At 59.2% G+C, this 57,671-nt stretch carries 48 protein-coding genes and 1 tRNA gene (1 of these 49 running past the window's edge); 16 read left to right on the forward strand and 33 right to left on the reverse strand.

Features of this window, described 5'->3' with window-relative positions; genetic code table 11:
* Positions 1-245 precede the first annotated feature (245 nt).
* Positions 246-659, reverse strand: a complete 414-nt coding sequence (locus ADN01_RS10995) for a helix-turn-helix domain-containing protein (protein ID WP_062417758.1) — start codon at positions 657-659, stop codon at positions 246-248.
* 134 nt (positions 660-793) lie between these two features.
* Here ADN01_RS10995 and ADN01_RS11000 point away from each other — a divergent pair, with 134 nt between their 5' ends.
* Entirely contained in the window at positions 794-997 is a 204-nt protein-coding gene (locus ADN01_RS11000) for a helix-turn-helix domain-containing protein (protein ID WP_075071131.1), read from the forward strand.
* Between the two features lie 17 nt (positions 998-1,014).
* Here the strand turns inward: ADN01_RS11000 and ADN01_RS11005 are convergent, their stop codons facing one another.
* Positions 1,015-1,410: a helix-turn-helix domain-containing protein gene (locus ADN01_RS11005; RefSeq protein ID WP_082142708.1), complete on the reverse strand. Its 396-nt coding sequence runs from the start codon at positions 1,408-1,410 to the stop codon at positions 1,015-1,017.
* A gap of 89 nt (positions 1,411-1,499) precedes the next feature.
* On the opposite strand from ADN01_RS11005, the gene ADN01_RS11010 reads away from it, so the two are divergent.
* A complete protein-coding gene (locus ADN01_RS11010; protein ID WP_082142707.1) occupies positions 1,500-2,729 on the forward strand; it encodes a tyrosine-type recombinase/integrase in 1,230 nt (409 codons plus the stop codon).
* Between the two features lie 113 nt (positions 2,730-2,842).
* Here ADN01_RS11010 and ADN01_RS11015 read toward each other — a convergent pair.
* The 11 genes from ADN01_RS11015 to trmD all read right to left on the reverse strand — a co-directional run bounded on the left by ADN01_RS11015 (position 2,843) and on the right by trmD (position 14,120).
* A tRNA-Arg gene (locus ADN01_RS11015) sits at positions 2,843-2,918 on the reverse strand.
* 24 nt (positions 2,919-2,942) lie between these two features.
* Positions 2,943-3,350, reverse strand: coding sequence for a VanZ family protein (locus ADN01_RS11020; protein ID WP_062417755.1), 408 nt, complete (start codon positions 3,348-3,350; stop codon positions 2,943-2,945).
* Positions 3,351-3,436: 86 nt separating this feature from the next.
* Positions 3,437-4,669 carry an ABC transporter permease gene (locus ADN01_RS11025; RefSeq protein WP_062417754.1) on the reverse strand — a complete coding sequence of 411 codons (1,233 nt, stop codon included), beginning with the start codon at positions 4,667-4,669 and terminating at the stop codon, positions 3,437-3,439.
* A 4-nt stretch (positions 4,670-4,673) separates the two neighbouring features.
* Positions 4,674-5,894, reverse strand: coding sequence for an ABC transporter permease (locus ADN01_RS11030; RefSeq protein ID WP_062417753.1), 1,221 nt, complete (start codon positions 5,892-5,894; stop codon positions 4,674-4,676).
* Positions 5,887-6,795, reverse strand: a complete 909-nt coding sequence (locus tag ADN01_RS11035; protein ID WP_062417752.1) for an ABC transporter ATP-binding protein — start codon at positions 6,793-6,795, stop codon at positions 5,887-5,889. Before ADN01_RS11035 ends, ADN01_RS11030 begins: the two co-directional genes overlap by 8 nt.
* A gap of 183 nt (positions 6,796-6,978) precedes the next feature.
* Entirely contained in the window at positions 6,979-8,499 is a 1,521-nt protein-coding gene (locus tag ADN01_RS11040) for an ABC transporter ATP-binding protein (protein ID WP_062417751.1), read from the reverse strand.
* A 22-nt stretch (positions 8,500-8,521) separates the two neighbouring features.
* Positions 8,522-9,592 (reverse strand): ABC transporter permease, encoded by a 1,071-nt coding sequence (locus ADN01_RS11045; protein ID WP_062417750.1) that lies wholly within the window; start codon positions 9,590-9,592, stop codon positions 8,522-8,524.
* Between the two features lie 13 nt (positions 9,593-9,605).
* On the reverse strand, positions 9,606-10,736 hold the full coding sequence (locus tag ADN01_RS11050) for an ABC transporter permease (protein ID WP_062417749.1): 1,131 nt from the start codon (positions 10,734-10,736) through the stop codon (positions 9,606-9,608).
* A gap of 89 nt (positions 10,737-10,825) precedes the next feature.
* Complete coding sequence (locus tag ADN01_RS11055) at positions 10,826-11,869, reverse strand: BMP family ABC transporter substrate-binding protein (protein ID WP_062417748.1); 1,044 nt, start codon at positions 11,867-11,869, stop codon at positions 10,826-10,828.
* A gap of 151 nt (positions 11,870-12,020) precedes the next feature.
* Positions 12,021-13,301: an SLC45 family MFS transporter gene (locus tag ADN01_RS11060; protein ID WP_160318416.1), complete on the reverse strand. Its 1,281-nt coding sequence runs from the start codon at positions 13,299-13,301 to the stop codon at positions 12,021-12,023.
* A gap of 33 nt (positions 13,302-13,334) precedes the next feature.
* Positions 13,335-14,120, reverse strand: a complete 786-nt coding sequence (gene trmD, locus ADN01_RS11065; protein ID WP_062417746.1) for a tRNA (guanosine(37)-N1)-methyltransferase TrmD — start codon at positions 14,118-14,120, stop codon at positions 13,335-13,337.
* Positions 14,121-14,380: 260 nt separating this feature from the next.
* On the opposite strand from trmD, the gene ADN01_RS11070 reads away from it, so the two are divergent.
* From ADN01_RS11070 to ADN01_RS11095, 6 genes are all read left to right on the forward strand, one after another.
* Complete coding sequence (locus ADN01_RS11070) at positions 14,381-15,604, forward strand: tetratricopeptide repeat protein (protein WP_062417745.1); 1,224 nt, start codon at positions 14,381-14,383, stop codon at positions 15,602-15,604.
* Between the two features lie 4 nt (positions 15,605-15,608).
* Entirely contained in the window at positions 15,609-16,958 is a 1,350-nt protein-coding gene (locus ADN01_RS11075; protein WP_062417744.1) for a tetratricopeptide repeat protein, read from the forward strand.
* Between the two features lie 164 nt (positions 16,959-17,122).
* Positions 17,123-17,419: a co-chaperone GroES gene (groES, locus tag ADN01_RS11080; RefSeq protein ID WP_062417743.1), complete on the forward strand. Its 297-nt coding sequence runs from the start codon at positions 17,123-17,125 to the stop codon at positions 17,417-17,419.
* A gap of 34 nt (positions 17,420-17,453) precedes the next feature.
* Positions 17,454-19,085: a chaperonin GroEL gene (groL, locus tag ADN01_RS11085; protein WP_062417742.1), complete on the forward strand. Its 1,632-nt coding sequence runs from the start codon at positions 17,454-17,456 to the stop codon at positions 19,083-19,085.
* Between the two features lie 218 nt (positions 19,086-19,303).
* Positions 19,304-22,177 carry a PA14 domain-containing protein gene (locus ADN01_RS11090; RefSeq protein ID WP_062417741.1) on the forward strand — a complete coding sequence of 958 codons (2,874 nt, stop codon included), beginning with the start codon at positions 19,304-19,306 and terminating at the stop codon, positions 22,175-22,177.
* 194 nt (positions 22,178-22,371) lie between these two features.
* A complete protein-coding gene (locus ADN01_RS11095) occupies positions 22,372-23,979 on the forward strand; it encodes a histidine kinase N-terminal 7TM domain-containing diguanylate cyclase (protein WP_062417740.1) in 1,608 nt (535 codons plus the stop codon).
* Here ADN01_RS11095 and ADN01_RS11100 read toward each other — a convergent pair.
* Genes ADN01_RS11100 through ADN01_RS11115 form a run of 4 tightly spaced genes read right to left on the reverse strand, consistent with a single transcriptional unit; the run spans position 23,976 to position 27,302 of the window.
* Positions 23,976-24,674, reverse strand: a complete 699-nt coding sequence (locus tag ADN01_RS11100; protein WP_062417739.1) for a succinate dehydrogenase iron-sulfur subunit — start codon at positions 24,672-24,674, stop codon at positions 23,976-23,978. The two genes, ADN01_RS11095 and ADN01_RS11100, sit on opposite strands and share 4 nt — an antisense overlap.
* A gap of 16 nt (positions 24,675-24,690) precedes the next feature.
* Positions 24,691-26,484, reverse strand: a complete 1,794-nt coding sequence (locus ADN01_RS11105; protein ID WP_062417738.1) for an FAD-dependent oxidoreductase — start codon at positions 26,482-26,484, stop codon at positions 24,691-24,693.
* Positions 26,485-26,497: 13 nt separating this feature from the next.
* Positions 26,498-26,872: a hypothetical protein gene (locus tag ADN01_RS11110; RefSeq protein WP_062417737.1), complete on the reverse strand. Its 375-nt coding sequence runs from the start codon at positions 26,870-26,872 to the stop codon at positions 26,498-26,500.
* Positions 26,873-26,882: 10 nt separating this feature from the next.
* Positions 26,883-27,302, reverse strand: a complete 420-nt coding sequence (locus ADN01_RS11115; RefSeq protein WP_062417736.1) for a hypothetical protein — start codon at positions 27,300-27,302, stop codon at positions 26,883-26,885.
* Between the two features lie 174 nt (positions 27,303-27,476).
* Here ADN01_RS11115 and ADN01_RS20220 point away from each other — a divergent pair, with 174 nt between their 5' ends.
* Complete coding sequence (locus tag ADN01_RS20220; RefSeq protein ID WP_075071133.1) at positions 27,477-29,561, forward strand: protein kinase domain-containing protein; 2,085 nt, start codon at positions 27,477-27,479, stop codon at positions 29,559-29,561.
* Positions 29,562-29,626: 65 nt separating this feature from the next.
* Here the strand turns inward: ADN01_RS20220 and ADN01_RS11125 are convergent, their stop codons facing one another.
* From ADN01_RS11125 to dnaA, 9 genes are all read right to left on the reverse strand, one after another.
* Positions 29,627-29,947, reverse strand: coding sequence for a YgiT-type zinc finger protein (locus ADN01_RS11125; protein WP_062417733.1), 321 nt, complete (start codon positions 29,945-29,947; stop codon positions 29,627-29,629).
* A 104-nt stretch (positions 29,948-30,051) separates the two neighbouring features.
* Positions 30,052-30,693 (reverse strand): signal peptidase I, encoded by a 642-nt coding sequence (gene lepB / locus ADN01_RS11130; RefSeq protein WP_236691011.1) that lies wholly within the window; start codon positions 30,691-30,693, stop codon positions 30,052-30,054.
* Positions 30,694-30,869: 176 nt separating this feature from the next.
* Positions 30,870-32,231 (reverse strand): ribosome biogenesis GTPase Der, encoded by a 1,362-nt coding sequence (gene der, locus ADN01_RS11135; RefSeq protein WP_062417732.1) that lies wholly within the window; start codon positions 32,229-32,231, stop codon positions 30,870-30,872.
* Positions 32,232-32,312: 81 nt separating this feature from the next.
* On the reverse strand, positions 32,313-33,620 hold the full coding sequence (locus ADN01_RS11140; protein ID WP_082142702.1) for a CdaR family protein: 1,308 nt from the start codon (positions 33,618-33,620) through the stop codon (positions 32,313-32,315).
* A complete protein-coding gene (gene cdaA, locus ADN01_RS11145; protein WP_062417730.1) occupies positions 33,617-34,495 on the reverse strand; it encodes a diadenylate cyclase CdaA in 879 nt (292 codons plus the stop codon). The genes ADN01_RS11140 and cdaA overlap by 4 nt, the downstream gene beginning before the upstream one ends.
* 12 nt (positions 34,496-34,507) lie before the next feature.
* Complete coding sequence (gene coaE, locus ADN01_RS11150) at positions 34,508-35,641, reverse strand: dephospho-CoA kinase (RefSeq protein WP_075071134.1); 1,134 nt, start codon at positions 35,639-35,641, stop codon at positions 34,508-34,510.
* A gap of 100 nt (positions 35,642-35,741) precedes the next feature.
* Positions 35,742-36,359 carry a histidine phosphatase family protein gene (locus tag ADN01_RS11155; RefSeq protein WP_062417729.1) on the reverse strand — a complete coding sequence of 206 codons (618 nt, stop codon included), beginning with the start codon at positions 36,357-36,359 and terminating at the stop codon, positions 35,742-35,744.
* A 4-nt stretch (positions 36,360-36,363) separates the two neighbouring features.
* Entirely contained in the window at positions 36,364-37,728 is a 1,365-nt protein-coding gene (locus ADN01_RS11160; protein WP_062417728.1) for an AAA family ATPase, read from the reverse strand.
* A gap of 84 nt (positions 37,729-37,812) precedes the next feature.
* Positions 37,813-39,156, reverse strand: coding sequence for a chromosomal replication initiator protein DnaA (dnaA, locus tag ADN01_RS11165; protein WP_062417727.1), 1,344 nt, complete (start codon positions 39,154-39,156; stop codon positions 37,813-37,815).
* A gap of 607 nt (positions 39,157-39,763) precedes the next feature.
* On the opposite strand from dnaA, the gene ADN01_RS11170 reads away from it, so the two are divergent.
* Together ADN01_RS11170 and ADN01_RS11175 are read left to right on the forward strand one after the other, a co-directional pair.
* Complete coding sequence (locus tag ADN01_RS11170) at positions 39,764-40,891, forward strand: Rossmann-fold NAD(P)-binding domain-containing protein (protein ID WP_062417726.1); 1,128 nt, start codon at positions 39,764-39,766, stop codon at positions 40,889-40,891.
* 18 nt (positions 40,892-40,909) lie between these two features.
* Positions 40,910-41,998, forward strand: a complete 1,089-nt coding sequence (locus tag ADN01_RS11175) for a threonine aldolase family protein (RefSeq protein ID WP_062417725.1) — start codon at positions 40,910-40,912, stop codon at positions 41,996-41,998.
* 62 nt (positions 41,999-42,060) lie between these two features.
* Here ADN01_RS11175 and ADN01_RS11180 read toward each other — a convergent pair whose 3' ends face one another.
* From ADN01_RS11180 to ADN01_RS11205, 6 genes are all read right to left on the reverse strand, one after another.
* Positions 42,061-43,494, reverse strand: coding sequence for a DUF6056 family protein (locus tag ADN01_RS11180; RefSeq protein ID WP_075071135.1), 1,434 nt, complete (start codon positions 43,492-43,494; stop codon positions 42,061-42,063).
* A 28-nt stretch (positions 43,495-43,522) separates the two neighbouring features.
* Entirely contained in the window at positions 43,523-45,613 is a 2,091-nt protein-coding gene (locus ADN01_RS11185; RefSeq protein WP_062417722.1) for a hypothetical protein, read from the reverse strand.
* A gap of 75 nt (positions 45,614-45,688) precedes the next feature.
* Complete coding sequence (locus ADN01_RS11190; RefSeq protein WP_062417721.1) at positions 45,689-47,065, reverse strand: hypothetical protein; 1,377 nt, start codon at positions 47,063-47,065, stop codon at positions 45,689-45,691.
* Complete coding sequence (locus ADN01_RS11195) at positions 47,062-47,517, reverse strand: hypothetical protein (RefSeq protein WP_062417720.1); 456 nt, start codon at positions 47,515-47,517, stop codon at positions 47,062-47,064. Before ADN01_RS11195 ends, ADN01_RS11190 begins: the two co-directional genes overlap by 4 nt.
* Positions 47,514-48,407 carry an alpha/beta fold hydrolase gene (locus ADN01_RS11200; protein WP_082142698.1) on the reverse strand — a complete coding sequence of 298 codons (894 nt, stop codon included), beginning with the start codon at positions 48,405-48,407 and terminating at the stop codon, positions 47,514-47,516. Before ADN01_RS11200 ends, ADN01_RS11195 begins: the two co-directional genes overlap by 4 nt.
* Positions 48,404-49,924, reverse strand: coding sequence for a phytoene desaturase family protein (locus ADN01_RS11205; RefSeq protein WP_062417718.1), 1,521 nt, complete (start codon positions 49,922-49,924; stop codon positions 48,404-48,406). The genes ADN01_RS11200 and ADN01_RS11205 overlap by 4 nt, the downstream gene beginning before the upstream one ends.
* A gap of 183 nt (positions 49,925-50,107) precedes the next feature.
* Here ADN01_RS11205 and ADN01_RS11210 point away from each other — a divergent pair, with 183 nt between their 5' ends.
* The 3 genes from ADN01_RS11210 to ADN01_RS11220 all read left to right on the forward strand — a co-directional run bounded on the left by ADN01_RS11210 (position 50,108) and on the right by ADN01_RS11220 (position 52,695).
* A complete protein-coding gene (locus tag ADN01_RS11210) occupies positions 50,108-50,479 on the forward strand; it encodes a hypothetical protein (protein ID WP_062417717.1) in 372 nt (123 codons plus the stop codon).
* Between the two features lie 73 nt (positions 50,480-50,552).
* Positions 50,553-51,152, forward strand: a complete 600-nt coding sequence (locus tag ADN01_RS11215; RefSeq protein ID WP_201778673.1) for a DUF2087 domain-containing protein — start codon at positions 50,553-50,555, stop codon at positions 51,150-51,152.
* A 181-nt stretch (positions 51,153-51,333) separates the two neighbouring features.
* Positions 51,334-52,695 carry a class I SAM-dependent methyltransferase gene (locus ADN01_RS11220; RefSeq protein WP_062417716.1) on the forward strand — a complete coding sequence of 454 codons (1,362 nt, stop codon included), beginning with the start codon at positions 51,334-51,336 and terminating at the stop codon, positions 52,693-52,695.
* 24 nt (positions 52,696-52,719) lie between these two features.
* Here ADN01_RS11220 and ADN01_RS11225 read toward each other — a convergent pair whose 3' ends face one another.
* Entirely contained in the window at positions 52,720-54,930 is a 2,211-nt protein-coding gene (locus tag ADN01_RS11225; RefSeq protein ID WP_147239004.1) for a hypothetical protein, read from the reverse strand.
* Positions 54,931-55,124: 194 nt separating this feature from the next.
* On the opposite strand from ADN01_RS11225, the gene ADN01_RS20225 reads away from it, so the two are divergent.
* Together ADN01_RS20225 and ADN01_RS11230 are read left to right on the forward strand one after the other, a co-directional pair.
* The gene (locus ADN01_RS20225; protein WP_269082035.1) at positions 55,125-55,256 is read left to right on the forward strand and encodes a hypothetical protein; all 132 of its coding nucleotides are present in this window, start codon (positions 55,125-55,127) and stop codon (positions 55,254-55,256) included.
* 220 nt (positions 55,257-55,476) lie between these two features.
* Positions 55,477-57,671, forward strand: the 5' portion of a protein-coding gene (locus ADN01_RS11230; protein ID WP_160318417.1) for a PAS domain-containing hybrid sensor histidine kinase/response regulator. The gene runs 1,927 nt beyond the window's last position; the window shows 2,195 of its 4,122 coding nt (coding positions 1-2,195); its start codon is at positions 55,477-55,479; its stop codon lies off the right edge, out of view.

Below are 57,671 nucleotides of genomic sequence, written 5' to 3' on the forward strand. Positions count from 1 at the left end.
AGCCCTTCTGATGGAGATCTCAGAAGAGTGGCAGATCGGTAAGCACTATTGCGTTGGCAAGTCATTCGATTGTTAAAGAACGATGGATATTTCTGACTCGAATTTACAGAAAAAAGGTTGCACTATCTTGACATGCTAGCACAAAAACATATGTTCGTCAAACTACACGCTTCTTGAACTTCACTCTAAAATGCGATCGAAAATAGAAGCCCAGCTCCCTTTTATTCCTAAAAGGCTTTCTGTTTTTATTCAAAGTACTTCGTTAATAGTGTTCGGATAGCCTCTGTTATCGCTTTTCGAGTCATGGGATCTTTAATTTTTGCGATATCCCGGGCCACTTCAATGGCTTCTGCGGGAAGATTTTCCTCGCTTGAAATCTCTACATCAAAAACTTTCATAGTGGGCCAGCCAGCCAACTTTAGAAAGTCATTTGGACTGATTCCAAAATGGTCGGCGAGAAGGATGCAGGTAACAATATTAGGGCGCTGACCGGCTAGTAAACGTCGTAAAGCCTGGTGATCAAGTCCAGACTTAAGCGCGGCTTCGCGTAGTGACTCATTACGTTCCTTCAATAAATTCATTAGAAGCGTTGTAAGCGCTTTTGGATCAAACTCTGATTTCATTGCACTGCGCTTTGCTTTTGCAAATGGTGTTTCCATATCATCTCCATTCCGGATTAGTGCTAATATTGCATTGACGCTTGACTCGTTGCCGGATAAATGCTATTATATCACTGATCCTTGAACGACGATAAAGGTATCACCCCAAATATCTTATTTCTTTTGGAGGCAGAATGCAGCAGGTCAGCAACAACTCAGAGCCAAAACTAACGCGGCTGTTGACCATCGAGGAAGTGGCGGAGCTAACCAAAGTATCAGCTTCGCATTTATATTCTTTGATTAATGAAGGGGCTTTACCTGCAGTTTCATTTGGTCGGGCGAAACGCATTCGGCCCGAAGATTTGGAGGAATTTATCCGTACCAATTTATCTGCATAACCAGAGAAAGGGAGACATTATCTTTGCTGCACCCATTGGAGAAAATCTTCTCTAGCAGCCCGATCCCCGATACTGAAGTAGATCCACTTCAGTTTGGCGAGCTGCTCAGGAGAATTCGCGAATGGGGTTAGCAGGGCTGTCAAGGCTTGGTCATCCTGTTCATCCAGATCAAGCCAGCCGGCCAAGCCATACGCATGTACTCTTGGAATTCCCAGGAAATCGGCAATAGCATTACATACCCCCGCATCCGGAGCTTTTTCTCCATTCATCAAGTGGGAAAGATGTGAAGCGCCAATATTCATTTGACTTGATGCTTTACGAATGGAAATTCCACTCTCTTCTAGATGCTTTTTTAGCAGCAGCATCAGCGGAGCAGATTTTACAGGAGAAGGTTTTCGACTGATATGCGGCATGGCTTGACACTCTTATCAGATCAAAATATACTCGTATATGTGTTTATTTGGACACATGTCAAAGACTCAAAATCCAAACAAGGACAAACATGACAGACCAACCAAAGAACTCAAGGCGTGGCAACAATGAAGGCTCCATTCGCGAAAGAAAGGATCGGGGCAACTGGGAAGCTCAGATTAGTGTTGGAGGGAAGCGCGTAACAAAGACGTTTGAAACACGCACAGCTGCATTGAAATGGGTTCGCGATATGCAAAATCAGGTTGAGGCTGGCTTGACAAGTGATGGCAGTCGACTGACCATTATAGAAGGGCTCGACAAATGGCTGGAGAACGGAAAAGATTCCTGGCAGCCGAAAACATATGCGAGATACAGTGAAGTTGTTCGGCTGCATATCCTACCTTACGTCAAACCCCGCCAGAAGGTGCTTGATTTTCGTCCTGAGCATGTTGATGTTATCCTGAATGCCGCGAAAGAGAAAAAGCTCGGAGCCCGGACCCAAAAATACACTTTGTCTACGCTGCACAAGTTCTTTGCTTATCTGATCGCGAGAAGAATCATTACCAATAATCCTGCAAAAGCCGGGTTTAAGATTGTATATGAACCAGAAAAAAGGCCAACATGGACCAAGGATCAAACTCACGTTTTTTTGCGCATCGCAGAAGGAAGTTGGCACGAACATCTCTACTACCTGGCGCTTGTAACCGGTATGAGGGAGGGCGAGCTGCTAGGTCTGTTATGGTCTGATGTCGGTTTGGAAGAGGCCAACGGATATATATCAATTAGCCACCAACTCCAATGGCTGGACCATCCCAAAGAAGGAGAGCCAAGATTTATCTTCAAAACGCCTAAAACAGACAAGAGCAAACGGCTAATCCCAATCGGACCAGAAACAGTAAAAAGATTGAAACAACAGCGACAGAAGGTAACCATGCAAAAGATGATCAACGCGGAAAAGTGGCAAGAACATGACCTGGTGTTTCCAAACCTGGTGGGCAATCCAATCGATCCCAATAACATGATCAAGGACTTCCGCAAACTGACTGAGAAAGCTGGTTTAACCAAAATTCGCTTCCATGACATCCGGCATACCTGCGCAACCCTTTTGCTTCTGGCCAATGTTCATCCAAAGATCGTAAGCGAGCGCTTAGGCCACAAAGACATTCGCATCACGCTCGAGACCTATTCTCATGTGATTCCTTCCATGCAAGGGGAGGCAACGCAAATTATTGAGGGATTGGTTGCGGGTGATCCTGGTCTTACGCCTGTTACTCCCCCTAAGCCCGTAGAACGGCCGTCATCCAAGGTTTTTGACCTTTAGCACAATTGCAGGCAAATTGCAGGCAGCATCGAAAAATCCATGAAAAATCATCCTGAAATTCGCCTGTTTCTAGCATATGTGAGGGCCGGATCTCTCCGAACCCCCACATATTCTGGCGCCCCCGGCGGGACTCGAACCCACAACCTACTGATTCGAAGTCAGGTGCTCTGTCCATTGAGCTACGAGGGCCTGCCCCCCATTATAACCCATAATTCAGCGCCGGACCCATCTTTGCCATGCCCGATAGGCCGCATAGCCCAGCGCCGCCCCCACCGAATCCACCACCAGATCGTACAGCGAGGCCGCCCCAAAGGGATGACCCCGGCTGATCATCTGCAAAATTTCCTGCACCAGCCCCACCCCCAACGCCAGGCCAATGGTCAGCGCCAAAGCCGGCCCCCGTCCTGCGCGGCCCCGCGCCCAATTGAACCCGAAGCCCAGCAGCGAGAACAAAATGATGTGCGCCGCCACATGCACCCATTCCGCGTAAAACACATCGTTAAACAGGCGCCGCAGCACTGGCGAAAAGCTGAACACCCAACCCATCGGCGTGGCGATAAACAGCACCAAAGCCCCCACCAGCACCCATCCAGTTTTCTTCAAATCCCATTTCGGTCGCATCGCAGCCTCAAATCCTTTCAGGCCATGATTGTAACTTAAATGGAGCAAGGCGGTCAAATATCCACCGCCCTGCTCTAAAGACTTGTCTAAGCTTTGCCGACCAGCGCACGCAGGAACAATTTCACATTGAAAGTCTGGCCCGAAAGCAGCGTCTGCGTGCGGAAAAGCCCCCCCACCCAGCGCACCGCCAGCACCGCGCTCACGATCACCAGCCCCAGGGACAGCCCCCCCTGCCACAACGGCACCTCCGTGGCGGCCATGCGCGCCATCATCGCCACCGGCGCCGTCAGCGGGAACAGGCTCAGCCCCACCGACAAGGCCCCATCCGGGTTCTGCGAAAGCGCCCCAATCATCATCAGCGGGATAATCATGGGCACCATCACCAAAAAGGTCACCTGCGACGCCTCGCGCAGATTGGGCGCCAGCGCCCCCGCCCCAGCCATAAAGCTGGCGTACAGCGCATACCCGCTCACAAAGAACAGTCCCCCCCACACCAGCAGCACCGGCGAAATCTGAAATTCCGCCGGGATCACTGCCTTGCCCGCCAGGCGCGTGAAAGCGAACCCAATCCCGCTCCACACCAGGGTCTGAAACAGCCCCACCAGCCCCAAAGCCAGAATCTTCCCGGTCATCATCGCCTGCGGGCTGACCGAAGTCATCAGGATTTCCATCACATAATTTTCTTTTTCGGTCGAAATGCTGTTCAACATCAAGCTGGCCGAGCTAAAAATGACTGCATAGAATAACATCGCCACCATGTAGGGCAGAAGGAAGGTCATGACGTTGTCCGCGTCGCGCTGCGGAGCCTCGCTCAGAGTCTGCACCTCCAGCTCCATCGGGTTTTCCAGGCGGGCAGCCAGGGTCTCATCCTGAATCAACCCCGCGTTCAAAGCCGTTTCCAGCCGGTGAACGTTCCTGCCCTGCTCCAACGGGTTCGGTGAGCTGGTCACATAGGTCGCCTTGCCGCTGCTCAGGTAATCCGGTGGGATCACATAAAAAGCTTCAATCTCTCCCGCGTCCAGGGCAGCGCGGGCCGCAGCTTCGCTGTCATAGCGGATCAAATCCTCCTGCGCATCCTCTGGCAAGGCTCCCATCAGCCCGCTGTCGTCCACCACCCCCTCCGGCAGCGCCTCTTTTGCGGGCATCACCAGCTCCGCCAATGGATTTTCATTCGCCGCCGGATCTTCGGCCGAAGATACGTTGATGACCCAAAAGACCACGCCCACGATCAGCGGCATCAGCACCAGGCTGATGAAAAACGAGCGCCGCATCACCGTTTGGCGAATTTCTTGTCGAAACACCAGACCCATCTTGCTCATACCCTCACCTCGCCGACCGCTGGGGGGTCAAAGCTTCGCGCAAAACCTCTTTCAAGGTTAGCGCCTTGCCGTAGCGCAGCATCCCCAATCGGAAAATCCGTCCCGCCAGCCACAAAGCCCCCACCGCGCTCAGCGTCAACAGGCTAATAGATGTCACCGTCTGCCACAGCGGCACATTCCCAAAAGCCGATCGCATCGGCAGCGTCACTGGCGCCGTCAGGGGAAAGAGCGTAAACGCCACCGCCAAAGGGCTGTCGGGGCTGCGCATCAGTGGGGTCATAAACCAATACGGCATCACCAAAGGCAGGGTCAAAAAGCCCGCCACAGACTGCGCCTCTTTCGGCTCAGTCGCGGTCGCGCCCACCGTAGCCATCAACGCCGCCACCAGCACAAACGCCGGAGGCAGGATCAGCAGCGTCACCAGGATGAAAGACCCGTCCAGTGAAAAGCCCAGGATCTCCGGCATGGCCGCCTGTAGCAGCAAAAACCCAATCCACGGGATCCCAAACCAAATCACCATTTGCAGCAGCCCCACGCTCAAATTGCCGATGATCTTACCCACCATCAGCTGCGTCGGCGAAACCGAAGTGATCACAATCTCCATCGTGCGGTTGGCTTTTTCTTCCACCACCGCCTGCAGCAAATAACCGCCGCTGGTGTTAATCACCACCACAAACAGGATGCCCACCAGCAGGGGCACAATCACCTGCCCCACCTGCTGCGCCACCGGCACCTGGTTGGAACCCACCGTCTCCACTTCCAGGCGCATGCCCTCGGTCACGCGCTCCGCCACATCCTTCGGCAGGCTCGCTGCCAGGTTAGCGCGCAGATAATCATCCAGGCTGCCTTCCACGTTGTCATTCAGCCGGCGCTCTACCACCGCCCGCACCTCGCCGGTTTCAAAATAGTCCTGCGGGATGACAAAGTAGGCCTGAAGCTCACCCGCATCCAGGGCCTGCCGGGCCGATTCTTCGCTCTCAAAAATTTGAAGCGGCACCTCATAGATCGAAAAGGCCCCATCCCCTGCCGTTAGCGCCGGGTCCAACCGCCCCGAAAGGTCCACCACCCCTGCCGGGGTGCGGTCAAACTGTACCACCGCCGCCAGCGCCGAAACTCCGCCAAAAGCCAGGATCATCAGCGGCAAGCTGATCAGAATCCACAGGAAGCGTTTCCGCATCACGTGGTGCAAAAATTCATAGCGGGCTACACGCCAGATCCTATCCATCCAGCTCCCCCTGTCCCTGCACCACCTGGATGAAGATCTCATCCAGCGTCGGCATGGCAATTTCAAACTGCTCCAGGGCCACCCCGCGCTGCACCAAATCGCGCAGCACATCCTGCGGGGTAGCGCTGGCCGTCAGCCGCAGGCGGTATTCGCCGTTCAGCCGTTCCGCGCTGCTCACCCCGACCACATCCGCGGGCAAACCGCCCACCGGCCGCACAATCAGCTCCGGCTGCGCGTACTGCCGCCGGATCTCGTCCAGCCGCCCATACAGCATGGTCTTGCCGCGGTTGATCAGCACCAATCGGTCGCACAGCTCTTCCACCTGGTGCATCTGGTGCGTGCACATCACAATCGTCACGCCCTTGGCACGCGCCTCGCGCAGAATATCCTTCACCATCTGCGTGTTCACCGGGTCCAGCGCGCTGAAAGGCTCATCAATGATCACCAGCTCCGGCTCATGCGCCAGAGTCACAATCAACTGGGCCTTCTGCTGCATACCTTTGCTGAGTTCTTTAATTTTCTTTTTGCGGTGCGCGATCAGGTCGAAGCGTTCCATATATTCTTCCACCCGCGTCTTGGCCACGCTGCGCGTCAGCCCCTTCAGGGTACATAAATACACCAGCGCCCGCTCCAACTGCACATCCTGGTACAAACCGCGCTCTTCCGGCAAATAGCCAATCCGCTCTTTCTTGGCCTCGCTCATCGGCCCGCCCAAAATGCTCACCGAGCCGCTGTCCGGCTTAAAAATATCCAGCATAATGCGAATAGAGGTCGTCTTACCGGCCCCGTTCGGTCCCAACAGACCAAACAGCTCGCCCTTTTCCACCTCAAAAGACACGCCGTCCACCGCGCGCTGCTTGCCAAACGATTTGGTAATTTGTTCCACAATAATGCTCGCCATACGCAATCCTCCCAGATTCTTCATCCATTATAAAGGCGTTTCCCCTGCTTGCCACCCGCCTACAGGCCAGGTTGCCTCCGTCTGCAGATGGATTCCCCCGCCCGCGCAGAAGCCGCCGCATCAAAAGAGCCGCACCTCCCTCAGAAAGGGCGTGCGGCTCTGTGCTAAAAAACTCGTATCCGCTTAAGCTGGTTTTTTCTCGGTGATCCCGGCCATCAACAAACCGATACTTTCTTTGGTCGCCTCGGCCGCCGGAACCACAGCCAAAATCTTGCCGCGGTACATCACCGCGATCCGATCCGAGAGCTGCAAGACCTCATCCAGTTCGGTGGAAACCAACAGCACCGCCACCCCTTCGTCTCTCCGCTTGATGATCTGCCCGTGGATATACTCAATCGAACCCACATCCAGACCGCGGGTCGGCTGCGAAGCGATCAGCAGCTTAATCGGGCGTGAAAGCTCGCGTGCCACAATCACCTTCTGTTGGTTGCCGCCCGAAAGCGTGCCCACATGCGTCATCGCACTAGGTGTGCGGATGTCAAACTGCTCAATACGCTGGTTCGCGTTCTCCAGCGCCCGATCCCAATGCACCACCAGGCCCTGAGAAAAAGGCGGCAGGTAATAGGTGTTTAACACCAGGTTATCCATCACTGGGAAAGGCAGCACCAAACCGTCTTTCTGGCGGTCTTCGGGAATATGCGCCGACCCCAATTCTGTGATGCGCCGCGGCGAAGCGTTCGCCACCTCTTGCCCGTCCAGGCGGATACTGCCGCCGGATACACGCGCCAAACCCGTCAGCGCCCGCACCAGCTCGGTCTGGCCGTTGCCCTGCACCCCGGCGATGCCCAAAATTTCACCCGCCTGCACTGTCAAGGAGACGTCATCCACCGCGACTGTCCCCAGGTTATCCAATACGCGCAGGTTTGAAACCTCCAGCACCGTTTCTTTCGGCTGGGCGGCGGCCTTGTCCACCGTCAGGCTCACCTCGCGGCCCACCATCAGGTTAGCCAGCTCGGCTTCGCTGATCTCAGAAGGCGTTGTACTGCCCACCACCTTGCCGCCCCGCATCACCGTGATGCGGTCAGCCACTTCCAACACCTCTTTCAGCTTGTGGGTGATGAAAACGATGGAAACGCCGCGGTTCGTCAGGTCGTGCATAATCTTGAACAGATCTTCCACTTCCTGCGGGGTCAGCACAGCCGTGGGTTCATCCAAAATCAAAATTTCGGCCTTGCGGTACAGCGCCTTTACAATCTCCACACGCTGCTGCACCCCCACCGACAGGTCATGCACGTACGCGTTCGGGTCCAGTTCCATGCCCAAATCGCGTGAAAGTTCCCGCACACGCTCGGCCACCACTTTTTCATCCAAAGCCAGGCCGCGCACGCTTTCCATACCCAACATGATGTTTTCGGCCACGGTGAACACCGGAATGAGCATGAAATGCTGATGCACCATGCCGATCCCGTGTTCAATCGCATCTCGCGGCGAAGACATGCTGATCGCCTGACCGTTCACGCGAATTTCGCCGCCGTCCGGTTTGTATAAACCGTACAACACATTCATCAGGGTAGATTTCCCTGCCCCATTTTCGCCCAGCAGAACGTGAATTTCGCCCTTTTTCAGATCGAAGCTCACATCATCATTGGCTAATACGCCAGGGAACTGCTTGCGAATGCCATGTGCTTCCAGCACGATACTCATCCTGTTCGCTCCTCTCTGGCGATTACTTCTCGTACGGCGTGCCGTCTGCCGCGGGGGCCACGGTCTTGCCAATCACACCGGTCAGGATCACCATCGTCAAGATGTAAGGAACCATCCCGACCACATACGAATATTGCAGGAAAGCCCACTCCGGTGGAATCACCGCACGGAATTGCTGCAAATTGATCTGGAAAGCCTGCGCCGCGCCAAACACCAGCGCCGCTGCCCAGGCCCCAAAAGGTGTCCAGTTGCCGAAGATCATCGCCGCCAGCGAGATAAACCCGCGGCCGTTGGTCATCAGCGGTTCAAAAGAGGGCACCGATTCAATCGTGAAATACGCCCCGGCCAGACCCGCCAGCATACCGCCGATGATCACGTTCCAGTAGCGCATCTTGTACACATTGATACCGATCGTATCCGCCGCGCGCGGGTGCTCGCCCACAGCCCGCGTGCGCAAACCCCAGCGGGTGCGGAACAGGACAAAATTGGCCACAATCACCAACACAATGGCCGCCACCGCGATCGGCTGCTGTTCAAAGACCTTGCCCACCACCGGGATGTCCACCAGGAAGGGGATGCTGATGCGCGGCAAAACACCCGGCGCATGCGGAATTTGCCCGCCAAAAATGCTGTTCTTTTCAAAGAACAACTGCCGGTTCAAAAAGCCGGTGATGCCAATCGCCAGGATGTTAATCACCGTCCCGCCGATCACCTGATCCACCTTCAGCGAAACCGACAGCCAGGCGTGCAGCAAACCCAGCAGGCCGCCAATGATGATCGCTACCAGCACGCCGAAAAGCAAACTGGCCAGCGGGGGCACGCTCCAAATGGTGTTCAGGAAAACCGCGCCAAACCAGCCAAAGAAGGCCGAAGTCAGCATCATGCCTTCAATACCGATGTTCACCACCCCAGCGCGCTCGCAGAACACCCCCGAAAGCGCCCCCAGAGTCAGCGGTGTCGCCACCGAAATGGTGGTCGCCAGCAAACTCACCAGCAGCACCAAGGGCGAAATCTGTGCCGAGCCGATCAAGATCACAATCAGGTACAGCAGGATGATAATGGCGGCGATAAAGTAAAAACGTCGTTTATTCATCTGCATCCCTCCGCTACTTGCCCCAGCCGCGCGTCAGCGAGAAGCGCTCATCGCGCGAGCGGATGCGGTAGATATAGCGCACGACCGTATCGGCCGCCACAAACAATAAGATCAGCGCCTGGATGACCGAAATCACATCCACCGGAATCTGGGTCAGGAACTGCATCCGCGTGGCGCCGTTGCGCATGGCCGCGAACAGCAGTGAAGCCAATACCACCCCGGCAGGATGGTTTTTGCCCAGCAGGGCGATGGCAATGGCGTCAAACCCATACCCCACCGCAAAGCCCAGCTCATGCCGATAATTCAGCGCGGTCACTTCAATTGCCCCGGCCATCCCGGCCAGAATGCCAGAGAAGAGCATGGTAACGATAATGGTGCGTTTCACGTTCACACCCGCATAACGCGCCGCATCCAAATTCGCGCCGGTGGTGCGGATTTCAAACCCCAACGTCGTCTTCCACAACAGCCACCACACCAAGACGGCCATACCGATCGCCAGAATAAAGCCCCAATGGAAGCGAAATTCAGGGAATACGGGTGGAAGGTGCGCGCTTTCCACAATCAGGGGGGTGCGAGCGACCACATTCATCGGATTCGGGTCTTTCATCGGCCCGTTCAACAAAAAGCTGGTCAGGTTCAGGGCGATGTAGTTCATCATAATGGTATTAATGACTTCATGGCCGCCCGTATAGGCCTTCAAGAAACCCGGAATGGCCGCCCAGATACCGCCAGCCAACATGCCCCCGCCCACCGCCAAGATCACATGCAGCACCGCGGGAATATCCGCTCCCAACATACCCGGCAGCGCATACCCAATCCATGCCGCCGCCACCGCGCCAAATGCCAACTGGCCTTCAGCGCCGATATTGAACAGCCCTCCCTTAAAGCCAACCGCAACCGCCAGCCCCGCAAAAATGTACGGCGAGGCCCACACCGTGGTCTCACTCAACGCATTTAAAGAACCAAAGGCCCCTTCAAAAAGGCCTGCATAGGCTGCAAAGGGATTTCCGCCAGCCGCGGCGATGATCAACCCTCCTACGACCATAGAGGTTAACACTGCCAACAGCGGAACCAGCCCTGTGTTTACGAGCTGCGGAGGAAGCTTGAAGGACCGGGTCTTCTTGGGGCCTTGCTCTTCGCTCATAAGATGCTCCCAAATATCTTTCGGATGATTTCAGAAAAAGGGGAAAGAGGGATAGTTCCCTCTTTCCCCGGGGGTACTAACAGAACAGATTACTGCGGTTTCGTCGGCGGAACGTTGGTCTGCAGCGTGCCGTCGGCCAGAGCTTTGGCGATCTCTTCCATCTTGGCCTTAACTTCGGCCGGAACCTGGCTGTCCACATCGTGGAACGGAGCATAACCAGCCTTGCCCATGTAATTGCCGCCAGGGAACTTGCCGTCTTTGGCCAGTTTGATCAGGTCAAAGGTGCCGGGGGTCAAGAGTTTCATCGCGCTGGAGAGCAGCACTTTCTGCGCTTCAGGAACGGTGAAGTACTGGTCGGTATCCACGCCGATGGCGTAAACGCCCTTTTCCGCCGCGCCCAAGAGCGCGCCGTTACCCGTCTTGCCGCCCGCACCGAAGACAATGTCCACACCCTTGTCGATCATGGAGATCGCGGTGGTCTTGCCCCATTCGGGATCGGAGAAGGTCTTGTCGAAGCCAACATCATTGTGGTACACAACGTTGATCTCAACATCGGGCTTAATATACAGCGCGCCCGCGCGATAGCCTTCACCAAAGCGCCAAACCGGAGGAACCGCATCGGTGCCCAACACAGCGCCGAGCTTGCCGGTTTTGGTCATCTGGGCCGCCAGCGCACCCACCAGGAAGCCAGCGTGATCTTCGGGGAAGTTCAGGCCAGCCAGGTTCGCGATGGTTTCGCCCTGGAACTGATCCACGCCGATGAACTTAACTTCGGGGTACTTCTGGGCCGCCGCGATGGTGGCCTCACCCAGGGCAAAGCCCACGGTGACGATCACATCGTACTTGGCTTCCGCGAAGGTGGAGATGTTCTTGTCATAATCCTTCGAGTCAGTCGTTTCGATGTATTGAACAACAGCGCCCAAATCTTTCTCGGCCTGTTTCACACCTTCCCAGGTAGACTGGTTGAAGGACTTGTCGTCAATCTTACCGACGTCCGTCACCAAACCCACACAGAAGGTTTCGGCTTTGCTGCAATCCGGCTTGGTATCGCCAGACGCGGCCGGCTGGCAGGCAGTTAATGCCATCGAAGCCAGCAAAACAACAGCCAACAACAGAGACAGCTTTTTGGACATACGTTTCTCTCCTCTTGATTCGGATAACATGGGTTATCTCCGCAGGGGGGCGGTGAACATACGGCTCCCCCGGGTGTACACAGTATACCTTTTAGTGAAACTTATCGCAAGGTCGTCAGACATAGAAATCTCTAGGATCAATGTCACTCTCTTACGAAGCTGTTTGCTTTTTGGCCTCGCCCCGCCGCACAAAACTCATAAACACAAAAGCGGCAAAGAAGAAAATCGGGCTGATCAGCATCACCAAATCATAGCGGTTGCCAAATAGCTGCACCATCACCCCATAGGTGATGGGTCCCAAAATGGCCGCCAGGGTGGAGAAGAAATAATACAGCCCTGTGTAGGTGCCAATGTGGTCATCGTCCGTCATATCCACCACCATCGGCAGCGAGTTGATGTTAATCAGCGACCAGGCCACCCCCAGACCCATCATAATCGCCCCCACCACCGGCACATTCCCCAGCACCGGCAGCTTGGTCAGGCTGATCACCAGGGTTTCCACCGGCAGCAGGTACATGGCCGCCACACCGATGGTCATTAAAGCCACGCCGGCCATAATCGTGCGCTTGCGGCCAATCGCCGCGCCCAAATAGCCGGAGGGGATGGCAAAGAGCACAAACGGCAGCGAAAGCTGCCCCAGCAGGCGTGCCGCATCCGAGGCCGTCATGTTCAGATGATTCTGGCCGTACAAGGTGAAGAAAGCCTCAATGCCGTTGTAGGCGATGAACCAGAAAAAGATCGCCAGCAAAATCATCAGCGCGCTTTTTTCTTTGCTGGTAAAAACTATCGCCAGGTTTTTCAAAATATCCCGCAGGGCGCTTTTGCTGCCCCCGTCCCCTTTTTTCGCTTCCGGCTGTTCAGCACCGCTTTCGATCTTTGGCTCACGGATGAACAGGAACACCAAAACCGCTCCCACCAACACCAGTCCTGCCCCCAAATAAAAGGGGTATGCCGGGTTCATGTCGTATAGGCTGGCCCCGCCCAAAAAAGCGATGATTGCCCCCAACCCACCCATCAGATTGATGATGCCGTTGGCCTGCGAACGGTACGGCGAAGGGGTGATATCCGGCATGAGCGCCACCACCGGCGTGCGCCAGACCGCCATGCTCAGCAGCAGCAAAACCGCCGCCAGGAAGAACAGCCACATGCTGGTGCTGAGGGGCAGCAGAATAAAGGCAACCGCCGCCAGCGGCGCACCCACCAGGATGAAAGGCATGCGCCGCCCAATGCGCGTGCGCAGCCGGTCAGACCAGGCTCCGATCACCGGTTGGATAAACATCGAAGCGATATTATCCAGGGTCATAAACACCCCAATGAATCCCGCAGCCATCAAATACCGGTCGGCCAAGAAAACCGGCACAAAAGCGTTGTATACGCTCCAAATAACGCTGACGCCAAAAAAGCCAAACCCCAGCAGAAAAGTCTTGCTCATGCTGTATTTCATTTCATCCCTCCGAAGATCGAATTAGGAAATGCCTGTTGTAAGAGTGGGTTCGTTGTCGTCTGCGCCGTCCGCCGCCCCCTGTTCGGCCTCCAGGCGCGCCAGCACCTTGCGGTCAGACTCGCTCAAGGTCAGGCGAGCCAGCATATCCGGCCGCCGCCGCCAGGTGCGTTCCAGAGCCTGCGCGCGCCGCCAGCGGGCAATTTCGGCGTGGTTACCCGAAAGCAGCACCTCCGGAACCCCCCACCCTCGGAACTCCGGCGGGCGCGTGTAATGCGGATATTCCAGCAGCCCCGAAGCGTGCGAATCGTCCATCGCCCCGTCGGGGTCGCCCAAAGCCCCCGGGATCAGGCGGGTCAGCGCATCAATCAAAATCAGCGCAGGCAATTCCCCGCCCGTCAGCACGAAATCGCCGATGGAAATTTCGTCCGTCACCAGGTGCTGCCGCACGCGCTCATCAATGCCCTCATACCGCCCGCACAGCAGCGCAATGTGCGCATGCTGCGCCAGCTCAAAGGCCACCTGCTGGGTAAAGACGCGCCCCTGCGGGGTCATCAGAATCACCGGGCAGTCCGGCGGCGAGCCCAAAACCCCCTCCACCGCCGCAAAAATTGGCTGCGGCTTCATCACCATGCCCCCCCCGCCGCCGTAGGGCGCGTCGTCGGTGATATGGTGTTTATCGGTCGTCCAGGCGCGGATATCGTGCAGATTCACCTCCAAAAGGCCGTTCTGCACCGCACGCTGAAGGATACTGGCCTCCAAATACGGCCTGAGCACATCCGGTAGTAAGCTGAAAACGTCAAAGCGCATAGGTTCATTCTATAAGAAGAACCCAAATCCGACAAGCCGCAGCCCAAAGCCCTCTGCTCGCGGTTTTTTGCACCCTGCTGAGCGCATGGATTAATCTTCCATTAAAAGGAGGCCGCATTCCTCCGATAAATCTTGACGGCCGTCCCTAGAACAGGTAAGATGATTTTATGTACTTAAGAAGCAGTAGATGGAGTTACACACACCGCCGGAAGCGGTCTAGCCCCTGGCGAATTTTGGTCTTAGCGATATTGGTGGGCGTGATGGTGATGATTAACCAGGTGGTGGTGCCAAACACCCAGCCGCTCTTCATCCCTACCCCCACGGCCACCCGTTCGCCCGAATCCTTCGTCACCGAGGCGGAGAATTTGGCCGCCTCTGGCAAGCTGGCCCAGTCCATCCAGGCCTACACCCAGGCCATCCAGGCAGACCCCAAAACCCCGGCCAATTTCATCGCCCTGGCGCGCCTGCAAATGTTCACCGGCCAGTACGCCGAAGCTCAAGCCAACGCAGAAAACGCGCTGATCCTCTCTCCCAACAACGCCCTGGCGCTGGCTGTGCGCGGCTGGGCTTTGGGATTCCAGGGCAACTATCTGGAAGCTGAGGCGGCCATCAACCGCGCCCTGGAGATTGAGCCCAACAACGCCATCGCCTACGCCTATCTGGCCGAGGTCATCGCCCTGCAAATTCAGGCCGGAAAAGACACCCTCGCTTCCAAAGACAAAATGATCAACGCCTCTCGTCAGGCGGTGGATTACGGCCCCAACCTGCTGGAAACCCACCGCGCCCGCGGTCTGGTGTTGGAGCTCACCAGCAACTACCAGGAAGCCGCCGTCGAATTTGAAAAAGCCGTGGCGCAGAACCCCAATATCGCCGATCTGCATCTGGCCCTGGGCCGCAATTACCGCGCCCTGGAACAGTATGACCGCGCCATGGAAGAGTTTAACCGCGCCAACGCCCTCAACCCCTCCGACCCGCTGCCCCTGATCTACATCTCGCGCACCTTCTTCACCGTGGGTGAATTCGCCAAAGCCATTCAGGCCGCCCAGCAGGCCATCAACATCACCCCCGCCGATCCCTTCCTGTACGGCAACCTGGGTTCCATCTATTACCGCAACCGCCAGTACCCCGAAGCCATCCAGACTCTGCGCATGGCCATCCGCGGCGGAACCGCCGAAAACGGCGAAACCGTCAACGGCCTGCCGTTGGATTACGGGCGCGTGGCCGAATATTACTACACCTACGGCCTGGCCGCCGCCCGCGCGGGCGAGTGCAGCGAAGCGCTGCAAATCTCGCGCCTGCTGCTCGACGGCGTGCCCAACGATGAAACCGCTGTATTCAACGCCAACGAAATGGTCAACATCTGCCGCGAGGCCGCCAACAGCCCCCTCCCCACCGCAGCCCCCGGCGCCGACGGCACCGCCCTGCCGGAGGGCGACGGTACGGCTCAGCCAGAGGGTGAAGTCACCCCCACTCCGGCCCCCTAATCTCATGCAATACGGCAGCCGCCCCCTCTCGTTTCGCTCTCACCGCTCCCGATCCAACCCCTATTGGATCCTGGTGCTTCTGCTCCTTTTGGTCGGCAGTGCCTTTGTGCTGCAAGCCCTTCAAAAAGAGGAGATCCGCTCGCCCTTCCTGCCCACCCCCTACCCCACCCGCACCGCAAATTCTTATGCGCTGGAAGGCCAAACCCACTTCGCCGCCGGCAACCTGAACAAGGCCATTGACGCCTATAAAGAGGCCGCCCGCCTGGACCCCACCGACCCCATGCTGCTGGTGGAACAGGCCCGCATTCAAACCTACTCATCCGCCATGCTCACCACCGACGCCGAAAAGCGCGACCGCCTGCTGGAAGCCCTGGAAGCCATCACCCGCGCCCGCGACCTGTCCCCCGAGGACAGCACCGTGCGCGCCGTGCGCGCCTTTGTCCTCGACTGGCTGGCTTCGCCCAGCCTGGTGGGAGATGAATACACCAAATATCTGGTGGAAGCCGAGCAGGAGGCCGTCCGCGCCCTGCAATTGGACAACCAGAACACCCTGGCCCTGGTGTACTACGCCGAAATCCTCATTGACCAGCTCAAGCTCACCCAGGCCCAGCAGTTCATCGGTCAGGCCTTGCAGCGCAACGATGAATCCATGGACCTGCACCGCGTGAACGCCTTCATCCTGGAAAACTACGGCGACTACGCCGGGGCCATCGAAGAATACAAGCGCGCCGCCGCCATCACCCCCAATTTGACCTCGCTCTACATCTCCATCGGCGTCAACTACCGCCAGATCAAACGCTATGACGAGGCCCTGGAGTACTTCACCAAAGCCGTCACCATCAACGAGCAGCTGGGCATCCGCGATCCCATCCCCTACCTGGCCATCGGCAAAACCTATTCGCAGACCGGTGATTTCTTCGCCGCGGGCCTTAACGTGCGCAAGGCGCTGCTCTACAACCCCACCAACGCGGATGTGTACGGCTCCCTGGGGGTCATCTACTTCAAGGCGCGCAACTACGAAACCGCCATCCTTGCCCTCAAATGCACCGTGCGCGGGTGCAGCGCCGAAGAAAGCTGCGCCGTGCGCAACCGCGGCGAAGCCTGCAGCGAGGCTGAAAACGCCCAGTCCGCGGCCGTCGAAGGCCTGCCCCTCTCCAGTTCCACCGTGGTGTACTACTTCACCTATGCGTCCGCGCTGGCGGGCATGCACCGCCCCTACAACGACTACTGCCAGGAAGCTATGCAAGTCATGTCTGAGGTGCGCAGCGGCTTCAGCCAAGACACCACCATCCTGAGCATCATCGAGCCCAGCGAGCAGATCTGCGAATCGTTTGGCTACTCACGGCTGAACTAATCTCCCCTGCGCCTTTCCCAGCTCAAATATCAGAGTTTTGTTAATTCCCCCAAAAGCCTCTTGACTTCCCATTCAAAGACAGGTATCATACCTGACGTTAGCACTCACAGCGTGAGAGTGCTAAAATCTTCAAAAATAAATCATCCTGTAACCGGAGGTATGGAATGGCACTCAACCTGAAACCCTTAGGCAGCCGTGTCATCGTGGAGCCTGTTGAGCAAGAAGAGGTCACCGCGAGCGGCATCGTTCTTCCCGAAACCGCCAAAGAAAAACCCCAAAAAGGCACTGTCCTGGCCGCTGGCCCGGGCGACCGTGATGAAGATGGCAAGCGCATCGCTATGGATGTGAAAGTGGGCGACACCGTCCTCTTTGCCAAATATGCCGGCACCGAAGTCAAAATTGACGGCAAGAAACTTCTCATCCTGCGCGAGAGCGACATTCTCGCTATTGTTGAAGCCTAATTTTATCTAGCGATCGTACAGAAGGAGAACCAAAATGGGAGCCAAACAGCTCGTTTTTGCTGAAGATGCCCGCCGCCGGCTCAAGAGCGGTATTGATGTGGTTGCCAACGCTGTTGCCACCACCCTCGGCCCCAAAGGCCGCAACGTGGCCCTGGATCGCAAGTTCGGATCCCCCACCATCACCCACGACGGCGTGACGGTTGCCAAAGAAATTGAACTGGAAGATCCCTTTGAAAACATGGGCGCCCAGCTTCTGAAGGAAGCCGCCACCAAGACCAACGACATCGCTGGCGACGGCACCACCACCTCCACCGTTTTGGCCCACGCCATCGTCACCGAAGGTCTCAAGACCCTGGCCGCTGGCGCCAACCCCATGCTCCTCAAGCGCGGTATCGAAGCCGCCGCCAAAGCCGTTGCCGATGGCATCCGCGCCCAGGCGATTGAAATCACCACCAAAGAAGAAATTGCTTCCGTGGCCACCATCTCGGCCCAGGATTCCGTCATTGGCGATCTCATCGCCGATGTGATGGACAAAGTCGGCAAAGACGGCGTCATCACCGTGGAAGAGTCCAAGGGCCTGGCCTTCGAACAGGAATACGTTGAAGGTATGCAGTTCGACCGCGGCTACATCTCGGCCTACTTTATCACCGACGCCGAGCACATGGAATCCGTCATCAATGAGCCTTACCTGCTCATCCATGACAAGAAAATCTCCGCCGCCCAGGATATCGTTCCCATCCTCGAAAAACTCGTCCAGATCGGCAAGCGCGACCTGGTCATCCTGGCCGAAGATGTGGACGGCGAAGCGCTGGCCACCCTCGTGCTGAACAAACTGCGCGGCATGCTCAACGTGCTGGCCGTCAAAGCCCCCGGCTTCGGCGACCGCCGCAAGGCCATGCTGCAGGACATCGCCACCCTCACCGGCGCCACCGTGATCTCCGAAGAGACCGGCCGCAAGCTGGACACCATCACCATTCAGGATTTGGGCCGCGCTGAAAAGATCGTTGCCGACAAAGACAACACCACCATCATCGGTGGCAAGGGCAACGAAGCCGAAATCAAGGGCCGCATCGAACAGATCCGCGTGGAAATTGACAAGACCACCAGCGATTACGACCGCGAAAAACTTCAGGAACGTCTGGCCAAGCTCTCCGGCGGCGTTGCCATCATCCGCGTTGGCGCTGCCACCGAGACCGAACTGAAGGAAAAGAAGCACCGCGTGGAAGACGCCCTGTCGGCCACCCGCGCCGCGGTTGAAGAAGGCATCGTCCCCGGTGGTGGGGTTGCCCTCATCAACGCCATTGCCTCCCTCGACGGCGTCAAGATGGATGTGGATGACGAGCAGATCGGCGTCAACATCGTGCGCAAGGCCCTCGAAGTGCCCCTGCGCAAGATCACCGAGAATGCTGGCAAAGAAGGCTCCGTCATTCTGGAGAACATCCGCCAGGCTCAGAAGCGCGAAAACAACACCCGCATCGGCTACGATGTCCTGCGCGACACCTACATGGACATGGTCACCGGCGGCGTGATTGACCCCGCCAAAGTGACCCGCGGCGCCCTCGAGAATGCCGCTTCCATCGCCGCCATGATCCTGACCACCGAGGCCCTGATCACCGACGTGCCCGAAAAGGAAAAACCGGCCGCTCCCCCCATGCCGGAGTACTAAATCTAATCTGTAAAACCCCAGCCGCGCCCCTCAAAAGGCGCGGCTTTTCTTTTCCTCCCCTACCTATCAAGGTTGCAAACCGCGTTTTCTTGCGGCTTTCCCCTTTCCCCTGTATAGTTCACCATACTGTCCACAGCGGCAAGCATGGGTTCAAACCGGCCGGGCAGGGCAGCTCGATCGCAGTTTCATTTTTCCATCAGGGAGGCATAACCCGTATCATGCAAAAGTTTAAGCTTATTCTATTATTCATCGCCGCAGTCTTTATGACCTTTGCCTTTCAGCCCCAGGCCAGCGTATCTCCAAAGGCAGCCCCACCCTCCGCGCCGGTGCCCTCCGCCAGCTTCTTCTCCGGCATCCCCATCCATCTGATCGGTGAAACCGTCAGCAGCGAAGGCTATCAGGTGAGCCTCACCGCGGTGCAGCTGCAAGGGGACGAAATCACCCTATCGGTCGAAATTTCCAACCTGGGCAGCCAGCCCATTGACCTCAACTGGGGTGTGCAGCTTTACCAACCGGATGAAGCCCAACTGAGCCTCAAAAACCCCCTGCCCGATTCGCAGGCCCAGCTCCAGCCGGGGGACAGCCTGACGCGCGACTGGGTGTTTCAGAACCCCCTCCCCGGCCTAGACCCGCAAACCCTGACGAATTACCGCTTTCTCTTCGCCCCGCGCGGATGGTCGGGGCCGGTGGTGCTTTACCGTCTGAGCGATCAGGCCCCCCAGCCCCAGCCGCCCACCGCGCCGCCGCCCGAACTTCCCGAAGCGGGCATTTCTGCCTACGGCGTCACCGGCGACCCCTGGAAAATGCTGGTGCTGATCTACCGCAATATTGACACCGATTACGTGGAAGACGGCGTTCAAAAGCACCTCACCGCCAGCATGCCCGAAGCCGATATCACCAATATGCGCAATTCCTTCCTCAATATCCCCCACCGCAACGTGGTTTACGGTTATTCGGACAACCTGGCCGAGGTGGAAGCCCATGTGGTCATCGTAGATCGTCCGCTCACCAACCTGGAACCCATCTCCACCGGTTTCTGGCCTTCGCCCTCCGTTACCAAACCAGAACTAGACCTGTACGCGCCCAAGGGCAAATACGACTCGGTGATCGTTTTCTGGCAGGCCTCCCACCCCACCACGGGGCAGTCCCTCCCCATTTATGGGTGGGGGCTGGGCTATTGGCCCGGCGATTACGCCAACGGCATGACCTATGCCACCGTCTTTAATTTGAGCTGGTATTGGCCCGGCGACCCTTGCCGCGGCGAAGTCTTCCTGCATGAGTGGCTGCACGGCGTGACCGGCTACTACATGTGGCTGGGTTATCCCTTCCCGGTGGAAGATCTGCACGGCGCAGAGGAGGCCGGTTACACCACCAACGCCAGCGGCTGCTGGGAACCCTGGCTGCGCGACTACATGCGCGGGCGCGTGCTTGAAAACAGCCAATACAAAGGCCTGGTTCCTGCCACCTGGCAAGGCGGTTCCATCACCACCCGCACCATCACCGGCTGGCGCGGCGAGTACTTTAATAATGAAACCTTGACCGGCATCCCCGTGTTGGTGCGCGGCGACTCCTCCATTAATTTCGATTGGGCTGCCGAATCTCCTCACCCCCTGGTTAATGCCGATCATTTTTCTGCGCGCTGGACGCGCACGTTCAATTTTTCCGCTGGGATCTATGAATTCTCCGCGCTTAGGGATGACGGCGCGCGCCTGTGGATTGACAACGTATTGGTGATGGACGCCTGGCAGTACGGCCGCCAATGGGAGACCGTCCGTGTGCCGCTGACGGCTGGCAATCACACCCTGCGTTACGAAGTGTATGAGATTGACGGCTGGTCCGCGGCCATCTTAAACTGGCAATTGGCGCCCGTGCAAAAACCCCTCAACCTGACCGCCTCCCCAGAAGACGACGCCGTCCTGCTCACCTGGGACAACCAGGAGACCGACAGCGAAATTGTGGTGGAGCGTTCGCCCACGGGAAGCAGTCAATGGGTGCAAATTGCCAAAACGAGTCTGAACGCGGTCAGCTACCGTGATACCAACGTGGAGTGCGGCCAAACCTACTATTATCGGGTGCGCGCCTTGAAAACCAGCCAGTATTCACCCTACAGCAGCGTTGCCTCAGCTGGTTTGGAGAACTGCATCGTGGGAACCTGCAAGCCCGCCCGCACCTTGCTGCTCGGAAAAATCCATGCCAGCAGCACCGCGCGTACCTCCGCTTCCGACAGCATTGATGCTTACCGCGGCGTCCCCTGGGACGAGACCGGCCCAGAGGTCGCCTACACCTTTTATGCCAACAGCAGCGGCACGGTGGAATTCCTGCTCGAAGGCTTGCTGGTGGATCTGGATGTCATCGTCCTGGACGACGCCGGTTCCGGCTGCGACCCCAATGAAGTCCTCAGCTACGGCGACACAAGCGCGTCCATCGAAGCCCAGGCCGGCCACACCTATCACGTGATTGTGGATGGGGCCTATGGGGCTGCCGGGGCCTACAAGCTGCGCGCCCGCGCCTTGAGCCTCATGCCCGGCCACACCGAAACCGCCCTTTCCCTGCGCCCCACCCTGGCTGTCCCGGAGATCGGCGCACGCTCCTACACTTTGCAGCTGTCCCGTTACGCCGATTTTCACAAACTGATGGTGAGCAAGACCCTGCTGCGCCCCGCCTGGACCCCCGGCAGCAATCTGCTGCCCGCCACCGAATACTTTTGGCGGGTGAAGGTGAAAATGCCTGACGGCAGCAGCCAGCTCATGGGGCCGTATCAATTCACCACCCCCAACCCGCCGGGGAAATCCACCCTCCTCTTACCGGCCTCCGGCGCGAAAAACGTGTCCAGGCAGCCCTTCCTGCAGTGGACTCTTCCCAGCCTGCCGCCGGACACCCCGTTTGGGTTCTATGAGGTGCAGATCGCCACAGACGCCAGTTTCCACAATCCGGTGCGCATTCTGAATGTGGGCGACTTCTATCACGCCTACACGCAGCCTAACACCGCTTTATCGCCGCTCACGCGTTATTACTGGCGCGTGCGTGCCTATACCGGTGCCAATGAATTCGGCCCCTGGTCGAGTGTGCGCAATTTCAAAACGGGAAATTGAGTCAGGTTTTCAAGCAAATCCCCCGCCGCGCCCCTCAAAAGGCGCGGCTTTTCTTTTTTTACCCGCTTTTCAAGGTTGCAAGCTGATTTTTCTTGCGATTTCCACATTTTACCTGTATATTAGACAAAGGATTAGAGGATATCCGGTCTGGTCAATTATTTTCTGTCGGTATAGGAAGGCACGCAGGGGATGCCATGCCGTTTCAAATCACCACTTTTGTCCTTCTGAATGCAGTTGCCGGTCTCACATCCCTTCTACTCACGGGGCTGGCCTGGCAGCGGCGCAGCGTCAACGGCGCGCGTTCGCTGGCCGCCTTATCCCTGTCCGTAACCATCTGGTGCCTCAGCGCCGCGGTCGAAATGGCGGCGGTGTCCATCCCCGAAAAAATCTTCTGGTCCAAAGTCCAATACATCGGCGTCACCACAGCGCCGGTCTTATTTGTGCTCTTCGCCCTGGAATACAGCCGCCTGACCCGCTGGTTAAGCCGCCCAAGAATCGCCCTGTATTTTGTCATCCCCCTCCTCACCTTTACGCTGGCCGCCACCAACGAATGGCATCATCTCATCTGGGCCAACGTGCGCCCCAGCCCCGACGGCTTTAACCTGGCGGTGTATGACCACGGCCCGGCCTTTTGGGCGCTGGTGGTCGGCTACGCCTACCTGTGCAACCTCACCGCCTCCTTCCTGCTCATCCGCGCCGTACAGCGCTTCCCCAAGGTTTACCGACTGCAGTTCATGGCCTTCATCATCGCCATCATCTGCCCCTGGGCCAACAGCATCATCTACATCCTCGGCTTCAATCCGCTGCAAGGCATGGATCTGACCCCTGCTTCGTTTTCAGTCTTTGCCCTGAGCATGTCCATCGCCATCTTCCGCTTCCAATTTTTAGATCTGGCCCCCTTTGCTTTCGAAACCATCATCGAAACCATGCAGGACGGCATCGTGGTGGTGGATGGGCGCGGCCGCATCCTGGATATCAACCCCTCAGCAGTCCATTGGATCAGCCCTGGAAATCCAGATAAGAACGAACTCAAGGGAAAATCGCTAGCTCAAATCAACCCCGATCTGGCCCCCCTCACCCACACGCCGTCTCAGGCGCAGTGGGAATTCACCCTCTATCAGCCCGACCCGCTCACGCTGGAAGTGCGTGTTTCTCCCATTCAAAATCACCGCAAAGATCCATTGGGGAAAATCATCACCTTTCACGATATCACCCTGCGCCGCCAGTTTGAAGAAGAGCTGCGCGCCGCCAATGCTCGCCTCCAGGCCCAAATTCAGGAGAATGAACTCCTGCAAATTCACCTGCGCGAACAAGCCGTCCGCGACTCACTCACCGGGCTGCACAACCGCCGCTATCTGGAAGAGGTGCTCCAGCAAAGTCTGGCCCGCGCCGAGCGCCAGCAAACCCCCCTCAGCCTGGTAATGATTGACATTGACCAGTTCAAGTCCTTTAACGACAACTTCGGCCACAAAGCCGGGGACGCCATGCTGGTGATGCTGTCGGAGCTGCTGATTCGCTACGTGCGCCGCGAAGATACCGCCTGCCGTTTTGGCGGTGAAGAATTCATCATAGTCCTGCCCGGCGCCCCCATCGAAGTTGCAGAGCGCCGCGCCGAAGAATGGCGCAGGGCCTTTGAACACAGCCAACTGCTCTATAACGCCCAGACCCTCAGCACCACCTTCTCCTGCGGCGTGGCGTCCTTCCCTCAGGACGGACTGACCGTGGATGAGCTCATCCAGGCGGCGGATAAGGCCCTGTACACCGCCAAAAAACGCGGCCGCAACTGCGTGACCCGCGCCTAACGATTCAGCGCCTCTTTGACCTCCGCAATCGCACGTGTAATCTGAATATCCCGCGGGCAAGCCTCGCTGCAATTAAAGGCTGTGCGGCAGGCCCACACCCCCATGCGCTGGTTCAGCACCGCCAGGCGCTTTGCCCCTGCCCGGTCGCGGCTGTCGTAGATAAAGCGGTGGGCGTTCACGATCGCCGCCGGGCCCACATAGTTCTCGCTGGCCCAAAACGACGGGCAAGAGGTGGTGCAGGCCGCGCACAGAATGCACTTGGTGGTATCCTCAAAACGCTCCTGCTCCTGTGGCGATTGCAGCCGCTCTTTGCCGTCTTCCGGCAGCGGCTCATCGTTCACTAGGTAGGGCATCACCGAGCGGTAGTGCGCAAAAAACGGCTCCATATCCACAATCAGGTCCTTGATCACCCGCATCCCCAGCAGCGGCTCCACCGTCACCTGATCGGTGTTCAAATCCTTCAGTAAGACCTTACAGGCCAGCGCATTGCGCCCGTTGATGCGCATGGCGTCCGAGCCGCACACGCCGTGCGCGCAGGAGCGCCGAAAAGCCAGCGTGCCGTCGTTGTAATTCTTCACCATCTCCAACAGGTCCAAAACCCGTTCGGTCGGCTCCGCTTGAACATCAAAACGGTCGTAGCGCGGCTTGCGGTCTATTTCGGGGTTAAAGCGAAAGACTTTTAAGTGAACTTGCATCTCCGCTCTCCTTCGGCTAATACGTGCGTTCTTTGGGTGGGAAGCGGGTGATCGTCACCGGCTTATATTCCAGCCGCACCTGTCCATCCGTGTCCAGCCAGGCCAGGCTGTGGCGCAGCCAATTGACATCATCGCGCTGCGGGTAATCTTCGCGGGCATGGGCGCCGCGGCTTTCGGTGCGCGCCTGCGCCGCCGCCGTGGCCAAAGCCACATCCAGCAGGTTCCCCAATTCCCAGGTATTCAGCAGATCCATGTTAAACACCTTACCCTGATCCCGCACGCGCACCTCGCGGTAGCGTTCGCGCAGTTCGCGCATCTTTTCCACCGCCGCGGCCAACCCCGCTCCCGTGCGGAAGACGCCCACCTCGTCAAACATCACCGCGCGCATCTGCTGTGCCAAATCCGCCGCCTGCTCCTTGCCGCTGCCGCTGCGCAGTGCCGCTAACCGCTGGTGGGTCGGTCCCTCGGCCGCCTCTCCCAGCGCGGGCAAATCCGTCCCGGCGGCAAATTCCGCCGCGCTCAGCCCGGCGTGCTTGCCAAACACCACCAGATCCAGCAGCGAATTGGTCCCCAATCGGTTGGCACCATGCACCGAAACGCAGGCACATTCGCCCGCCGCGAACAGCCCCGGCAAAATCGTCCCCTGCGCATCCACGCGCACGTGCCCATGAATGTCCGTGGGGATACCGCCCATAGCGTAATGCGCCGTGGGCTGAATGGGAATCGGTTGGCGCACTGGGTCTACCCCCAGGTAGGTCTTGCAGAAATCTGAAATATCCGGGATCTTGGCCAATATGTCTTCCGCCGTCACGCGGTACGGCGTGCCGTCTGGCCGCACCCGTCCGTCCAGCTCGGCGTAGTGGTTCACCGTCTCCGGCCGCACGTCAATGTAGATATAGCGCTGCCCGTTGATCCCCCGCCCTTCTTTCAGCTCCAGCGCAATCGCCCGGCTGACCACATCCCGCGAGGCCAAATCCTTCACCCGCGGGGCGTAGCGCTCCATGAAGCGCTCGCCCAGGTCGTTAATCAATACCCCGCCTTCGCCCCGCACCGCCTCGGTGATTAGAATACCCAGCTTGTAAATACCGGTGGGGTGGAATTGATAAAATTCCAGGTCTTGGGCTGGCAGCCCGCGCCGCAGCAGCATGCCCACCCCGTCGCCGGTGTAGGAATAGGCGTTGGAGGTCACCTCCCAAATACGCCCGTGCCCGCCTGTGGCCAGGATGACCGCCTTGGCCCGGAATATATGCAGCTCGCCGGTCAGCATCTCCACCGCCGCCACCCCCTTGGCCTGACCGTCCTCAATCAAAACATCCAGCACCTGATATTCGTCGTAGAAGTGGATCTGGTTCTTAATGCACTGCTGGTAAAGGGTCTGCAAAATCATGTGGCCGGTGCGGTCGGCCGCGTAGCAGGCGCGCATCACCGGCTTGCCAGTCTGGTTGTTGGTGTGCCCGCCAAAAGGCCGCTGCGCAATCCGTCCCTCCGGCGTGCGCGTGAAGGGCAGGCCCATGTGCTCCAGGTCGTAAATGGCCTGCACGGCTTCCTGACACATGAATTCAATCGCGTCCTGATCCCCCAGATAATCGCTGCCCTTCACCGTGTCAAAGGTATGCCAATCGGGATGGTCCTCTTCCAAATTGGCCAGGGCCGCCCCAATCCCGCCTTGCGCCGCGCCCGTGTGGGAACGGGAGGGGTACAGCTTGGTCAAAACGGCCGTCTTGGCCTGCCGCGAAGCGTACAGCGCCGCCATCAAGCCTGCGCCGCCGCCGCCGACAATGATCACTTCAAAATCGTGAATTTGACTCATCGTACCTGGCTCCTCACTGCACCGGCCGGACGCCGCCAAAGATGGCGGCAGCCCCCATCAACGTGACCACCAGCCACACCACCAACAGGGCCACGTTCACCGCCCGCATATGCCGTTCCTGGTGAACAAAATCGGAAAGCACCTGCCGCACCCCATTCATGCCGTGCGCAAAGGCAAAGGCCAGCAGGAACAGGTCGTACATGCGCCAACCCCAATTGGCCCAACGCATGGCCACGTAATCCAGGTCAATGCGGTGCACCCCCACAATCACATCCTGCAGCAGCACATGCCCAAACGCCAAAAAAATCAGCAGAACGCCGCTGTAGCGCATGGCATTCCAGGCGATTTGATCAAAACTCCGCCGTTTCTCCAGGTTCACTGCGCTCATCGCCCGCCTCCTAGCCGCCAAACAGCCCAAAGTTATGGATCAGCAAATTGCGCACCATGATCACCGTCGCCGGCAGCCACAGCAGCAGGGTCAGCCCCAGCGTCCACCGCACCGAGCTGCGCGCGGTCTGAATTTGCCAGTTCTTTTTCAAGAACAGGTCAAACGCCGCGATTCTCAGCCCGTTGATGCCGTGATAGAACACGCAGAACACCAGGAAGACTTCGCCAATGCCAAACAAGGTGGAGCGGTACAAAGCCACCGCGTCCATGTACAGCTCAGGGCGAAAATACACCAGAGCGGTATCCACAATGTGGATGGTGAGAAACAGCACAGTTCCCAGGCCGGTCACGCGGTGCAGCAGGAAAGCCAGGTGACCTTCGCGGCCCTGATACCCGGCATACCCGCCCAGGGCGGTCTTTAGACGAGACATGTTCACCTCCTATCAGAATGGGACAATAAAATTGTAGCATTTTTCCAATAAAGGTCAACAAAAAACGAATTCGCCCCCCACTTTCAGCCCCCCCAATTTTCACAGTCCCCCGGCAAATCCGCTACAATTAAGTCAGCACAGCCGGAACGAACCTTTGCCCGCGGAGGAACACGCATGGATCTTCAGCCTGGCCAAATCTTGCGAGACCGCTACCGTATCGAGCGCCAGTTAGGCGCGGGCGGCATGGGCGCAGTGTACCTGGCCTACGACGCCACCCTGGAGGTGCAGGTGGCGGTCAAAGCCAACCGCAACCCCTCCAACGACAGCACCAGCCAGTTCCTGCAAGAAGCCCGCCTACTGGCCTCGCTGCGCCACCCCAACCTGCCGCGCGTCATGGATTATTTTGTCATCGAGAACAGTCAATTCCTGGTGATGGATTACATTGCCGGGGATGATCTGGACACGGTTTTGGAGCGCGAAGGCCCCCAGCCGGTGGAAAAGGTGCTGGCCTGGGCCGAACAGATCGGCTCCGCCCTCACCTACCTGCACAGCCAGCAGCCCCCCGTCATCCACCGCGACATCAAACCCGCCAACCTCAAGCTCACCCTGGAAGGTGAAGTCACCCTGGTGGATTTTGGCATCGCCAAAGCCGCCGATTCCACCCAGGCCACCGCCGCCGGAGCGATGGGCTACACCCCCGGCTTTGCCCCGCCCGAACAGTACGGCGGGGCGCGCACGGGGCCCTTCTCCGATCAATACGCCCTCGGCGCTACCCTCTACGCTCTGCTGACCGGCAAACGCCCTGTGGACGGCGTGCAGCGCGTTTTGGGCCAGGCCGTGCTCACCCCCCTGCACCTGCTGACCCCCAACATCCCCGCCAGCGTGCAGCGCGCCGTCGAGCAGGCCATGTCCCCCCGTCCCGAAGAGCGCTTCCCCTCCGTGGCCGCCTTCATCACCGCCCTGCAAGCCCCATCGGAACCCACCGCGGCCGCCGCGCAGCGCCCCACCGCCGCCCCCACCCTTTCGGCTGCCCCCGGCGCCGCCACGCAGATGGCCCCGCGCGCCGCGGCTGCCCCCCCGCAGCCCCGCCGCCGCACCCCCTGGGGATGGTTGGCCCTGGGCGGAGGTCTCATCGGCCTGCTGGCCCTGGTGGGGCTGGTGGTGGGCGGGTATTTCCTGCTGCGCCCCAAAAGCACCCCCCAGGCCCAGCTCCCCGCCGTCACGATCACCGCTCCGGCTGCTAGCGAACCCACCGCCGCCGCGCCCACCCCTGCCCTGGCCGACACCGCCGTGCCCACGCTGGAACCTTCCCCCCTGCCCCTGCCGTCCGACACACCCCAGCCGGAGCCCAGCCCCACCCCTGCCCCGCGCGCCCTGGGCAGCGAACGCCTGGTGGCCTTCCTCTCCGACCGCGCCGACGGTCAGACTCTGCAAATCTGGACGATGAAGGCCTGGCTGGATAACGCCGGTAAGTTCATCGCCACCGATTTCACCCAGGTCACCTTTGACCCAGGCGACAAGCTGCACCCTGCGTGGTCTCCCGACGGCACGCGCCTTCTCTATTCGGCCCCCGGCGACCCCGGAAACGGCCTGGATATCTTCCTGATTGACCTGGCCAACCCCAGCGCCCCGCCCGTCAACCTCACCCGCCTCAAAGGGGATGACACCTACCCGGCCTGGTCGCCCGACGGCCAAACCATCGCCTTCACCAACACCGGCCGCTATGTGGAAGGCATCCGCGCCGTGTACTTCATGGACCCCAGCGGCGGGAACCGCGTGCGCGTCAGCGAGGATTTTCAGGAATACGCTCCCTTCTGGTATCCAGACGGCCAATGGCTGCTGTATGTGATCTTCGCCCGCGATCACAATTATCTCTTCATGCGCGAGGCCAAAACGGAATTCAAGACCCCTGAGCCGTATGACAAGAACGACTTCTTTGGCCGCCTGGGTGAGGTGGCAGACCCCGCCGTCTCGCCGGACGGCAGTCAAATTGCCTACACGCGCATAGATGGAAAAAAGCGTGCCATCTACGTGGCCGATTACCGCCAGCGCGGCGGCAAGGTCACCAATCTGACCGAGGGTCAAACCGCCGAATCCGACCCTACCTGGTCTCCGGATTCCCTCTATATTGCCTTTCAGTCGGAGCGCGACGGCAACGCGGAAATCTACCTGATGACCGCCGTGGGGCAGCTGCCCACCAACCTCACCAACCATCCTGGGCGCGATCTTTCGCCCGTCTGGCAGCCGCTCTCCCCCTGAGTCCACAGGCTTAAAACTAAACGGCGCGCCTTCGGCGCGCCGCAGTTTTTCGCTTGCGGTTTCAATTATTCCTGACGGCTGGGCCGCGGCCCCTTACGCATGGGCTTCTGCATCGGCTTGCGCGGCGGGCGCGGCGTGGGCTTGCCTGCGTTCGGGCTGAGCAGCAGCGTCAATTGGTTCAGCGCATGGGGATCATACTCGCGCCGCCCGCACACATCGCACACCCAGGCCGGAAAATCCGGCACGCTGATCAGCTCATCCCCCAGCCAGGTGTAATAGGTCACATACTGCCGCCGCATTTGCCCGGTCTGACAGTCTGTGCAGGCAATGGTCACGCCCTGAAGATTCGCCAATCCGCTGTTTTCTTCGTTAATCGTTGTTTTCATATTCCCATTAATCGTTTCACTCGGCAGCGGATCACATCCAAACCCGCGGTTTGGGCTGTCGCCCTGCATCCTAATGGGCGCCGCCGCCTGATTGCATTATACCATCACGGCGCCGCTGCGTTGACCACAATTACATCATTTAAAACCCGCATCTGGTCCAGCGGCCAGTAGATGAAGATCGCCCGCCCCAGCACATTCTCAAAGGGCACAAACCCCCAGCTATGCGAATCGGAAGACTGATTGCGGTTGTCGCCCAGCACAAATAAGGACCCTTCCGGCACCTGCCATTCGCCTTCGTAACCCGGGCTGGCAGCAATGTAGGATTCCTGCAGAACCTGCCCGTTGACGATCACCTGATGATCCCGCACTACCACGTCGTCCCCCGGGAGGCCGATGACGCGCTTGATGTAATCCTCTTCGGGGTTCTGGGGGTAATGAAAGACCACAATATCCCCGCGCCCCACCTCGCCCCAACGGTAGGCCAGCTTATTCACCAGCAAAAACTCACCCTGCACCAGGGTCGGCCGCATACTGATATTTTCCACGCGCACGCGAGCCACCACAAAATCCACCATCAAATACAAAACCACCGCCAGCAGCAGGGTTTGGAAGATCTCAAATAAGAACTGGCCGGTGCGTGCCAGCAGACTGGGCTCGTGCGCCTCCGCCGGAACGGTGGGCGCGCTTTCCTCGGCTGCCGCCGGGTTTTCGCTTTCGGGTGGAACCTTCACATCAGACCAATTCAAAATACCTCCAAGCCGCACAAGCAATCACTTTCGATTATATGCCCGCCCCTCCGGCATGGCAAGGATAGGCGTCCAACTCTCACCGAATTCTTAACCCTACCCGCGCCCGTCCAAAAAAGGAAAAAACGCGCGTGATGCGCGTTTTTATCCAGCCCTGACCCATGCTGTGCCAGCGTTTAGCGGCGGGCTTTTAACACAAAGCGGATCGGCGTTCCCGTGAAGGCGTATTCCTTGCGGAACTGGTTCTCCAGATAGCGGATATAAGTGAAATGCGCCAGCTTAGGATCGTTCACAAACACCATGAACGTGGGCGGGTCCGAGCGCACCTGGGTGCCGTAATAAATGTGCAGTGAACGCCCCGAACGCGAGGTGGCCGCGTGGTTATCCTGGGCCGCCTGCAAAATGCGGTTGATCTGCGAGGTGGACAGACGCGCGATGCGCTCCTCCTGCACTTTCACCGCCAGGGGCAGCACCTGATCCACGCGCTGGCCGGATTTGGCCGAGATGAACAGAATGGGCACATACGGCATGAATTTCAGATCCTGCCGGATGCGCTCGGTGTATTGGTTCATGGTGTAATTATCTTTTTCCACCAGATCCCATTTGTTCACCAACACCACCGTGCTCTTCCAGGCTTCTTGAATAAAACCGGCGATGTGCGCGTCTTGCGCGGTGATGCCCGTAGTGGCGTCAATCATCAGCAAAGACACGTCCGCCCGTTCAATCGCTCGCATGGAGCGGATCACGCTGTATTTTTCCACCCCGGGTTCAATATGCCCGCGGCGGCGGATGCCCGCCGTGTCAATCAAGGTCACGGGCAGACCTTCGTAATCAATCTTCGTGTCCACCGCGTCGCGCGTGGTTCCCGCGATGGGGCTGACGATAGCGCGCTCCTCCCCCACCAGGCGGTTCAGCAGGCTGGATTTGCCCACATTGGGCTTCCCCACCAGGGCGATCTTGATCGAATCGGGATCTTCGTCCTCTTCAAAGGTGGGCAGAGCCGCCACCAGGGCGTCGAGCAAATCGCCGGTCTCGGTGCCGTGCGCCGCCGAAATGGTGTAGGGGTCGCCGATGCCCAATTCATAAAATTCACCGGCCTGCATGCGCAGGTTGGCAGAATCGGCTTTGTTTACCACCAGGAAAATGGGCGGGGTCAAATTGCCGTTGACCATCTTTTGACTGCGCCGCAAAATCTCGGCCACTTCCCGGTCTGCCGGGGTGACCCCGCTCTGCGCGTCCACCAAAAACAGCACGGCGTCCGCTTCCTGCACCGCCAGCACCGCCTGTTCGCGGATCTGGCGCACATATTCGGCCGAACCAATCGACAGCGGATCGCTGCGGCCCGAAGCCGGGTCAATCCCGCCCGTGTCAATCACGTCAAATTCCCGCCCCACCCATTCCGCTTCCCCAAACAAACGGTCCCGCGTGGTTCCGGGGGTGTCGTCCACAATCGCCATGGGTTCCCCCACCAGGCGGTTAAACAACGTGCTTTTACCAACATTGGGGCGCCCAACCAGGGCGACAACCGGTTTTCTCATCGTTAACCCTCAACCTTCCATACGCTCCGCCGTTCGCGGGCGCTTATTGTAACACTGCTTGCCCAAAAACGCACCCTGCGCCTAAGGCTGGGGCGTCAGCGTGACGCTGATGGCAGGGGTGGGCGTGCGGGTGATGGTGGGAACCTGCCCGGGCTGGCGCGTGGTGATCACCACCTCCAGCGTGGCGGGCAGCAGCGATTCCACGCGCAAATTCGAAATTTGCAGCTCCACCTTGGGGATGCGTTGGAAGGTGCCCAAACCGTCGCCGGTCAAATCCACGAAGACGCGCACATCCGCTCGCCGCAGTTGATCCAACAACGGCAGCGGCCCCGAAAGAATTACATCCACCGTATCCGGCGAAACCAGCGCCGAAAGAGAATTGGACAGCCCCACCACCTCCACCGGCATGTTCGCCAGGGTCAAACTGCCCTCAATGGCGGCGATGCCCACCTGCACTTCCACCTGGTTTTCACCCACCACCGAAACCCCCGCGGGCAAATTCAGCGGCAAAGACAGGTCTAAATCGTCGCTGGCCCCGGTCAGGTCTAATGGGGTGGTTTCCACATACCCTGGCAGCGCGTCCACCAGTTTGGGATCGCTGGAGAATACCGTCACGGCCGGTGGGAACACCGAGATGTTGGTCACGCGGTATCCGCTGGTCACCTGCCCATTCACCACCACCTTCACCACCACGTTGCGGTAGCCGCCGCGTTGGGTAATGGTCAGCGCAATTGTCACCCGTTCTGGGCTGAGGGTGACATCTTCCACGGTTTGCCCGCTGGCGTCCACCGCCTGCAAGGCCACACTGCGGTTGATGCTCTCTTTGGCCCCGTTTAAATCCAACACCGCGCGCACTTCCTGCACCCGCTTCACCAGCGATTCCGGCCCGCTGACCGTCACCATATCCTGGCTCAAGTTGGGCGTTTCACCCTGAAAACCCACCGAAAGCTCGCCGCGCTGCACCAAGCGGATGGGCAGAGAGCGCGTTTCCAGCGGCTCCAGGGTCACGTTAAACGTGCGCGGCGTGTAGGAGATGATCTCCACCGGCCGGATGCCAATTTGAATTTGAATGGAAAGGGTGTGCGTGCCGCTGCCCAGGCCTGAAAGGTCAGCCACCGCTCGCACCGGAACCTGCTCGTTGGTCATCCGCTCCCAAATGGAGCGCGGCGCGCTCAGGGTCAGGCTCACTTGCTGGGGCGGGTTGGTCACCATCATCAGCGCCGGGTCCTGCCCGATGATCTCCAACGGGATAGCCCGCGGATAGATCTTCTCTTCGGTGGGGTCGGATTCAGTCACCGCCAGAATCCACACCGCCACCGCCAGAATCATGGCCAGCACCAGGGTGGGCACATACTTAAAGGAGCGCCGCAAAGCCGCCAGCATGGTCATTCCTCCAGGCCCTGGTTGGGGTTAATCCGCTGCCACAGGCGGCTCAACCAGTTATCAGCATTGGGCTGCGTGGGGCGGTAGAAGGCCAACAGAATATTTTCCAGGCGTTCGCTGTCCAAGCGCCGGATCATGCGCCCGCCGTGGGCGATGGAGATGGAGCCGGTCTCTTCCGAAACCACCACCGCCACCGCGTCGCTGGCTTCTGAAATCCCCAAAGAAGCACGGTGGCGCAGACCCATCTGCCGTTCGGGGGAGCGGTTCAAAATGCCGCTGGCCGAAAGCGGCATCACGCAGGCCGCCGCCACCACTTGATTATTGGCCACGATCACCGCGCCGTCGTGCAGCGGGGTATTGGGGTAAAAAATTTGCAGCAGCAATTCCGGCGTCACCGCCGCGTGCAGGCGCACGCCCGTGCGCACATAATCATCCAAATTATCAGCCCGCTGCAAGATGATCAAAGCCCCGTGCTGCCGCGCCGAAAGCCGCGCTGCCGCGGTCACAATGGCGTGGATGGTTTTTTGCATGGCCAAAACCGAATTGCGGTCCTGGCGAATCAGCATGGTTCCCGAACCTGCCCGCCCCAGCCGCTCCAGCGCCCGCCGGATCTCCGGCGCAAAAATCACCGGAATGGCGAACAGCAGGGCGGGCACGGTGTTGCGGATCAGCCACGAGAAAGCCCGCAAGTTGACCAGGCTGGTGAGCAGGCTCAGCCCAATCACCACCAAGATGACCCCGCGCAGCAGGGTCATAGCCTGGGTGTCGCGCACCATCACCAGCACGGCAAAGATGACCAAACCAACCAATACAATATCCAGCAGACTCAACCAGTCCAGACGCTGAAATAAGAATAAAAGTTGGTTTACGAGGTCGGGCACTTTGTTACCTTTTTACACAGGCCGCATAATGCGGTCCACACGCAGCTGCTTAAAAAACAGGGCGGCGCCTTTGGGCATCGATTCCAGGGCGGCTTCTTTCCAGGCCAAAACGGTCAGTTCTTCCGGCGCTTTGCGCGTGTAACCCAGTTCTTTCCACACCGAATCCAGGTTCGCCAGGTCGCTGCCCACAAACACCAGGGCCGCCTCGGCCAACAGGTCGCCAGAGGCGCGCTCCATATCTTCCAGCATCACTTTTAAGGCCCGCTGCGGGGGCAGCTTGGGGTCCACCACCACGTCGGTGGCGCGCGCCACCAGGTTTTCCACCTGCCAGCCGATCACGCCCACCAGCCCCCCATCGCCTTGCAGCAGCAAAAAGGCCTTTTCGCCAAAGGCGGCCATAATGTCATCGCTGTTCATCCGCCGCGAGGGCATGCGCAGGCGGTTAAACAGCTCGGCAATTTCCGCCGAATGGCGCGGTTTGCCCCGCACCACGCGCAGCTCGCCCGCCGTCTGGCGGCTGGCCGCCGGGGCCGCCTCCACCGCCTCAGGGGAGATCTTTTGATACGCCGCGCTCACCTGCTTCCACGTTTCGGTGAACGTGCCCGCATTTTGAATCACCACCTGGGCCGCGGCTGTCTTTTGCGCCTGGGGCGGCTGCGCGGTGATGCGCTGGCGCGCCTCGGCCTCGCTCATGCCGCGCGCCTGCATCAGCCGCCTCAGCTGCACCTCCGGCGGTGCCGCCGTCACCCACACACTGTCGCAGGCCGCGCGCAGATCCGATTCCAGCAGCTTGATCGCCTCAATCACGATCACCGGCTGCGAAGTGCGCTGCACCAACATATCCACCGCCTGGCTGACCAGCGGGTGAATGATTTTTTCCAGCTCGGCCAGGGCTGCCGGATCGCTGAACACGATCTTCCCCAGGCGCGCGCGGTCAATCTGCCCGTCCGCGGCCACCACCCAGCGCCCGAACATCTCCACCACAGGTTTATAGCCGGGGGCGCCTTTGGTCATGGCGCGGTGCGATAACTGATCCGCGTCAATGCCGTACGCGCCCAGGTGTTCGAGCATCTTACGCACCACGCTCTTGCCGGTGCCAATATTGCCCGTTAACCCAATTACCGTTTTCCCTGACCACTTGCCCAATGGTTCGGCTCCTAAAATTAGAATATGCGCAGTCCCGCTGCTTTGATTTTAGCCGCGGCCCGCTGGAATGTCAAACCAAAGCGAGAAACAAGCCGCGCGTTCAGTCCTTAGGCCAATGAAAGCCCGCCGTCCAGTTCAGCATCACGCACGAAGGCCAGCCTTCTTTCCTTATATACACCCCATTGATCGAGGCTGTGTTCACCATCAAACGCTGAAAATTGTCCAGCGGCATCCCCAAGAAATGCGCCAGTGCCAGGCGGATGGAATCGCTGTGCGACACACAGGCGATCACCTCGTTTTCCGCGTGGCAATCGCTCAGCTGCTGCAAACAGGCTGCCACGCGTTCCTGCGCCGCCCGAAACGACTCGCCCCCCGGAAAGGTCACCTGCGAAGGCGCGTTCTGCACCACCGGCCACAGCTTCATGCGCCGCATCTGACGCATGGTTTTGCCCTGCCAGCGGCCAAAATCCACCTCCATCAGCCCAGGCTCCACGCTCACCGTCAGCCCATGCGCCGCCGCCAGGGGCTGAGCGGTTTCCAGCGCCCGTTCCAAAGGGCTGGCGTACACCGCCCGCAGGGGGGCTTCTGACAGCGTGTGGGCCACTTCCTCAGCCTGCTGCCGCCCGCGGGCGTTTAAATGCACCCCCGGGGTGCGCCCAGCCAGGCGCTTACCCACATAATCGTTCTCACCGTGGCGGATCAGCAGGATCAGCGTCATGCTCTCATTCCTCTTCGCCGCCGGGCTGCGGGCCCTGGCTCAGGCCGCGCTGTTGCTCTTCGCGCCAGCGTTCCAGCCGCGCCAGGATCTCGCGCTCATAGCCCTGATCCGACGGCTTGTAAAAAGTGCGTCCCACCATGTGTACCGGCAAATACTGCTGGGCGGTGAAATGCCCGGGGAAGTCGTGGGGGTACAAATAACCCTGGCCGTGCCCCAAACCGCGCGAATCGCGGCTGGAGTCCATCAAATGCGTCGGCACCGGCCCGGGCGGCTCGCCCGTGACGGCCTCCAGCGCGCGCCAATAGGCCCCCGCCGAATTGGATTTCGGCGCGGTCGCCAGGTACAGCGTGGCCTCGGCGATGGGATACACCCCTTCCGGCAGGCCGATGTAATCGTAGGCATAGGCCGCCGAAGCCGCCACCTGCATGGCGTGCGGGTCTGCCAGGCCGATATCCTCGCTGGCCAAAACGATCAGCCGCCGTAGAATGAAGCGCGGATCCTCACCCGCCGCCAGCATCTTCGCCAGCCAGTACAGGGCCGCGTCAGGGTCCGAACCGCGCACCGATTTAATGAAGGCCGAGATGATGTCGTAGTGCATATCGCCGTTCTTGTCGTACTGCACCGAACGGCGCTGGATGGATTCTTCCGCCACGGATAGGGTGATGTGAATGCTGCCGTCCGGCTCCGGCGCGGTCGTCTCCACCGCCAGCTCCAGCGCATTGAGCAGGTTGCGCGCATCCCCCGTGGCCAAATCCAGCAGATGGGCGCGCGCATCCTCATCCAACACAATCAGCCGCCCGCCGTAGCCGCGCTCGCGGTCGTTCAGCGCCCGATCCAGGATGATGCCCAAATGCGCCTCGGTCATCGGCCGCAGCTCAAAAATCCGCGAGCGCGAAACCAGAGCGCGAATGACTTCAAAATAGGGGTTTTCGGTCGTGGCCCCAATCAGCGTCACCAAACCGCTTTCCACATGCGGCAGCAGGGCGTCTTGCTGGGCCTTGTTCCAACGGTGCACCTCGTCCACAAACAGCAGGGTGCGCTTGCGGTACAGGCGGCGCTGTTCCTGCGCCTCTTGAATCACCCGCCGCAGTTCGGCCACCCCCGCCAACACCGCCGAGATGGATTCAAAGCGGGCGCTGGAGCGTTCCGCGATTAAACGCGCCAGGGTGGTTTTGCCGGTTCCCGGCGGGCCAAAGAAGATGCAGGAGGAAAACAGCCGGTCGGCCTCAATCGCCCGCCGCAGCAGTTTGCCAGGGCCAATGATGTGCTCCTGGCCCACAAATTCGTCCAGCGTGCGCGGACGCATACGCGCAGCCAGGGGTGACTGCGACTCAAGCTGCTGGTTTAAGGCGTGATCAAAAAGGTCCATTCCTTAAGATTCTACCATGAATGCACGGCCCGCATGCGCAAAGAAAAAGAGCGCTTTCGCGCTCTTTCAGGGACTGGGCCACCCCTACGCCGCCGCCCTTGCCTGTCCATACAGTTGGTCGCGCACCTGCAAAACCTGCCGCCGCAGGCGGTCATCGCGCTGCATCAAATCCGCCACCTTGTCGCAGGCATACATCACCGTGGTGTGATCGCGTCCGCCCAGGGCTTCGCCGATCTGCGGCAGAGAGATGTTCGCGTCTTCGCGCATCAGGTACATGGCCACCTGCCGCGGCAGAGCCACCTCGCGCGTGCGGTCGCGCCCAAACAGGCGGTCGCTGGGCACGCCAAACACCGAGGACACCGCCGTCACCACCGCGTCTACGCCCAGGCTGCTGTGCTGGGGGATCAGGTCGGCCAGGGCCGAATTCACCAGGCCCTGGGTCACCGGCTGGCCGCTCAAATCGGAGTAGGCCAGCACGCGCGTTAGGGCGCCTTCCAACTCGCGGATATTGGACTGAATCTGCCGGGCAATCAGCTCCAAAATCTCCTGGGGAACCTGCCGGGAGGCGCGTTCCGCCTTCGAGCGCAGAATGGCGATGCGCGTTTCCAGGTCAGCCGGTTGAATATCCACCGTCAGCCCCCATTCAAAGCGCGAGCGCAGCCGTTCTTCCAGGGTCACCATCGCTTTGGGCGGACGGTCAGAGGAAATCACCACCTGTTTATCCTGCCCGTGCAGGGTGTTAAACGTGTGGAAGAATTCTTCCTGCGTCGATTCCTTCCCGGCGATGAACTGGATGTCGTCAATCAGCAGCACATCAATACGGCGGTAGCGGTCGCGAAAAGCTGCCGTGTTGCGCTTCTGGATGGAATTGATCAGATCGTTGGTAAATTCTTCTGAGGAGACGTACAGCACCTGCAAGCCCTGACGGTGCGCCTGGTTGCCGATGGCGTGCAGCAGGTGGGTTTTGCCCAGCCCCACCCCCCCATACAGGAACAGGGGATTGTAGGCCCGCGCCGGGTTCTCGGCCACAGCCATGCAGGCCGCGTGCGCCAGGCGGTTGTTGGCCCCCACCACATAGGTGTCAAAGGTGTAGCGGCTGTTGATCGTCGGGTTGGGTGCCGGGGCTGGCTCTTCTTCCGCCGCTTCTTCCACGCCCTCGCTCTCGCCTTCTCCTTCGTACTCCTTATGCCAGACGACAAACTCCACCTTTTGGGGGCGGCTCATCATGCCCGTCAGATGACGCGCAACCGTGCTGGACAGGCGGCTTTCCAGCCAGTCCCGTGCGTAGGCGTTGGTCACACCGATCTTAAACGTCTCACCATCGTGCGTCACCAACTCTGCGTTGCGCACCCACGTCTCAAAAGCAGCTTTGGACATGTCCATTTGAAGCTGCCCCAAGGTGGCCTGCCAGGCTTGTTGTGCGTTCATACAGCGACCTCCCAAAAAATTTCTCGCCCTCCCGCCCCAAGCAACACAGTCAGATAAGCCCCACAGCATACGCGGTGGGACAGAAGTGTAATCGATTGGTTTAGAGTTACCCGAGTTTCCGGGCGAAGGGCTGCGAGCGTTGCACTGCGGCGTTGCTCGATACATGCATTCTAGCAGAAACCAGCCGATCCAACAAGTTGAATACCCTACGCCTGCCTAAAAAAAAGCGAATCTTTAAGAGCCTGCTAATCTTAAGGGACGGCCGGGGATTCAATGGTATAATTCGACTATACGTATATTTAAGGTCTCCTACAAATACGGGGAACAGTTTTTAGAACACCGCCATATATGGGGGTCGCTTTCAATTTAGGCTTTGATTTGACCACCCTTACCGGATTAGATTAACAACCAAACCGGCATTCCCCTGTCTTTCGCGGGCCTTTGAATTGCACATTTTGGACTCTTCAGGCATAATCATTTCACCGCCTGAAATCTGCCTGTTTTTCCGATTTTAGGATGTAACCACCGCTGCTCGTTCAGCCTTCCGGCGCTGCACCCCAGGCTGAACTCCTCATCACCGCGCGCCGCTCAAAAGGAGATTTTCCCCATGCAAAAGCTCAAAAAACTCGGTTTCCCTCGGATGCGAAAAGAATCCGGCGAAAGGCGGGTTTTCCTGCCTGATTTTATCCAGGACCTCACCCAGCTCGGTTTTGAAATCTACATCGAAGAAGGTTACGGCTCCCGCTCCGGGTACTCCTTTGACGATTATAAGCAGGGCAATCCCCTGGTCAAAAGCTGCTCACGGGAGCAGGCCCACGCCCAGGCCTACGTCATGGTGCTGCGCTCCCCCTCCGATGCGGAATTTGACCTCATCCCCGCTGGAACCTGCCTGATCTCCATGCTGCACTACCCCACGCGCCCCAAACGGGTAGAGCTGCTCACCCAAAAGGGCATCAAAGCCATCTCGATGGACAGCATCGTGGATGACAATAACATCCGCCTGATGGAAAACATGAAGGCCGTTGCCTGGAACGGTCTGGAGGCCGGCTTTGACGCCCTGGAACGCCGTTGGCCGGGGCTGCTGCGCGATGATCCCTGGAAAGTGCTCATTCTGGGCAGCGGCATGGTGGGCAAACACGCTGTAGATGCCGCCACCAAGCTGGGCAACATCGAGCGAAACAACGATCACATCGCCCAGGGCGGTCCGGGTACAGTGGCCTTGTGTGTCGGCCGCAACATCAGCCAAAATCCAGAGCAAATGCGCCAGATGTTTTCGGGGGTGGACATGCTGGTCGACGCCGCTCAACGCCGCGACCCCTCCAAACCCATCGTCCCCAATCCGTGGATCGCCTGGCTGCCGGAACACGCTGTGGTGGTCGACCTCTCGGTGGACCCCTACACCCTCAGCACCGACCCGCCGGTGGTTCGCGGCGTCGAAGGCATCCCAATGGGCAGCCTGAACAAATACATCTTTGATCCCCAGGATGCAGACTGGATGAAAACCATCCCCGAGTCGGTTGACACCCAACACCGCCGCGTCACAGCCACCTGCTACTCCTGGCCCGGCATCCACCCCGAAGCCTGCATGCGCCACTACGCCCAGCAAATGCTGCCGCTGATGGAAGCCCTGGCCGAAAAGGGATACGACGGCCTCAGCTCCAAGGGCGGATTCTTTGAACGCGCTTTACACCGCGCCAGCCTGCACGAGTGGCTGCGCCTGTCCCAAATCTCCTGAATTCTCGATCGAGGACCTATGCAAAAACTAGAATTTGGCGACCTGCAAAAACAATGCGCCCACTTTCTGACCCACCACGGCCCGCTCACCGCACGCCAGTCTCTGACTGAGATTCTGGCTGCCACCGGCGAAGACGAGCGCATGGACGTTTACTGCGCAGGCACGATGATTGCCGACTTTGAAAAAGAAGTCGCCGATTTGCTCGGCAAGGAAGCCGCCGTGTTCATGCCCAGCGGAACCATGGCCCAGCAGATCGCCCTGCGCATCCACGCCGACCAGCGCCGCGGCTCCACGGTGGCCTTTCACCCGCGCTGCCACCTGGAAAATCACGAAGACAAGGCTTACCAGCACCTTCACCATCTCAACAGCGTTCTGGTAGGCTCTTACCATAATCTGCTCACCCTGGCAGATTTGGAAAAAGTGGCCGACCCCATCACCGCCCTGCTGCTGGAGCTGCCCCAGCGCAATTTGGGCAGCCAACTGCCCCTGTGGGACGACCTCAATGCCCAGGTGGCCTGGGCGCGCGCCCGCGGCGCAGCCGTGCATATGGATGGAGCGCGCCTGTGGGAAGCGCAGCCCTTTTATCAGCGCCCCTACGCCGAAATCTGTTCCATGTTCGACAGCGTGTATGTTTCCTTCTACAAAACCCTGGGCGGCATCAGCGGGGCCATGCTGTTGGGGGACGCAGCCTTCATTCGGCAGGCCCGCCTGTGGATGCACCGCCACGGCGGGCAGATCATCCACCAGTTCCCCGCCCTGCTCTCCGCCCGCCTGGGTCTGCGCACGCGCCTGCCCCGCATCCCCGATTACGTCCAGCGCAATCTGGAAATCGCCCATCTGCTGACCCAGTTTGACAAGATCAGCAGCATCCCGCGCCCGCCGCACACCAACATGATGCATCTGGCCCTGCGCGGCGACCGCCAAAAGCTGGAAGACGCCGCCTACCAGATCGCCATTGAAAAGGGCATCTTCTCTTTCTACGCCCTGGGCGACACCACCCTGCCCGATTGGCATTTATGGGAGTTCGTCACCGGTGATGCCACCCTGAAGCTCTCGCTGAAGGAGGTCGAAGCCTTCTTCGCCGAGCTGTTGGAACGCGCCGCTTGAAACCAAAACCCCCACGGCTTGATCAAAAGCGCCGTGGGGGCATTTTTTATCTCCAGCCTGGCTCAGCGGCCGCGCAGTCGGGGGATGCGGTAATACTCCGCCATACAGCGGTTGACCCAATGGTCGGGCGATTCCTGCAAATCAGCCACCCCAAAGCGGCTGGGCAGCCCAACAACGGTGATTTCCTCCACCCCGCTTTGGCTCAAAGCCCGCAGTTCCGCATCTCGCCGATCCCAATCCTGGGCATACTGGCGGTATTCCGGGGCAGCCTGCGCGGTGCGCCAAGCCGTTACCCCCGCCGCCAGCATCAGCCCGGCCAAAGCCAGCCCTGCCGCGGCCTGTGCGCTGTGCGGGTGCACACTCCATCTGGATAAAAATCTCATCTGCCGCAAACTGTTCCCCACCCACGCACTGCTGGCCGTCAACGCCGCAATCCAAAAGAACAGCGGCAAAAAGATCACACGGTCATCCGGATAGGCGTTCAGCGAATACACCACCGGGGCGCAGGCCGCCACCATCAGCCCAAAAGCCGCCGTCAGCATCACCCCGGCCGCCTGCACCCACGGCAGCCGCCAGGAAAGCCTCCCCCCGCGCGCTCCTTGCGCATGGCCCGCGCCAAAAGCCCAGCCGGCCGCCAGCGGAACACCCACCGAAAGCGCCGCCCAGCCCGGCGTCCACAAGAAATATTTACCCATAATATAAGCTGCGTTGCGGATGGAAAACGTCACCAGACGGATCAGACCCGGCGGTTCAGGCAGCGCACCCCTACGCACCGCGTTGCCAGGCGAAGCCAGAATAATCCCCAGGGCCAGCCCGCCGCCCAGCAGCCCCGCCCAGGCTGCCGAAAGCAAAGCCCTCCGCGCCCTACCCCTGCCCCACACCGCCGCCCCCACCAGCAAAAGCACGTAAAAAGCCACCTGTACGCTCGAAAAGGCTTCAGTGAAGCCGCCCGACAGCAGGCTCAGGCCGCCCACCCAGGCCGCGGCAGGTTTGGGTTGTATCTGCCCCAACCCAAGCCGCACCAGCACCCCCCCGGCCCAGGTGAAGCCCACCAATGGGAAGCTGTAGTTGATCAGGCCGATTTCCCAAAATGCGGATTGAAACAGATTCGGTGTGGCGGCATACAGCACCAGCAAAATCAGACCCGCCGCGATCCAGGCGCACAGGCGCGGGTGATCCCACTTCACCCAGCGCGCCAGCGGCGCCAGCGCCCAGCTCAGCCCCACCAGCCACACCCCCAGGGTCAGCGTGGGCAGCCAGGCGGCAAAACCCGCTCCCAGGGCCGTCAGCAGGCCCGTGAAGATGATATAGGAAAACCTTCCCGTCCAATGAGTGTACCACTTGAGAAAATAGGCGGCGGGGTCCAGATGAGTCACGTCTGCCGCGATGCAGTAATCATCCGCGTGCATCCGCGTAAACGTGCTCAAATACGCAAAACAGGCCAGCGCAGCCAGAACAGCCACCAGGGCTGCGCCGAGGACAACCTTTTTTTGCATTAGATCACTTTGCCGGATTCAGCGCCCTTTACTTCGCCGGAAGGTATCGATACAGCGCCGACCCATAGGCATCTCCTACATAATCCAATCGTCCCGCAAACATGTCGGTGTACGGCTGAGAATACACCAGAATGTATTCACCCGCATACACATAATCCATTCCGATCTCATCCAGATATTCCGTGGCCGTGCCCGCTTTCAGCCGCTGGAAATAACTATAGCTGGAAATCAGCCCGTCCAGGTTGACCACCGTGCGGTCCTGAATGAAATAGGCCGTCACGCCGCCACCCGTCGAGCCGACCACCGCCCCCGGCTCGGTCATCTCCATCACCCCCTTGACCCCCGCCAGATACAGCTCTTCCTGGCCTTTTTTCACCTTCCAGGGGGTGATCTCGGCCATCTGCGCCATGAAAACGCCCGTCACCACCGCGGCGATCACCACACTGACACCCCAGTTCACCGTCCGCGGCACGCGCACCCGCTGGAGCAATTCATACACGCAGCCCAAGAGCAGCGCCGCCAGCAGGGTCTTAAAGGCCATCTCGGCCACCCAGTACCAACTGAGGGTCTCCACATAGGTGGTGAACTTGTAATTGGAAAGCTTGATCAAACTGCCCCCCAGCAGCGGCAGCAGCAGCATCTGCCCCGCGGCCCGCCCGGCCCAACGCCGGTTGGCCCACAGCAGACCCGCGGCCAGCGCCGCCAGCCCCAGCCCCACCCCCCAGGCCGCCAGCTTGCGCGCGCGGATGGCGCGGGTTCCGTCGCCCTCAAAGCCCAGGGCTTCGGCGGCAGCGTTGCCCAGCCGTTTGGGAACCGCACGCACCTCCCACCACGGCCCGCGGTCGGGATCGGGGTTCATGCCCATCAGCCCCGGCAGGTCTTTTTCCGGGTAGCCGTATACGGTGTAAATCGTGCCCCACCAGCGTTTGATCTGCCCGCTGACCGGCATGGGCGTGCCCGCGTAGAGCACGTTCACCGCCAGGTACACCGCCAGCGTCACTGCCAGCGGGCCGTAATAACGCAGCCCGGCCTGCAGCCAAGGCTTCCAATGCAGCCGCGGGTCAGTCTCCGGCGCGCTCTCTTCCAAATCCACCCCACGGCGGCGCAGCACCCAGCCCACGCCGTAGCGCAGGGCAAAGGTCAACGCCATCCCCAAGGCCCAATCCACCACCAGCACCGCGCGCGGGAAGCGCGTCACCGCGCCGGCCGTGGTCAAAACGATCATCACCAGCCCCACCAGGGCCGAGGCCGCGCTGGCTGCCACGGCGATGCGCCACAGCGAGCGCCGGTTTGGAATCAAAATGCGCGTTCCGTACAGCCCAAAGAACAGGTACACCGAGAAGCGCATCACCAGCGACACCACCGCCATCCACACGGCGTAATCAGAGTAGAAGAAGTACAGGCCAATCCCCAGGCGCAGCAGGTAGCTGGCAAACACCGAAACCAGGGTCAGCACCAGATCCCCCAGCAGCAGGTAGCGCAGCACCGGGGAGCGGAACATGACCCACAGCCCCATCACCGCCACCAGGAAGATGTTGTCCAGACGGCTCAGCAGCAGCAAAGCCGCGGTGATGCCCAGTTTCAGCAGAGTCTGGGGGCTGTCTGGCTCGCCCGCCGCCCGCCGCAGCTCCAGGCTTTGCACCTGCGCCAGCAAAAGCAGGAGGAAAAAGGCGTACAGGCCGGATTCCATCCCCAGCATGTTGGTCACTTTGTGAATATCGGGGAAAAACGCCCAAAAAAACGCCGCTGCCACGCCCACCGCCGGGCTGACGGCACGCCGCACGATGCGGTACAGCAAAACCGCGCTGCCCGCGTTTAACACTGTCATCAGCAGTAGCACAATGCGCAGCGGCAGGATCAAATCCAGGCGTGCCAGGGCAAAGATGGGAACCAGCACCACCATCCACAGCGGGTGAAAGCCGTTGGTCAGGCCCAGACCGTCAAAGCTGACCCCGCGGCCCTCGGCAATGTTTTGCGCAGTCTTAAAATAATAAAAACCGTCGTCGGACGTGAACCAGTTCATCAAACTGTTGGGCGGCGCAAACACCGCGTATAAATGCAGCCCCACCACCAGAATAAAGATGACCCACTCGATTTTGATCGAAACGCGCTTGAACAAACCGACCTCCCTCTGCGCCGTCCGGTTCAGCGGTGCGGCTCAGGTTTTTTCGTTTTTCGGGCAGCCCCCATTATATCAGCCTTTGGAAATCAGCTTCCATTCCTCCGGCGGGCGAGCCGCCAGCCCCATCCACAGCACCGCCGCTGGAAACAGTTGGAACAGCACGCGGTCCAGCGAATATTTCAGATGCCAGACCTGCGGATGAGGCGTGATCACGTAGATCATCAGCGCCGCCGCCGCGGCAGCCCCCCAAACCGCCAGCCCCGCCCAGCCCGCCAGGGCCTCGGATCCCCGCAGCCGTTTCCACGTCAGCGCGGTGTACACCAGCAGCACATGCCAGGCCCCCACCATCGGCAGGGTCTCCACCAACCCGCGCCACACCGCCCCATAGCGCGCCGGATCCGCCAGCTTGGCCAGGATGTCGCCTATCCCCTGCGCAAACAAATCCCCTGGCGGCGCGACAAAGCCTTTAAATAGGATCAGGGCCAACGCGGGCAGTGCCGCCCCTGCCGCCAGCCACCCCAGCCAACGCGGATGGCGCGTGCGCAGGCTCACCGCCGCGCCCAGCATCAGCGTGCCCAGCCCAAAGACGATGCCCTCGTTTTTCGCCCAGGCCGCCAGTGCCGCGCACAGCCCCGCCAACGCCAGCATGCCCGCGGGATAGCCCCGCGTTGAAGCCAGCCAGGCCAGGGCCATGGCCGCCAGCACAAAGAAGGCCACGGCCATGTCAGCCGTCTGGTTGCTGCCCACCCAGATCAGCAGCGGAGAGCTGACCACCACCAGCGCCCCCAGGCTGGCCGCCGCCGCCCCGCGCTGCCCCCACAAGGCGCTGAAGAGCAGCCCCAGCGTGCCCCAGGTCCACAAGCCCGCCAGGAGCATCGGCGTGCGCACGGTCTGCTGCCCCAGCCAGTTCCAACTGACGGCTGCGCTCAAGGGGATCAACAAGGGGTAATCGGCGTGAGCCTTCCAATTCAGCGCGGGTGAAAAAGCCGCCCGCCAATCCGCCGCGCTGAGCAGATGCCGCGCACGCAAATTCCAGATGGCATAGGCGTCAAACGTGCCGTGGGGCGTGTGCTGCACCGTTTCCAGGTAGCTAAAGGCCGCCGCCGCGGCGCACACCGCCAGCACCCCCAGCAACCCCCAACCCCAGGCGCTGGGCCGCGGCCAAAAGCCCCCCGCGGGGCGCGGCACGGCCCGCCCGGCGCGCAGCGCCAACCCCCACAGACCCGCCGCCAACAGCAGCTCCACCCACAGCAGGCCGCCGAAATGCGCGCCGAACAGCAGCAGCGAGAAGAAGGCCAGGCAGGTGCGCACCCCCATCCCCAGGCCCGCTCCCACAATCAGCTGAAAGAGCAGCTCCGCCGCCTGGGCGGGGCGCGGCCAAAGCCAGGCCGTCAGCCCCCAGCCCAGCGCAAAGGCCGGCAGCAGAGTCAGCAGGCTGGCCGCAGTCACGGCTGCACCCGCTCAAACAGGTAAATGCCCATGCCGTACTCGGCATGCACCCGCACCGGGAAATGAGACTCAAAAAATTCATCCGTCTGCGGCTCCGCAAAATTACCCACGATCCACTGCGCATCCGTGCCCTGCACCACCACCAGCGGGGCCAGGGCGTATTGGGTCATGGCAAATTCCTCATCCTGATCCACCGCCCCAAATTCCATCCCCGGCACGTCCCGCTCCGAGACGTAACCCACTTGCCCCTCAGCGGGCAAATCGTGCTTCAATTCTGCCAGCCGCCCCTGCCATTCGCTCACCGCGTCGCGACCGGTGGGCTGCTGGCGCAGTTCCAGCCCGCGCCGCAGCATCTGCCGCGCTGAAGACAGCCCGCTCAGCACGATCAACGCTAAAAAGACCGCCGCCAGCCAAAACAGCACCCGCCCCAGCAGACCGCCGCGCGCCTTCATGCGCCGCCCTCCGCCGCCGCACGCGCATCCGCATACCGGCCCTGCAAACAGGCCAGCAGCACGCGGTTGAAGCGTTCGGGGTGGTCGCGCTGCGGCCAATGCCCGCTGTTGGGCAAAATCACCAGCTGCCCATCCCGCAGACGCCGCGCCGCCGCCTGAGCATCTGCCAGGGGCACGGCCTGATCGCGGTCGCCGTGCAGGATCGTCACCGGCAGCTCCAGTTCGCCCAGGCGATCCATCAGCACCGAACGCAGCCCGTGAGGCAGCATCTCGTGTTTTTGAAAAGCGTAAAAGCTCTTCCACACCCCCGGTTTGCGGCAGATGGCGTAGACCTCCTCCACCAATTCATCCGTGATCGCCTGGCGGTTGGCCAGGATATACCCCAGCGTCCAGCGCACCATCGCGCGGCTGCGCGCCAGCCAGGCGTAGGTCCAGCGCACCCACAGGTCCTGCTGAATAAAGGGGTAGGCCAGGCGGTGAAAGGGCGCGCGGCTTTGAAAGCCGTAACTGTCCACCAGCACCAACTGGCTCACCCGCTGGGGGTGATCCAATGCGAATTGCAGCGCCGAGCCGCCCCCCAGGGAAATGCCCACCAGGCGCGCGCGTTCAATGCCCAGCGCATCCAGAAAGTTCAGCAGGAAGGCAGCGTTGCCCTCCAGAGTCAGGTCAGATTCACCCACCTCGCTCTGGCCGTAGCCGGGCCAATCCGGCGCAGTCACGGCAAAATGCTGCCCGAGATACGGCAAGGTATAGCGCCACGAGAGCAGGGCCTCATCCATGCCCCCGCCGTGCAGCAGCACCACCGCCTCTTCGCCCTGCCCGCTGGTGTAATAGTGAATGCGCGCCGACCCCAGTTGCAGTTCCTGCGAACGAATGTCTTCCATGCTCATGCCTCTCCCACAATCTGCGTCTGAAACGCCTTGCCGTCCTGGCGGCAGATGGACTGCACCGCCAGCCGCCCCGACATGGCCACCACCGGCACGCTGCCCCCCGGCTCCACCCACTGCCCCGCCATCCAAAAGTTCTTCAGCCCCGGCAGCGTCTTGCGCATGCCCAGGATCATCAGCGGCATGGTGCGCTTGGTCAGCAGCCAGCCGCAGGAAGACCCCTGCCAGTTGCCCGTGTAGCGCTCATAGCTCAGCGGCGTGGCCACGTCCACCATCTCCACCTGCCCGCCGATGCCTGGGTAAAAACGCTCCAACTGCTCAATCACCTGATCCGCCACCTGATCCTGCTCGCTGTCATACAGGCGGTGGCCGTAAATGCGCTGCCAGTAGCCGTAATGGATGCGCAGCATCACCACCACCACCGATTTGCCCTCCGGCGCCAGGCTGGGGTCGAAGCAGTAATTCTTGATCCCCAACAGGCTGCGCTCCTCGGCGGCGATGGTCACCGGTTGATCCAGCAGATGCACCGCCCAATGCGGCTCGCCGCTCAGATCGCGGTTGACGCCCAAAGACACCTGAATCTGCGAATGCAGCGGGAAGCTGCCGTCGTAAAATTTCTTCAGCTGTCGGGTCAGGTATTGGCCGCCCAGCATCTCAAACAGGGTGTTGTGCCCGTCCGCCGCGGAGATGACGTAATCGGCACGGTACTCCTCGTCGTTATACAGGCGCACCCCCACCGCGGCGTCCTCTTCCACCAGAATTTTTTCCACGGCCGCGTTGTAATGGATCTGCCCGCCCAGGGCCAGGTAGCGGCGCTCGATGGCCCGCGCGAAATCCAGGGAAGCCCCCTGCGGAAAACCAGCGTTGCCGTTGGCCATGCACGCCAGCAAAGACAGCCCGGCCGTCATGGGGATTTCCGGCCAGGAGAACATCTGTGCCGCGGCCTGCCGCAGAAAAGGGTCCTTAAAGCGCGCGGCGAATTCCTCGGCGGAATGCATGCCAAAGCGCAGCATAGGCGGCACAAAGGGCAGCATCTTCATCCCCAACGCGCGCCACTCGTTCGGCCCCCAGCTCTCGCGCGGTTCCTGCTGCAGAAGAGACATGTCAAATTTTCGAAAGGTACGCACCGCATCCGTGAAGGCGTGGATCAGTCGCCCGTCCGCCGGGCTTAGGGCCTGCATATGTTCTTCCAGCCGGTCGGGGTCAGCGTAAGCCACCAGGGTGCGCCCATCCGCCGCGCGCACACGCAGCAGCTCCTCGTGGTCAATCACCCTCCGCCCCTCCAGCGCGCCCAGCTCCTGCCACACGCGGTGAAAGGGCTGGCCGGGGCCGCTGCCGAATAAATAGTGAATGCAGCCGTCAAACACGTACTGCTTGCGCTCCCAGGCCGTGCACAGCCCCCCCGGCAGCGTGTGCAGCTCAAAGATCTGCGAACGGTAGCCGTTCATCTGCGCGTAACAGCCCGCCGCCAGACCGGCGATGCCCCCACCGATGATAATGATTTCCTTCTGTGCTGCCATCCCTCTACTCCCAAACGCCGACTCGGCCGGTTTCCCCCTGCGGCCCTGCGCACATCTGAATTATAAAAGAGGACGTGCAAAAGCAGAATGTTTTACGCGCCCCAGCTTGAAAACCGCCGCCAGAGATGGCATAATCAGAGCATATCAGACTGCTTCACTCCAATTTCCCTCCGGAGGCTTCCCATGACGGACTTACCCGCGATATTCAGCGAATTGAAAAGCCTGCTGCAGGCCTATGCCCCCCCGCTCATTCCCAAAATGGATACGGAGCACAGCTTTGACCTGTGGTCACAGAAAGACCTGGTGATTGAGGGGCGCAAACGCAAAGAGGTCTATTTTGCCGGGCTGATCATCCAAAAAAGTTACGTGGGCTTTTATTTCATGCCCGTGTACGTTGAAACCGAGATGCAGACCTTCTTCCCGCCCGAACTGCTCCGGCATCTCAAGGGCAAATCCTGTTTTCATATTAAGACACTCACCCCCGAGCTGCGCGAGCAGATCCGCACCGTGCTGCAAAGCGGGTTTGCGCTCTACCAGCAGCGCGGCTGGGTGTAGGCCGCCCTCCATTTTGACTCCTTGACAAATGTTCCGATTACTGTAAAATTAATTTTACAATTATCGAATTAGATTGAAGGAGTTCAAAATAAACGACCCACAGCCTGCGTTCATCCAACTGCTGTCCTTTTTCAAAGCCCTGGCGGACGAGAAGCGCCTGAAGATCATCGGACTGCTAGCCCAAAAACCGCAGTCGGTGGAAAATATCTCCGCCGCCCTGGGGCTGTCGGTCTCCACCACTTCGCACCATTTATCCCGCCTGTCTAAAGCCGGGCTGGTATCGGCGCGCGCCGAGGGTTACTATTCCATTTATTCGCTCAACACGGAGAAATTGCATCAAATGTCGCAGCAAGTCTTGCAGCCCCAAAACCTGCCGGAACTGGCCCCCGAAGCGGTGGAAGATGTCTTCGAACGCAAAGTGCTGAACGCCTTCATTGACGCCGAGGGGCGCATTAAGGCCTTCCCCGCCCAGCAGAAGAAATTTCTGGTCCTGCTCCGCTACGTGGTCAACGCCTTTGAGCCGGATACGACCTACACCGAAAAAGAGGTCAACGAAATCCTCCTGCGCTTCAACCCCGACACCGCCCAACTGCGCCGCAGCCTGGTGGAACACCACCTGATGAGCCGTGAAGGCGGCGGCGGCCAATACTGGCGCACCGACGAGACCCCCTGATCCCCCACCCTCCGCGAAAATCGGAGGGTGATTTTTTCTGCTCCCTTTCCGTGAATTCTCAACCTGCTGCCGCGCGGCTTCCGGCGGCGGCCTTAAAGACCAGGACTGCTGTCCAGCCTCCGTTTTCCATTCTGTGACATAATAAGGGTATATCTTCAGCATCAGAAAGGGGAGGAAAACCATGGCTGTGATTCGCTTTATCCGAGAAGCCCAAGAAGACGAACCCGAAAGCGTCGAAACTTTGGAGGTCAACGTCTGGGGGCTGGGCGGAAATGCCGAGCAGTCCTTTGTCATCGGCAGCGGCGCGAATTTCAACGCCCGCAAACAATTCTGGATTGAAGTGCGCTACAGTGTGCAGGGGGTGCCTGTTTTTGAAACCCGCAACGTCGTCGCACACGCCTGGGATGATTTTTGTGAGGGGCAGGCAGAGGGCCTCGAAGCTTTTGCCCAGGGCAAGAGCGACCACTTTGGTTATGGCGATATGCTGCCCGAAACGGGCCTCTCCCTCACCCGCAAAACCCATACCACCACATTCAATGGGGAAGAACAGACATTCACCCGCTACACCCTGATGGTGGATTTAGATTTCGGCGTGGTCTTTGGCCACACCGCCCCCGGCGAGAGAATAATGGAGATGCAATTTCCAGGAATTGAACTGGAAGAAGGTCTGGACTTCATGCGCCAACTGATCGCCGAATTAGAAGCCGCCTGCCAGGGCAGGCACCCCGACCCCGCCAAGCTTCCGCCGGGAACCAGCCGCTGGCAGTTCCCGCGCGAATTGAACCGCCGCGCCTACGATCACCTTTCCAAGGCGTATCAAGAGAAATATTTCGAAGAAAACCCACTCCTGTTGGATGCCTTTGACACCTGGCTCTCAGAATTGCCCCCGGCTGCCCACGTGCTGGATGCCGGCTGCGGTCATGGGCGGCCGGTCATCGCCCATCTGCTCGACCGCGGTTTTCACGCCGCGGGCATCGATATTTCCCCTGCCATGCTCAGCCGTGCCCGTGCCCAATTCCCGCAGGTGGAATTTTGGGAACAGGACACCACCGAGCTGACCGCTGAAGCACAGTTCGATGGGATCTGTTCCTTTTCCTCCATGCTGTATCTGGACACGGTGGACTTTTTCCACAGCATTTACCGCCTGTTTCGCGCGCTCAAGCCCGGCGGCAGCCTCTTTCTGTACGGTTGGGAGATGCACCCCGATTGGCGCGGCCAGCCTTATCATATGGTCATGAATCATTGGATGTGGGAATTCTCGCGCGGATTGGATGAAACCACCCAGGCCCTGGAAGAACACGGTTACTTTAAAGTAGTGCGCTCCCTCATCCCCGAGACAGACGCAGATCGTGAGGAAAAAATCGCCGCCTGGCGCATCGACGCGCAAGAAGAACATGACGAATGGCTCGCCATGTTTGGGCCGGAAAGCCCGATTCCCCGAACCGACTTTTCCACCGCCGAGCCCCCCGATTTGCCCTACCCTTATGTGATCATCGCCAATCGACGCAGGCGCAAATACCCCCCGCGCAAAGACCACCAGTAGCCGCGCCAGCCCGCGCCGCTGTGCTTACGTGCGCCGCAGCATCCAAATCGCCATGCCGAACCCGCACAAGGTGAAAAGCAATCCAAGCGGCACATCCCACGGCTGATAGCGAAAAGAATAGTGGTGTTTACCCGCCGGTGCTGTCACAGAAAGCCATTGGTTGTCCAGCAATGGCTGCGGCTGGCCGTCACGCCAGGCTTTCCAGCCCGACCATTGGTTTTCATATACCAAGAGTTTCCCAGCGGCCGCATTTTGACAGACGACATCAATCCAGCCGCCCGCAGCTTCGGCAGCACACGGAATCGATCCATCCTCAGTCTGCACAGCCGCGTATTCGATGGCTGGGTCATAGAACGTGCGCAGATGCGCAAAAGAAGCGATAGGGGCCGCATCGCTGGAATAATTGGGGTCGTTGGTGATCGTATAGAGCGCTGGCGGAAACGAACGGTCTTTCCAAAACCAGGGTCGCCACACCTGCCCAAGCTTAAAACCTTTTTCTAACAGAACCGGAATCCACTGGAACTCTCCATCCGGAGGGGTTACCCATGCGGCAGAGTCTACGGATAGGCTCTCGATTAAACTGGGCGGCAGTTGGAGATTCCAGTTGTTCAGCCATTGGCGGCCAAATTCATACGGCGGCTTCAACGAATATAGAAGAACGAGCAGCAGAACCAGCCCAAACACAGGTATACCGTAATACGTCCCATTGGATCGAGGGAACAGCACAGCGGGGGTTTTGACCTTTTTTAAAATACGGTCAATGCTCCAGGCCGCCAGGCCCAGCAGATAAGGCACAGCCAGGCCAGTCACTGGACTCAGGTGGCGCAAATTTTTAAAACCAGGCAGAATCGGGTAGATTAAATGTGCAAATTCGGAACTGCAAATGACAAAAAGCAGCAGGATGCTGACCCAAAAATAAACCATCACTGGGCGGCCTTTTTTGGGGACAAACCGCAGAGAAGCCAGAGCGAACAGCACCGGAATCCAACCAATGAAAATGGCATGGGTATATACCAAGCCATCTTTTCCCAAAATGGACATGTGGTAATAATCACCATCCGATAAGACCAGGTTCAGCGGAATATGCGCCAGCGGCACATAATTACTGAAAGTATCATCTCCATCTTTAACATAATTTGGCGAAAAATGGATCAGCGGGGCCCAAAAAACCCCCAGCAGCAGAAAAGCCAACAGAAAGGCCAGCGCCAGATCTCGCCAAGCCATTTTTAGCTTCCAATTCTTGTCCCACAAAAGCAGCACCGCTGGGGGTAGAATGCCAATCACTGTGCCAATCTGGATGTACCCTTCGCCAGAAAGCCCCGTCAGTGCCAGAGCAAAGCCCAACCAGACGGCCGAACGGCGGTTGCCATTCCACAGCAGATTGACCAATGCGGGCAAGATGAGGCTGGCCGAGGCGGTCGATAGAAGGCCAAGCAGCATACCGTTTTCCATTTTTGCCGCCAGATGGCCGCCTGCCACGGCTAATAAGGCACTCCAAATGCGCGGCAGCCAGCCAAGTTTTAATGCGCGCGCCAACCCCCATTGACCAAGCCCAGCAATCATAAGACTAACCAGGGCGATCACTTTTGATCCATTAAAGACTCCCCAAATCAGCGTGGTTAAAATCACCAGCGGATGCAGGGGAGCGCCGCTGGTTTCTACAAAGGCGGGGGCGCCCCCGTTAACCTGCCCATTCCATAACACGCAGCTTCCGCAAATCGGCAGCAAGCGCCAGATCAGGTGTGATTGGGTTAAATGGGGTAATTCATTACCGCCTGGCAGGGTGTTCGGCGAAAAATCAAGATAGCTGCGGCCGATAAACAGCGCCCAGATGATGATTAAAATAATTTCAAGAATCACATTCCAGTAAATTCCCAGTATCGTTTTGAAATAATCTCGTGTTCTTGAGATCAATGTCATCATCCATGACAGCTTTTTTGGCGGCTCGGCAAGGTCACCACCTTCAAATTCAACAGAATGAGGTACCATGGAGGAATTCCTTTGCAGGATTGCCAATCGGATCCGCTGAAAATGAGAAATGGCAAAATTCTTCCATCCGCTGAACCAGGTCAGAAACGGGGAGGGTGTGCCGCCGAATTCAATGATTGTGTTCGTCTCTTGCTGAGTTGTTTTGTATTGATACCATCGCTGTGTCAACTTTCTGACAATTACCCAATCCAAGGGTATTGCGATGCTAAGGCCAATGATCCAAAGAAGGATAGCAGGAAGGTCCATAGGTTTATCGAAAGGTCCGAGTTCCAGGTGTCAAAAAGAACAAAATCACCCCCAAATTAAGAAACAGTAATTATAAACCATCGAGCAAGATTGAATATTAAAATTATAGCATAACGAGAAAAATACAGAATTGCTCCCCCCAATATTGAACCTTTTGCCTCCCCACGGGTACTACTCTGTGAGAGAGCGCAAAAATGCTGGCTGACTTGACTGCCGCCGTGGTGAGCTGCGGGGGCAGCCCCCAGGCGCAGGCGGTGCAGCCCGGCCTGGAAGACGGCTACGTCTGGCTGATGAAAAGCTCCGGCCAGGAAGTGAACGGTATATAGCTCACCAAAAAGATGGTTCAGCTTACGCCCCTCTGCTGAGATATCAGCAGGGGGGCGTATCGATTCGTTGCCATGCCCTTGAATCCATGACGGTTTTGCAAGATTTCAGAATTGAAAAGTGGAATAGCGCCCGCTTATGGTACATTTGTCATATTGATATTGACAAACCTCACTGAAATTATCATTTTGCTGCGTTTGACCCGCACAGGAGCCAATGGGCATGGAGTGGATCACCAGTTTTTTCAAAAGCCAGATGGACTTTGTATATTTCATCAGCGGCCTGGCTTTTTTAATGCTGGGGATGAACAGCTTCCCGGTGGCGCGGGCCAAACGCCTCCCGCTCCCCTGGGTCTTTCTGGCGGTCTTTGCGGTCCTGCACGGCCTGAGCGAATGGGTAAACCTGTTAACCTTCTCCTTTGGCAGCAGCCCCGCGGGCAACGTTTTGGGCTTTGTGCTCACCGCCGTTTCCTACGCCGCCCTGGTGGAATTTGGCCGCCGCGCGCTGAGCGCCTGCACTGGCAAGCACATCAGCCCCTGGGTGCATGCCCCCCTGGCGGCCCTCAGCGGTTTGGGGCTGCTGTCCGGCACAGCCGGGCTGAACGCCGCCCTCGCCTATGGGTACGGCTTGGCGGGCGGGCTGGCCGCAGCCGTGACCTTTTACCGTGCCTACCGCCGCACGAAAACCCCGCAATTAAAATCTGTGGCCGTTCTGATGCTGGCCTATGCGCTCACCGTGGGCATCGTGGTGCCGCGCGCTCCTTTTCCGCCCGCCGCCTGGCTTAACCAAACCGTTTTCCAAGACGCTCTGGGCCTGCCCATCCAGCTCATCCGCGCCGTGCTGGTGGCGACCGCCTCCTTCCTGCTCTGGCAGCACGATCAAAACAATTTACAGGCGCTGCAAATGCGCAATCAACGGCCCGAACGCGTATCCTTTTCAACCCTGTTCCTCCTGGTCAACGGGGCCATCCTGCTTTTGGGGTGGGGGCTGACCCAATCTATCGGTAGTTTTGCCGCTCAGGACATCCGCAAAACCCTGCTCAACGAGACTCATCTGGCCCGGGTGTCCATCAACCGCACCCACTTTACCCGCCTGCAAGGGGGGATCTCCAATCTGGACTGGTCCGATTATCTGCCTTTGCGTGCAGATCTGATGACCATCAAGAATTCCGACCCGCAGCTGCTGGATGTGTATTTGATGAAACAGAAAGGCGATCAGATCGTCTTCATCGCCAGCGGAGCCGCAACCACAGACCCCGTCTATGTGGATCCGGGTGTGGTCTATGAAAACCCGCCGGAAGCGTTGATGGGGGTCTTTTCGGGCAGCGGCACGCAAATCATTGGCCCCTATACCGATGAATACGGCACCTTTGTCTCCAGTTTTACGCCGGTGACCAATGAAAACGATGGAAAATTGATCGGCGTGCTGGGCCTGGATCTGAATGCCGGCTACGTGCAGCGGGTCATCTCCCGTTACCGCCTGATGGCCCAAATGATCACCCTGCTGGCTTTTTCGTTGGCAACCGCCTACTTCATATCCAGGGTAAAAGGCCGCGAAACCACCCAGCGCATCGAACAAAGCGAGAGGAACCTGGCGGTGGCCCAGGCCCTGGCGCATATCGGCAGTTGGTCGTGGAATTTGCTCTCTAATGAGCTGGACTGGTCTCAAGAAATGTACCGCATCTTCGGTCAGCCCGCCGACCAGCCCGTGCAAACTTACATTGATTTCTCGCGCTTCTTCTCTCCAACCAACTGGGAAAAATTTGCCGTGACCCTGCAAAACGCGCTTCAGACCCAGCAGGATGTGGAGGTGGAAACCGAGATCCTCCGCCCCGATTCTCGGGTGCGCATTATCACTACCCGCGTAACGGTGCGCAGCGATGAGCAGGGCAGCCCGGTGCAGATGTTGGGCATCACCCGCGATATCACCGAGCAGAAGGAAGCCGACGAACGAGTGCGTAAGCTTTCGCGCGCCATCGAGCAAAGCCCGGTCTCCATCGTCATCACCGACACCCACGGCGCCATCGAATACGTCAACCCGCATTTTACACGGGTCACAGGTTACACCCTGGAAGAGGCCGTGGGCAATAACCCGCGCATCCTCAAAACCGACGAAACCGCCCCCAACGAATACGCCCGCCTGTGGGAAACCATCCTTTCTGGCCGGGTGTGGCAGGGCGAATTCCACAACCGCCGCAAGAACGGTGAGCTGTTCTGGGAATCGGCCATCATCTCCCCCGTGCTGGACGAGAATCAGCAGGTCACCCATTTTGTGGCGGTTAAGGAAGACATCACCGAACGCAAGCTGGCCAGCCTGGAGCTGCACCGCATGCACGAGGAGCTGGAAAAAACCAACCTGGAATTGGCCAAAGCCAGCCAGGTGAAAAGCCAGTTCCTGGCCAACATGAGCCACGAGAT

Source organism: Levilinea saccharolytica (genome assembly GCF_001306035.1).
Lineage (GTDB): Bacteria > Chloroflexota > Anaerolineae > Anaerolineales > Anaerolineaceae > Levilinea > Levilinea saccharolytica.

Bases quoted from the DNA above. Each gene is read 5' to 3' on its own strand.
- ADN01_RS10995 (WP_062417758.1), bottom strand. From the start codon at position 659: ATGGAAACACCATTTGCAAAAGCAAAGCGCAGTGCAATGAAATCAGAG.
- ADN01_RS11000 (WP_075071131.1), top strand. From the start codon at position 794: ATGCAGCAGGTCAGCAACAACTCAGAGCCAAAACTAACGCGGCTGTTG.
- ADN01_RS11005 (WP_082142708.1), bottom strand. From the start codon at position 1,410: ATGCCGCATATCAGTCGAAAACCTTCTCCTGTAAAATCTGCTCCGCTG.
- ADN01_RS11010 (WP_082142707.1), top strand. From the start codon at position 1,500: ATGACAGACCAACCAAAGAACTCAAGGCGTGGCAACAATGAAGGCTCC.
- ADN01_RS11020 (WP_062417755.1), bottom strand. From the start codon at position 3,350: ATGCGACCGAAATGGGATTTGAAGAAAACTGGATGGGTGCTGGTGGGG.
- ADN01_RS11025 (WP_062417754.1), bottom strand. From the start codon at position 4,669: ATGAGCAAGATGGGTCTGGTGTTTCGACAAGAAATTCGCCAAACGGTG.
- ADN01_RS11030 (WP_062417753.1), bottom strand. From the start codon at position 5,894: ATGGATAGGATCTGGCGTGTAGCCCGCTATGAATTTTTGCACCACGTG.
- ADN01_RS11035 (WP_062417752.1), bottom strand. From the start codon at position 6,795: ATGGCGAGCATTATTGTGGAACAAATTACCAAATCGTTTGGCAAGCAG.
- ADN01_RS11040 (WP_062417751.1), bottom strand. From the start codon at position 8,499: ATGAGTATCGTGCTGGAAGCACATGGCATTCGCAAGCAGTTCCCTGGC.
- ADN01_RS11045 (WP_062417750.1), bottom strand. From the start codon at position 9,592: ATGAATAAACGACGTTTTTACTTTATCGCCGCCATTATCATCCTGCTG.
- ADN01_RS11050 (WP_062417749.1), bottom strand. From the start codon at position 10,736: ATGAGCGAAGAGCAAGGCCCCAAGAAGACCCGGTCCTTCAAGCTTCCT.
- ADN01_RS11055 (WP_062417748.1), bottom strand. From the start codon at position 11,869: ATGTCCAAAAAGCTGTCTCTGTTGTTGGCTGTTGTTTTGCTGGCTTCG.
- ADN01_RS11060 (WP_160318416.1), bottom strand. From the start codon at position 13,301: ATGAGCAAGACTTTTCTGCTGGGGTTTGGCTTTTTTGGCGTCAGCGTT.
- trmD (WP_062417746.1), bottom strand. From the start codon at position 14,120: ATGCGCTTTGACGTTTTCAGCTTACTACCGGATGTGCTCAGGCCGTAT.
- ADN01_RS11070 (WP_062417745.1), top strand. From the start codon at position 14,381: ATGGTGATGATTAACCAGGTGGTGGTGCCAAACACCCAGCCGCTCTTC.
- ADN01_RS11075 (WP_062417744.1), top strand. From the start codon at position 15,609: ATGCAATACGGCAGCCGCCCCCTCTCGTTTCGCTCTCACCGCTCCCGA.
- groES (WP_062417743.1), top strand. From the start codon at position 17,123: ATGGCACTCAACCTGAAACCCTTAGGCAGCCGTGTCATCGTGGAGCCT.
- groL (WP_062417742.1), top strand. From the start codon at position 17,454: ATGGGAGCCAAACAGCTCGTTTTTGCTGAAGATGCCCGCCGCCGGCTC.
- ADN01_RS11090 (WP_062417741.1), top strand. From the start codon at position 19,304: ATGCAAAAGTTTAAGCTTATTCTATTATTCATCGCCGCAGTCTTTATG.
- ADN01_RS11095 (WP_062417740.1), top strand. From the start codon at position 22,372: ATGCCGTTTCAAATCACCACTTTTGTCCTTCTGAATGCAGTTGCCGGT.
- ADN01_RS11100 (WP_062417739.1), bottom strand. From the start codon at position 24,674: ATGCAAGTTCACTTAAAAGTCTTTCGCTTTAACCCCGAAATAGACCGC.
- ADN01_RS11105 (WP_062417738.1), bottom strand. From the start codon at position 26,484: ATGAGTCAAATTCACGATTTTGAAGTGATCATTGTCGGCGGCGGCGGC.
- ADN01_RS11110 (WP_062417737.1), bottom strand. From the start codon at position 26,872: ATGAGCGCAGTGAACCTGGAGAAACGGCGGAGTTTTGATCAAATCGCC.
- ADN01_RS11115 (WP_062417736.1), bottom strand. From the start codon at position 27,302: ATGTCTCGTCTAAAGACCGCCCTGGGCGGGTATGCCGGGTATCAGGGC.
- ADN01_RS20220 (WP_075071133.1), top strand. From the start codon at position 27,477: ATGGATCTTCAGCCTGGCCAAATCTTGCGAGACCGCTACCGTATCGAG.
- ADN01_RS11125 (WP_062417733.1), bottom strand. From the start codon at position 29,947: ATGAAAACAACGATTAACGAAGAAAACAGCGGATTGGCGAATCTTCAG.
- der (WP_062417732.1), bottom strand. From the start codon at position 32,231: ATGAGAAAACCGGTTGTCGCCCTGGTTGGGCGCCCCAATGTTGGTAAA.
- ADN01_RS11140 (WP_082142702.1), bottom strand. From the start codon at position 33,620: ATGACCATGCTGGCGGCTTTGCGGCGCTCCTTTAAGTATGTGCCCACC.
- ADN01_RS11155 (WP_062417729.1), bottom strand. From the start codon at position 36,359: ATGACGCTGATCCTGCTGATCCGCCACGGTGAGAACGATTATGTGGGT.
- ADN01_RS11160 (WP_062417728.1), bottom strand. From the start codon at position 37,728: ATGGACCTTTTTGATCACGCCTTAAACCAGCAGCTTGAGTCGCAGTCA.
- dnaA (WP_062417727.1), bottom strand. From the start codon at position 39,156: ATGAACGCACAACAAGCCTGGCAGGCCACCTTGGGGCAGCTTCAAATG.
- ADN01_RS11170 (WP_062417726.1), top strand. From the start codon at position 39,764: ATGCAAAAGCTCAAAAAACTCGGTTTCCCTCGGATGCGAAAAGAATCC.
- ADN01_RS11175 (WP_062417725.1), top strand. From the start codon at position 40,910: ATGCAAAAACTAGAATTTGGCGACCTGCAAAAACAATGCGCCCACTTT.
- ADN01_RS11180 (WP_075071135.1), bottom strand. From the start codon at position 43,494: ATGCAAAAAAAGGTTGTCCTCGGCGCAGCCCTGGTGGCTGTTCTGGCT.
- ADN01_RS11195 (WP_062417720.1), bottom strand. From the start codon at position 47,517: ATGAAGGCGCGCGGCGGTCTGCTGGGGCGGGTGCTGTTTTGGCTGGCG.
- ADN01_RS11200 (WP_082142698.1), bottom strand. From the start codon at position 48,407: ATGAGCATGGAAGACATTCGTTCGCAGGAACTGCAACTGGGGTCGGCG.
- ADN01_RS11205 (WP_062417718.1), bottom strand. From the start codon at position 49,924: ATGGCAGCACAGAAGGAAATCATTATCATCGGTGGGGGCATCGCCGGT.
- ADN01_RS11210 (WP_062417717.1), top strand. From the start codon at position 50,108: ATGACGGACTTACCCGCGATATTCAGCGAATTGAAAAGCCTGCTGCAG.
- ADN01_RS11220 (WP_062417716.1), top strand. From the start codon at position 51,334: ATGGCTGTGATTCGCTTTATCCGAGAAGCCCAAGAAGACGAACCCGAA.
- ADN01_RS11225 (WP_147239004.1), bottom strand. From the start codon at position 54,930: ATGGACCTTCCTGCTATCCTTCTTTGGATCATTGGCCTTAGCATCGCA.
- ADN01_RS20225 (WP_269082035.1), top strand. From the start codon at position 55,125: ATGCTGGCTGACTTGACTGCCGCCGTGGTGAGCTGCGGGGGCAGCCCC.